The sequence below is a fragment of the Pantoea anthophila genome (assembly GCF_006494375.1).
Lineage (GTDB): Bacteria > Pseudomonadota > Gammaproteobacteria > Enterobacterales > Enterobacteriaceae > Pantoea > Pantoea anthophila.
The window spans coordinates 115,344-162,244 of sequence record NZ_VHIZ01000048.1; the positions used below are offsets into that span (position 1 = coordinate 115,344).

Here is a 46,901-nt window from a genome sequence, read left to right on the forward strand (position 1 = left end):
GAAAATCACGCTGTATCCGCGTCATCACACTATCTTTGTGCTCATCCAGCCGACCGGGTACCGAGAGCAGACCGCTGGGTTTATTCACCACCATGATATGCGCATCCTGATAAAGGATGTGCAGCCAGGGTTCACGCGGTGGATTGTAAGGTTCCATAGGGCTTTCCAAAAATAAGGGGCCGGAAGGCCCCTGAGCTTACTGGTGAGTCACCACAATCAGGCGCAGCGCGTCGAGACGCCAGTTGGCCTGATCCAGGCTTTCCAGCACCTGTTCACGGTTGCTTTCCAGCGCCTCGATCTCATCTTCACGGATGTTCGGGTTCACCGCTTTCAGCGCGTTGAGACGGGAAAGCTCTGCACCCAGCTTTTCATTCGCCTCGGCCCGCGCCGCTTCAATCACCGCACGTGCTTCGCTGACCACGCTCTCTTCACCCTGGGTGAGGATCGCATGCACATCCTGCTGCACCGCATTGACCAGTTTGCTGGCGGTGTGGCGGTTAACCGCATTCAGCTGGCGGTTAAAGCTTTCGAACTCCACTTTCCCGGCCAGGTTGGTGCCGTTGCGATCGAGCAGCAGACGGATAGGCGTCGGTGGCAGGAAGCGGGTCAGCTGCAGATGCTTCGGAGCCTGCGCTTCCACCACGTAGATCAGCTCAACCAGCAGCGTGCCGACCGGCAGCGCCTTGTTCTTCAGCAGTGACAGCGCGGAGCTGCCGGTGTCACCCGACAGGATCAGATCCAGGCCATTACGAATCAGCGGATGTTCCCAGGTGATGAACTGAGTATCCTCGCGGGAGAGCGCCTGATCGCGGTTGAAGGTGATGGTGCAGCCATCTTCCGGCAGGCCAGGGAAATCGGGCACCAGCATGTGGTCGGAAGGGGTCAGCACAATCAGGTTATCGCTGCGATCTTCCTGATTGATACCGACAATATCAAACAGGTTCAGCGCGAAGTTCACCAGACCGGTGTCGTTATCCTGCTCGCTGATGGCGTTCGCCAGCAGCTGAGCCGATTCGCCGCCGTTAGAGTTCAGCTCCAGCAGACGATCGCGGCCCTGTTCCAGCTGCGATTTCAGCGCCTCGTGCTGTTTACGGCACTCCGCGATAAAGCTGTCAAAGCCTTCACTGTTTTCCGGCGCGGCTAAATAGCCGATCAGCTGCTGATGCACGCTGTCGTAGATGGTACGACCGGTCGGGCAGGTGTGCTCGAACGCGTCCAGACCTTCATGATACCAGCGCAGCAGCACCGCCTGAGCAGTCTGCTCCAGCCACGGCACCAGAATCTGAATATCGTGCGCCTGACCAATACGGTCAAGACGGCCGATACGCTGCTCCAGCAGATCCGGGTTAAAGGGCAGGTCGAACATCACCAGGCGGCTGGCAAACTGGAAGTTACGGCCTTCAGAACCGATTTCGGAGCAGAGCAGAACCTGTGCGCCATTCTCTTCCGAGGCAAACCATGCGGCAGCACGGTCACGCTCAATGATCGACAGGCCTTCGTGGAACACCGCCGCCCGGATGCCTTCGCGCTCGCGCAGCACCTGCTCCAGCTGCAGCGCCGTGGCCGCTTTGGCGCAGATGACCAGCACTTTCTCTTTACGGTTACTGGTGAGATAGCCCATCAGCCATTCCACACGCGGATCGAAGTTCCACCAGGTGCCGCTGTCGCCTTCAAACTCCTGATAAATCTGCTCCGGGTAGAGCAGGTCACGCGCCCGCTCCTCGGCGCTTTTGCGCGTGCCCATAATGCCGGAAACTTTGATGGCCGTCTGATACTGCGCAGGCAGTGGCAGGCGGATCTGATGCAGTTCGCGTTTCGGGAAACCTTTCACACCGTTACGGGTGTTGCGGAACAGGACGCGGCTGGTGCCATGGCGATCCATCAGCATGGCGATCAGCTCCTGACGCGCCTCCAGCTTGCCCTCACGATCGCTGTTGGCGACCTGCAGCAGCGGCTCGATATCCTCTTCGCCCACCAGATCGTTGATCCGGTTCATCTCCTCCTGGGAGATCGCCTGGTCAGCCAGCAGCGCTGTTACCGCATCAGCAATCGGACGGAAATGCTGCTGCTCTTCAACAAAGGCAGCAAAATCATGGAAACGGTCCGGATCGAGCAGGCGCAGACGGGCAAAGTGGCTCTCCATGCCGAGCTGTTCCGGCGTCGCCGTCAGCAGCAGCACCCCGGCCGTTTTCTCAGCCAGTTTTTCGATGACCAGATATTCACGGCTGGGTTCGCCTTCGGACCAGGCCAGGTGGTGCGCTTCATCCACCACCAGCAGATCCCATTCGGCATCGGCCAGCAGTTCAAGGCGCTGTTTGTTACGGCGAACAAAGTCGAGCGAACAGATGATGAGCTGTTCCGTTTCAAACGGATTATCGCTGTCGTGCTGCGCTTCGGTGTAGCGGTCATCATCAAACAGGGCGAAACGCAGGTTAAAGCGGCGCAGCATCTCGACCAGCCACTGATGCTGTAAGGTTTCAGGCACCACGATGAGTACCCGCTCGGCACGACCCGCCAGCAGCTGCTGCTGAATGATCATCCCGGCTTCAATGGTTTTACCCAGGCCCACTTCATCGGCCAGCAGTACGCGTGGCGCGTGGCGGCGACCCACATCGTGTGCGATATGCAGCTGATGAGGGATCAGGTTGGTGCGCATGCCGCGTAACCCGCTGATCGGCAGACGGTATTGCTCACTCTGGTATTTGCGTGCGCGGAAGCGCAGGGCAAAGCGGTCCATGCGGTCGAGCTGACCAGCAAACAGACGATCCTGCGGCTTACTGAACACCAGCTTGCTGTCGAGCATCACTTCACGCAGGATCACATCGCTTTCTTCAGTATCCAGTCGGGTACCGATATAGGTCATCAGGTCATTTTCGTTGCGGACTTCATCGACGCGCATCTGCCAGCCTTCGTGACTGGTGATGGTATCACCCGGGTTAAAGATGACGCGGGTAACCGGCGAATCGTTGCGGGCGTAGAGGCGGTTTTCCCCCGTGGCCGGAAACAGCAGGGTGATCATGCGGGTATCGATCGCCACCACGGTGCCCAGTCCCAGTTCACTTTCCGTATCACTAATCCAGCGCTGACCTAATGTAAAAACCATATATTTTTAGCTCGAATTTTAACGTTTTTAGAGGTGTTCCCGAATCTCAGGCAATAGCGTTACCGCCAGACAACAAGGTCTGGAGCGTGCATAAGAGCGGTGAGTTTCAGGAAGGGCGCTATGGTACTGGATGGCAGGGCATTCGTCACCTGTCAAAAAAGCCCCAGTTGCCCCGTAATCAGTGTAGCAAAATCTCCTCCGACAAAGGGCAGGATCCCCTCTGCCACCGGCTGCAGCTGCTTCGTCACATAGTGGTCATAGTCGAGCGGCGTACTGCGCGCCTCCAGCGGTTCGGGGCCAGCCGTAGCCATGACGTAACGAATCCGGCCGCCGTTCTGATACTGCAGTGGACGGTTCAGTTTGCGATTCTGCTCATCAGCCAGCCGGGCGGCGCGCACGTGCGGGGGCACATTTCGTTCATACTCCTTCAGCGGACGCCGCAGGCGCTTTTTGTAGATCAGCTGATCGTCCAGCTCGCCCGCCAGCAGCTGCGCCACGGTCTCCCGGATGTAATCCTGCCACGGCTCGCGGTGGAAAATACGGTGGTAGAGCTGCTGCTGAAATGTTTTGGCCAGCGGCGTCCAGTCGGTTCGCACCGACTCCAGCCCCTTAAAGACCATGCGCGCACCGTCGGCGTCACGAATCAGTCCGGCGTAGCGTTTCTTGCTGCCCTGTTCCGCGCCGCGAATGGTCGGCATCAGAAAACGGCAGAAGTGGTTTTCATACTCCAGTTCCAGTGCGCTGGTCAGTCCCAGCGTCTGCTGCAGGTGATCGCGCCACCAGGCATTCACTTTCTGCACCAGCTGATGACCAATGGCAGCGGCCCGCTCCTCATCATGGGCCGACTTCAGCCAGACAAAGGTGGAGTCGGTGTCACCATAGATGACGTCGTAGCCTTCCGCTTCGATCAGCGCGCGGGTCTGCTGCATGATGGCGTGACCGCGCAGGGTAATTGAGGAGGCGAGTCGCGGATCGAAGAAGCGGCAGGCGCTGGTGCCCAGCACTCCGTAAAAGGCGTTCATGATGATCTTCAGTGCCTGTGACAGCGGCTGATTGTTCTGTTTTTTCGCCGCTTCGCGCCCCAGCCAGATCTGTTCAACCATCGCCGGCAGGCAGTGGGTGTGGCGAGAGAAGCGCGCTTCCCGGAAACCGGCAACCGAATCCGCATCATCAGGATGGGCCAGACCCTCCACCAGACCCACCGGGTCGATCAGGAAGGTGCGGATAATCGACGGATAGAGGCTTTTGTAATCCAGTACCAGCACCGAGTCGTAGAGACCGGGACGCGAATCCATGACATAACCGCCCGGACTCGCTTCCGGGGCCACCTCACCCATATTGGGCGCGACAAACCCGACACGGTGCATGCGCGGAATATAGAGGTGACTGAACGCCGCCACCGAACCGCCATGGCGGTCCACGGCCAGACCATTGACCGCCGCGCGCTCCAGCAGAAACGGCATGATCGCCGTTTTGTGGAAGATGCGCGTCACCAGTTCACAATCTTTCAGGTTGTAGCGCGCCAGCGCCGGTTTATCGTTGGCAAACCGCCAGTTGATCTCCTCCATGCGGTGCCAGGGATTGTCGATCGCTTTGCCTTCACCCAGCAGCTGCTGCGACACCGACTCCAGGCTGAACGACGGAAAATCCCAGAACGCCGATTTCAGTGCGTCGATGCCATCAATGATCAGGCGGCCGCTGGCCTGCGCGAAAAAAACGCCTGGCTTGAAGCCATGTTCCCGCCACTCCAGCGCCGTCTGCTGGCGGCCAAGACGCAGCGGAATGCCGTAGCGGTCGGCATGTTTCTGCAGCACCCGCAGGTCAAACTGCACCACGTTCCAGCCAATCAGGACATCCGGGTCATGCTCTGCAAACCACTGGTTCAGGGCTTCCAGCAGCTGTGGCCGGCTGTCGAGATAGATCAGGTCGAAATCCAGCGTGCTGGCATCGCCGTTAGCGGGGCCGAGCATGTAGACCTGGCGCTGACCGCAGCCCTCCAGTCCGATGCAGTAGAGCTCGCCATGCTGGGTGGTTTCAATATCCAGCGAGACCCATTTCAGCGGCGGGCGATAGTCGGGATGTGGCTTAAGCCGCGCGTTGACCAGCGTGTCGCCCTGCTGCTCGCCATCAAACCAGACGGGGGCGGTAATAAAGCGCTCCATCAGATAGCGTTCCGGCGGGCGGATATCTGCCTCGTAGATCGGAATCCCCTGTTCGCGCAGCCGTTTTTCGATGCGCTGCAGCTGACGATGCTGCTGGCAGTAGAGGCCCAGCACCGGACGGTGACGAAAATCTTTCAGCGCCAGCGGCTGGATACGCAGCTGGCGTTCCTCTCTCTGCAGCTCGCTGATCTGCGCCTGATATTCCGCAGGCACAAAAGCGACAGACTCCTGCACAGGCAGCACCACGCGCTGCGCGCCCGCATCGGTGGCGAGCCAGAGGATAATTTCGGTGCCATTCGGGCTGTCGCGCCAGTGGCGGGTGAGCAGAAAACCTGCGCGGGGCATAGTCAGATGTTCTCCGGACGCCGTGTTTCAGGGATAAGTAAACAACCTGAGTATATCATGGATATTTATACAGTTCCTGTCGCCACGATTTGTCAACATTGTCCTACAATTCTTGCCTTGACGCTGTGTGGCTGGCTCTGGACAATCCAGCCTTCTGCTTTGACTAAGGACCACTATGGAAGCCTGGATTCAACAACTGATTACGCAGTCCCTGGAGTGGGCGCTGTTTGCCGTTGCGCTGGTGACGTTTCTGGAGTCGCTGGCGCTGGTCGGGCTGTTGCTGCCAGGTACGGTGATGATGGCCAGCCTGGGCGCGCTGGTCGGCAGTGGCGAGCTTGGCCTTTATCCTGCCTGGGCGGCGGGCTTTGCGGGCTGCCTGATCGGTGACTGGGTTTCCTACGGTATCGGCTGGAAATTCCAGGGGCCGCTGCACCGCTGGAAGTATCTGCAAAAGTACAAAGGCCTGCTGGATAAAACCGAGCATGCCCTGCATCAGCACAGTATGTTTACCATCCTGGTCGGACGTTTTGTCGGCCCCACGCGGCCGCTAATCCCGCTGGCGGCCGGTATGCTGGAGCTGCCGGTACGTAAATTTCTGCCGCCTAATCTCATCGGCTGTCTTCTCTGGCCACCGATCTATCTGCTGCCCGGCATTCTGGCCGGGGTGGCGATTGACGTGCCAAAAGCGGCGCAGGGCGGCAGCTTTAAATGGCTGTTACTCGGCGCAGCGCTGCTGATCTGGCTTGGCGGCTGGTTAGGCTGGCGCTGGTGGCGCAGTGGCAAAAGCCGTGACTGGGCCACCGCCTGGCTGCCCCCGGCGCGCCTGCGCTGGGCTGGCCCGCTGGGGCTGGCGATCGCCGTGGCGGCGTTTGTCGCGATCCAGTTCCATCCGATGATGCCGGTTTTCCGCCATCTGCTGTGGCAGGTTTTCATCGCCTGAGCCGCTAACGACGCGGGATGCCGAGTACGTCGGCCTCCCGCGTGTCGCCCGACAGCAGCTGTCGGGTTTCGCCATCCCAGTAAACCCGGCCATCCACAATGACCACGCTGCGCGGCGCGATCTGCTGCGCATCTTCCAGACTGTGTGACACCATCAGCAGCGTGATGCTGCGCGCCTCACACACCGAACGCACCAGCTGAAGCATCTCGCCGCGCAGGGCGGGGTCCAGCGCGGAAAAGGGCTCATCCAGCAGCAGTACCGGACGGTCACGCAACAGGCAACGGGCCAGCGCCACGCGCTGGCGCTGGCCGCCCGACAGTTCGCCTGGCAGGCGTGACAGCAGATCGCTTAATCCCACCTGTTCAGCCAGCGCAGTCAGCTGCTGCTGCTGTTCCGAGCTGAGTCGTAGCCCCGGGTGCAGCCCCAGCGCCATGTTCTGCTGCACGCTGAGGTGCGGAAACAGGTTGTTCTCCTGAAACAGCATGGAGACCGGTCGTCGGGCCGGGACAGTGTGGGTGTGCTCCTGACCGTCAATCAGCAGGGTGCCCTGATTCACCGGCAGAAAACCGGCAATCAGGCTCAGCAGGGTGCTTTTACCCGCGCCGCTGGGGCCGAGAATCGCGATGCGTTCACCGCGTGTGGCCCTGAAGCTGAAGCGCATCGGCAGATGCTGGTAGAGATAGGTAAGGTTATCAAGAGTCAGCATGGCGGCCCGGTAATTTTTCCATTAGCGTGAACAGCAATAAGCAGAGCAGCAGCAGCAGCAGGGCGGTAACCGCACCATCAGCGCCACGATAGGCACCTATCTGCTGATAGAGATAGAACGGCAGCGTGCGGAAGTCGGCGCTGCCAAACAGCGCCACCACGCCAAAATCACCAATCGACAGCACGCAGGCAAAGGCCAGCGCCTGGGCCAGCGGACGTTTCAGCGCCCGCAACTCGATCAGCCGCAGCCGGTTCCAGCCCTGAATATCCAGTGAATCGCAGAGTCTGCCGTAACGCTCTGCGGTGTCGCGCATCGGGTTTTCCAGCACTTTCAGCGCATAGGGAATGGCGATCAGCGCATTGGTAAACATCACCAGCCCTTCGGCGGAGTCGGGCAGGCCGATGGTGGCGTTGAACAGCAGGAAAAAGCCGGTGGCGAGCACAATGCCCGGCATCGCCAGAATCAGCATTCCGCTGGTGTCGATAAGCGTGGCCGCCGCCGGATGCTGGCGCAGACGCAGCTCGCGGCTGCTCCAGAGCAGCATCATGGTCAGCACCACGCAGATCAATCCGGCCCCGGTGGCGATGCGTAATGAGGTCAGGGTTGCCCGCCAGAGAGCAGGCTGAGCCAGCGCACCGCGCACTCCGCCATGCAGGCCCTCCACGATCACCGCCGCCAGCGGAGGCAGCAGCAGGAGCAGCGCCAGCAGGATAAGCAGCGCATCGCTGAGCTGTGCGCCCCACGAATCCTGCGGATCGCGCCAGCCCTTCAGCTGACGGGTGCCGGCGGGGATCGCCTTACTGAAACGCTGGCTGAGCAGCACCAGCGTCAGGCAGAAGCCGAGCTGAATCAGCGCCAGCAGCGCGGCACGGCCCGGATCGTAGTCATAACTCAGCGCCTGGAAAATCGCCAGTTCGAGCGTGGTAGCCTGCGGCCCGCCCCCCAGTGACAGCACGGTGGCAAAGCTGGCAAAGCAGAGCATAAAGATCAGCGCACCGGTCGGCAGCAACTGACGCCGCAGCCACGGCCACTCCAGCAGGCGAAAATGGTGCCAGCCGCGCAGGTCGAGCTGCGCCGCGAGCTGACGCTGCTCGGCCGGAATGCTCTCCAGCGCCTGCAGCATCAGACGCGTCGCCAGCGGCAGATTAAAGAAGACGTGCGCCAGCAAAATGCCCGGCAGACCATAGGGTGAGAAGTGATAACCGATGCCCAGCAGCTGACAGAGCTGGGCCAGCCAGCCAACGCGGCCATAGACGGTCAGCAGACCAAACACCGCCACCAGTACCGGCAGGACCAGGGTCATGGCACAGAGACGCAGCAGCAGCTGGCGGCCGGGAAAACGGCGCCGATAGAGCGCACGCGCCAGCGGCACGGCAGGCAGCAGGGAGAGCAGGGCGGAGAGCAGCGCCTGACCGAAAGAGAAGCCGATCACGTGCCGCAGATATGCATCCTGCAGCACGCTGCGCCACTCCAGGCCTGGCGCGGCCATCCAGAGTGCGCCAAAGGCCAGCAGCGCCACGCCGGTTAGCAGCAGCGTGGCGAGCGAGCCGGGGATCAGCCAGCGCGCCATCAGCGGCTGACGGCGCGTTGCCACTGGCTGATCCAGCCTGAACGCTGTGTGGCCACCTCTTCAGGCGAGAACTGCAGGGCGGTGGACGGCACCGTCAGGCTGGCAAAACCGGCAGGCAGCGGCGTATCGATCACCGGGTACATCCAGTTGCCGGTGGGAATGGTGCGCTGGAACGCAGGCGAGACCATAAACTGCATGAACTGCTGTGCCAGCGCAGGCTGTTTGCTGCTGGCTAACTGTGCGGCCACTTCCACCTGCAGATAGTGTCCTTCGGCAAACGGCGCGGCGGCGTAGTTCTCTTTTTTCTCTTCGATGATGTGGTAAGCCGGAGAGGTGGTGTAACTCAGCACCAGATCGCCTTCGCCCTTCAGGAACAGGCCATAGGCTTCGCTCCAGCCTTTGGTCACCGTTACGGTTTTCTGCGCCAGCTTCTGCCACGCCTGCGGAGCCTGGTCGCCGTAGACCTTCTGCATCCACAGCAGCAGGCCTAAGCCGGGGGTACTGGTACGCGGATCTTCGTAGATCACCCGCCACTTTTCCGGGCTGTCGACCAGCTCTTTCAGGCTCCTGGGCGGGTTTTTCAGCCGGGTTTTGTCATAGACAAAGGCGAAGTAGCCATAGTCAAACGGCACAAAGGTGGTGTTGTGCCAGCCGCCAGGCAGGGTAAGTTTTGCGGTGTCGACCTGACTTTCAGCAAACAGACCGGTTTTCTGCGCCGCCTGCACCAGATTGTTATCCAGCCCCAGCACCAGATCCGCTTTGCTGTTTTTGCCTTCCATCCGCACGCGGTTCAGCAGCGAGACGCCATCTTCCAGCGTGACGAATTTCAGCTCACAGTTGCACTGCGCCTCAAAGGCTTTTTTTACCGCCGGGCCAGGGCCCCAGTCGGCAGAGAAGGAGTCGTAGGTGTAGACCGTGAGGACCGGCTTAGCCGCCAGAACGGGGGCGGAGAGTAACAGCAATACCGGCAGAACTTTGTTTAACACTTTGCGCTCCTTCAGGAGAATAGGGGATGAGTCGCAAAGGATCTGAGCACAGCGGCCTCTCAAATCCCTACGTCGGTATTAACCGAATCAGGTTCGACGGGTCTCTCTCAGCTGCTTGCTGGTGGCAGGCGGCACCCCGTTGAGAACGTCACATTCTAGTCATTTCAGCGCCGTGGCGAAAGCGTCACAGTGCCGGCGGCGCAAACCAGGCCGATTTAAAATCAAACCAGCCCAGGGTATTCATCCGGACGCCACGCATGCTGCGCTGGCCCTCCAGCAGCAGCCAGTGATGAAACAGCGGATGCAGACCCGCCTCTTCAACCAGCTGTTTGCTCCACTCGGCCAGCGGCAGCGTTTTCTCGCGCCAGCGGGCCGCGTCACTGTGCCAGTCAATCGGCAGGCAGTGATGCAGCAGCGGGATCTCATACAGCTGGGCGAACAGCGACCAGTTCAGCGGCAGGGTAAAGTTGACGCTGCCGAGCCAGATATCACTCTCCGCGTCGCCCTGATACCAGCTTTCATAACTGATCTCACGGGTTTCCAGGGTGACGCCCTGTTGGGCCAGCAGGGGACGCAGCGCATTGGCGATGCCCTCATGCTCCACGTGCTGACTGTACCAGGTCAGCGTCAGATGGGTCAGGCCGGGCGGCTTTTCGACCGGGGTCAGGTCCCGGCGGTGGTGCCAGCGCGGCAGCAGGCCATAAGCCGGAAACCAGTATCGCTGATAGCCGACGCCCGCGTGGTTGAGCAGGGCGATAGGGTTGAAGAGATAACTGACCCAGCGCCTGACTGCCTCGCTGCGACCCTGCTCTGAACGCTGGTCAAACAGCAGATAGTAGCAGCCCTCCTCAAGGCGGCTCTCCTCCTGAATCTCATCCGCAGCGTCCCCCTGCAGGCGCACACCGGCATAGACCAGCTCATCGCTGATGTCGGGCAGCACCCAGATAGAGACATCGTCGATCAGGGCGCGAAAACCGAAGTAATCATCAAAAGCTTCAATCTTCAGCTGGCTCTCATGATTGCGGATCACCCGGTAGGGGCCGGTGCCGACTGGCTGGCGGGCAAAATCCTGAATCGTCGGCCACTCGCGCGGCAGGATCATCGCGCTGACGCTGCCCAGCAGCCAGGGCAGGCCGTCGTCGGGCTGGTTCAGATGCACATCCAGCGTCCAGGGGGCGGGTGAGGAGATCTTTGCAATGTGGGAAAAGAGCGGATGAGGGCACTGACGCTCCAGGGTGGCGATGACATCCGCCATCTCCAGCTCCCGACCGTGATGGAAACGAATAGCCGGACGCAGAAAGAAGCGCCAGTGAAGCGGGGAGGTCTGCTGCCAGTGATGCGCGATATCGGGCTCGATTTCCCCGTTTTCCTCATTTATCCGCGTCAGCCCATTAAAAATCTGCCGGGCAATGTGCGTTTCAGAGCGCCGCAGCGGCGAGCCAGGCAGCAGATTGAGCAGGGGACGATAGTAGAGCACCCGCAGGATATGCTTGCCCTGCCGGAAACTGCGGCCGAGATGCGCACTGATCATCTGCCGCACCTGATCCTTATCGCCCACCAGCTGGACCAGCTGATCGATGCGATCCTGCTCCAGCAGATCTTCGGCACGCTGCTGCTGTAAAGCCAGCCCGGTATAGCAGAACGTCAGATGTGACCGCCTGCCGCGTCCCGCTTCTGCCTGCCAGACCAGCCAGCCTGCCGCCTGCATCCGGTTGAGCAGATTGCGCATGTGGCGGCGCGAGCAGTGCAGCAGGTCAGCCAGTTCGCTGAGGGTAATGGCCTGCGACTGGCCCTGGCAGCTCTGCCACAGGCGAATGAATTGCTGCTTCAGACGTGACGAGGACATAAAAGAGGAACTCCTGCTGAAAAGCGCTCTGTTTTTTCTGCCTCATTTTAAGAGCAAACTTTGCGCTATGGGAAGAGCGGGAGGCATTCAGTCTGGAATGGCGTTCAACCCTGACTTCGCTGTTCAGCGGAGTGCTTTTCTGAGTAGGGTGCATTTACACCGCCAGCAGAGGATCTCTGCTGGCTTTTTTCATCGTGCGCGGTATGGTCTACCCTTCTTTTTTTCCTCTCTGTTTAGCCTCTAAGGGATTTCGCTATGAAATCGCTGTTAACGCGGCAGCGCCGCATCAATCCGGTTTACCTCGCTTTTATGGTTGCCTCGTTCATGCTGGGCGTGGCGGGCGCATTGCAGGCACCGACGCTGAGCCTGTTTCTGACGCGCGAAGTGCAGGCCCGCCCTTTCTGGGTCGGACTGTTTTTTACCATCAATGCGGTGGCCGGTATTCTGGTGAGCATGCTGGTGGCGAAGCGTTCGGACAGCGTGGGGGACCGCCGTAATATCATTCTGTTCTGTTGCCTGATGGCGCTGGTCAATGCGCTGCTGTTTGCCTTCAGTCGCCACTACCTGACGCTGATTACGCTGGGTGTGCTGCTGTCGGCGCTCGCCAGCGTCTCAATGCCTCAGCTCTTTGCGCTGGCCCGGGAATATGCCGATCAGTCGGCGCGTGAAGCGGTCATGTTCAGTTCGGTGATGCGCGCGCAGCTGTCGCTGGCGTGGGTCATCGGGCCACCGCTCTCATTTGCGCTGGCGCTGAACTATGGTTTTGTCACGCTGTTTATGGTGGCCGCCGCGCTGTTTCTGATCTGTATCCTGCTGGTCTGGTTTACCCTGCCGTCAGTGCCCCGTGCGCAGCCGCTGCTGCAAAGCGGCGGTCTGCCGCTAAGCGGCTGGCGCGATCGCGATGTGCGCCTGCTGTTTATCGCCTCGGTGGTGATGTGGACCTGCAATACCATGTATATCATTGATATGCCGCTCTATATCAGTACGACGCTTGGCCTGCCGGAAAAGCTGGCGGGTCTGCTGATGGGCACGGCCGCCGGGCTGGAGATCCCGGTGATGCTGCTGGCCGGGCATTACGCCCGCCGCATGGGCAAGCGCCGGTTAATGCTGGTGGCGGTGGCCGCCGGGGTGCTGTTTTACCTGGGGCTGGTGCTGTTTAACTCCCGCACGTCACTGATGGTATTGCAGCTGTTTAATGCGGTGTTTGTCGGGATTATTGCCGGGATTGGGATGTTGTGGTTCCAGGATCTGATGCCGGGACGGCCTGGCGCCGCAACCACCCTGTTCACCAACTCCATCTCAACCGGCATGATTCTGGCCGGGGTGATTCAGGGTACGCTGAGCGAGCGGCTGGGACATGAGGCGGTCTACTGGCTGGCATTCGGGCTGGCGATTGTGGCGCTGGTGATGTCGGCACGGGTGCGCGACGTATAAAGAAGAAGGGCGACAGGATATCGCCCTTTTTTTAACTATTGAGGAATCTGGACCGGTCGCTGTGATAGCGAGCCTGCTCAGAGAACACGGTCAGATCGGAAAGGCGCTTAAGCCAATCCCTGGCCGCTCGGCCCGCGCGATTACGCACCTCATCCATGAGGTGCGCCCGTAAACGGGCCAACGCATTGCGTTGTTCAAAAACGCTCCCGACGTTTTTGTCCCTGGCGCGGGACGCTTTCCTCCTCTGACCGTATTCCCTGCGCGTTAAGCTTAATTGTTGCTGTCAGATTAGCCCTGTCTTAACGCAATCAGCGCAGGAAGGCGGGCTGATTCTGCTCATACTGCGAAATTGACGCTTCATGCTGCAGGGTCAGACCGATGCTGTCGAGGCCGTTGATCATGCAGTGGCGACGGAAGCTGTCGAGTTCAAACGGGTAGACTTTATCGCCTGCGGTCACCGTCTGCGCTTCCAGATCGACCGTAAAGCTGATACCTGGCTGAGCCGCAACCAGCCTGAACAGCTCATCCACTTCCTCTTCGCTTAACTTCACCGGCAGCAGCTGATTGTTGAAGCTGTTGCCGTAGAAGATATCGGCGAAGCTTGGCGCAATCACCACGTGAAAACCGAAATCGGTCAGCGCCCAGGGCGCATGTTCACGAGAGGAGCCACAGCCAAAGTTCTCGCGCGCCAGCAGAATGCTGGTGCCTTTAAACTCTGGCTTGTTCAGCACAAAGCTGGGAGTCGGGACCGTGCCGGCGTCATCTTCAAAACGCCAGTCATGGAACAGGTGCTGACCAAAACCGGTGCGGGTCACCTTCTGCAAAAACTGCTTAGGGATGATCGCGTCGGTATCGACGTTTGCGGCGTCCAGCGGCGCGACGATGCCGGTGTGCTGAGTAAATTTATTCGCCATGACTTATGCTCCTGTCGTCAGTTCACGGATGTCGGCAAAGTGGCCGGTGACGGCTGCCGCTGCGGCCATTGCCGGGCTGACCAGATGGGTTCGTCCACCGCGGCCCTGACGACCTTCAAAGTTACGGTTGCTGGTTGACGCGCAACGCTCGCCGGGGTTGAGGCGGTCATTGTTCATCGCCAGACACATGGAGCAGCCTGGCAGACGCCACTCAAAGCCCGCTTCCAGGAAGATTTTATCCAGACCTTCCGCTTCCGCCTGTGCTTTTACCGGACCGGAACCGGGCACTACCATCGCAACCACACCCGGCGCAACTTTGCGGCCTTTGGCGATAGCGGCGGCGGCACGCAGATCCTCAATGCGTGAGTTGGTACAGGAGCCGATAAAGACTTTATCAATCGCGACATCGGTCAGTCGGATGCCCGGCTGCAGATTCATATACGCCAGCGCTTTTTCCGCTGAGGCGCGCTCTACCGGATCGGCGAATGAGGCCGGGTTCGGGATCACCTGATCAACGGCGATCACCTGACCCGGGTTGGTGCCCCAGGTGACCTGTGGCGCAATCTCTTCTGCATGCAGCGTGACCACCGCATCATAGGTCGCGCCTTCATCTGATTTCAGTGTGCGCCAGTACTCTACAGCCTGCTCCCACTTCTCACCCTGTGGGGAGAACTGGCGGCCTTTCAGGTAGCTGAAGGTGGTCTCGTCCGGTGCCACCAGGCCCGCTTTCGCGCCCATTTCAATCGCCATGTTGCACAGCGTCATACGACCTTCCATGCTCAGCGCCTGAATGGCCGGACCGCAGAACTCAACCACATAGCCGGTTCCGCCTGCGCTGCCGGTTTTGCCGATGATCGCCAGGACAATATCTTTTGCCGTAATGCCGGTTGAAGCCTGGCCCAGTACCTCAATTTTCATGGTTTTCGCCCGGCCCTGCTTCAGGGTCTGGGTGGCAAACACATGCTCTACTTCGGAGGTGCCGATACCAAACGCCAGTGAGCCGAAGGCACCGTGCGTCGCCGTGTGCGAGTCACCGCACACGATGGTCATGCCTGGCAGCGTCATGCCCTGCTCAGGGCCGATAACGTGCACAATTCCCTGATACGGGTGGTTCAGGTCATAGAGCTGTACGCCAAATTCAGCGCAGTTCTTCATCAGCTCCTGCATCTGAATCCGCGCCATCTCGCCCGACGCATTGATGTCTTTGGTCTGAGTAGAGACGTTGTGGTCCATGGTGGCAAAGGTTTTGCCCGGCTGACGCACCTTGCGTCCATGCGCACGCAGACCATCAAAAGCCTGTGGCGAGGTGACTTCATGGATCAGGTGGCGATCGATATAGAGTAACGGCGTTTCGTTCGGCGCTTCGTGGACGACATGTGCATCAAATAACTTCTGGTATAAGGTTTTCATTTTTTTATTTTTCCTCGGCGATAAAGCGGGCAATGATGCTGCCCATCTCATCTGTGCTGACCGCTGGGCCATCACCGGCTAAATCTTTAGTGCGGTAGCCCTGTTCCAGCGCACGACTGATGGCGCGTTCGATACTGTCGGCAGCCTCATCGGCATTCAGGCTGTAGCGTAACAGCAGGGACAGCGACAGGATCTGCGCGACCGGGTTAGCTATATTCTGTCCGGCGATATCCGGTGCGGAGCCGCCTGCCGGTTCAAACAGGCCAAAGCCCGCTTCATTCAGGCTGGCGGAAGGCAGCATCCCCATCGAACCGGTGATCATGGCGCACTCATCAGAGAGAATGTCGCCGAACAGGTTGGAGCAGAGCAGCACGTCAAACTGTGACGGATCTTTGATCAACTGCATGGTGGCATTGTCGATATAGATGTGGCTCAGCTGTACGTCCGGATACTCTTTAGCGACCTCATTAACGATTTCACGCCACATGACTGAGGTCTGCAGGACGTTGGCTTTATCTACTGAGGTCACTTTATTGCGGCGTTTACGCGCAGACTCAAACGCGATACGGGCGATGCGCTCGATCTCGAAGCGGTGGTAAACCTCCGTATCGAATGCCCGCTCTTCCGGGCCACTGCCTTCGCGTCCTTTAGGCTGACCAAAATAGATGCCGCCGGTCAGTTCACGCACGCACAGGATATCGAAGCCTTTCGCCGCGATGTCGGCGCGCAGCGGGCAGAAAGCTTCCAGACCGCTGTAGAGTGCCGCCGGGCGCAGGTTACTGAACAGTCTGAAGTGTTTGCGCAGGGGCAGCAGGGCACCGCGTTCCGGCTGCGAGGCCGGTGGCAAATGTTCCCACTTCGGTCCGCCAACCGAACCAAACAGGATCGCATCCGCCTGCTCGCAGCCCGCCACGGTCGCAGGAGGCAGGGGTTCGCCGTGCTGATCGATAGCGATGCCGCCGACCGCATATTCCTGAGTGGTAATCTGCATATCAAAGCGCTGACGAATGGCGTCCAGCACTTTCATTGCCTGTGCCATCACTTCCGGGCCAATGCCGTCACCGGGTAAAACTGCGATATGAGAAGAGCTGGACATAGTTATACGGTTTCCTTCTGATCTTTAAATTTGCGTTGCAATTCCTGTTCAACCTGGCGGGCACGCCAGATATTGTTCAGCGCATTCACCATCGCTTTGGCAGACGATTCCACGATATCGGTCGCCAGACCGACGCCGTGGAACTTACGGCCGTTGTAGCTCACCACAATGTCGACCTGACCCAGCGCGTTTTCGCCGTGGCCTTTGGCGGTCAGTTTGTAGTTAACCAGCTCCGCGTCGAACTGGGTAATACGGTTAATGGCCTGATAGACCGCGTCAACCGGGCCGTTGCCGGTGGCCGCATCCGCTTTGGCATCATCGCCGCAGCCCAGCTTGACAGAGGCGGTAGCGGTGATGCCGGAACCGGTCTGAACGTTAAATTCATGCAGCTGAAAATGCTCCGGCTCTTCATTCTGTTTATTGATGAAGGCCAGCGCTTCCAGGTCGTAGTCGAACACCTGACCTTTTTTGTCAGCCAGTTTCAGGAAGGCGTCATACAGGGCATCCAGATTGTAATCCTGCTCTGCATAGCCCATCTCTTCCATGCGATGTTTTACCGCCGCGCGGCCAGAACGTGAGGTCAGGTTCAGCTGAATCTTGTGTAAGCCGATCGACTCTGGCGTCAGGATTTCATAGTTTTCGCGATTCTTCAGCACGCCATCCTGATGAATACCGGAGGAGTGGGCGAAGGCGTTGGAGCCGACCACCGCCTTGTTCGCCGGGATAGGCATATTGCAGATCTGGCTCACCATCTGGCTGGTGCGGTAGATCTCCTGATGATTGATGTTGGTGTGCACATTCATGATCTGCTGGCGGGTTTTGATCGCCATGATCACCTCTTCCAGCGCACAGTTACCGGCACGTTCACCCAGACCATTCAGCGTGCCTTCAACCTGACGTGCACCCGCCTGGACAGCCGCCAGGGCGTTACCGGTCGCCATACCCAGGTCATCGTGGGTATGGACAGAGAGAATCGCTTTGTCGATGTTAGGTACGCGGTTGATCAGTTGGCTGATGATGTGAGCATATTCGCCTGGCAGGGTGTAACCCACGGTGTCCGGGATATTGATGGTGTTGGCACCGGCATTAATTGCGGCTTCAACCATCCGGCACAGGTCATCAATCGGAGTACGGCCGCCATCTTCGCAGGAGAATTCAACGTCATTGGTGTAGTTGCGGGCACGTTTCACCATGTGTACCGCGCGCTCAATCACCTCGGGCAGCGTGCTGCGCAGTTTGGTGGCGATGTGCATCGGTGAGGTGGCGATAAAGGTATGAATACGGAAGGCTTCGGCAACGCGCAGTGATTCGTATGCCGCATCAATATCCTTCTCCACACAGCGGGCCAGACCGCAGACCCGGCTGTTTTTAATGGTGCGCGCGATGGTCTGTACGGATTCAAAATCGCCAGGTGAGGAGACCGGGAAACCCACTTCCATGACATCCACGCCCATACGCTCCAGCGCTAATGCAATCTGCAATTTTTCTTTCACACTCAGGCTGGCCTGTAATGCCTGCTCACCGTCGCGCAGAGTGGTATCGAAAATAATGACTTGCTGACTCATCGTATTCATCCTTATGCATTTTCTGGCCTGGCAACGAGCATAAAAAAACCCGCGACAGGCGCGGGTTTTTAACTTTCAGCAGGTTTGAATCAGTGTTTGATTCCGCCCACAAGTCTACCGCGCAAGCTGTATGCGTTTAGTAGTAGACCGAGAAGGCGAGCAAAACGAAACATGGATTCAAACCTTATAAATTGTTGTGCTGCCTATATTGGTACTGCAATCACTCAGGGATGTCAACCTTCTGTGCAGGGTTATTCTCCAGCGAGTAAAAGGAAGATCGTCTGTTATTTTACAGCCTGACAGCGTAATGAATAGCGCAGAAGTGAGTGCCGCGCCGGTCAGGCAGGATAAGTACGCTTCTGCAGGGTGGTGACTGACTTATCTATTTGAAAAATAATAATTTTATTTTTATGCTTCTCAGGTGTGACGCAGAATTTATGTCCGCTTGCTTAGCATAATCGTATGCGCTTTAGCGATTTTCTGGTTAATTAACCCGGAAAATAAAACGGCGGGGCGATTGTGGGCTGGGGCAGGACACAATAAGTTTTCGCTATTTCTTAGATCACGCTAAAAATAATTTCTTAGTCAGCATTTTCCTCTGCGGTTCTGCGGCGTAATTAGTTTAATCCGCGCAGCCAATTCTTATCGGACAGAGCCTTTACGTCCCTGCCATTTAATTTACACGGCTTTGCGGTTTGCCTGCCCGCTGAAGTGCGGTTATGGTAATCGACCTACTCTCAGAACAATGAACTCGACAGATTTCTCTGTAACCGGACAGCGGCACAGGTTTCCGCTGTCGTGCATAAACATAAGATTTTGATTGGCAGAGCAGGCACCGGCGCGACGCGATATGTGCAAAAGGCCCTATTCATGGCGCCCGGTCCTGAAGCCTGGAGGCAGAAGATGGAGATGTTGTCAGGAGCCGAAATGGTCGTCCGTTCGTTAATCGATCAGGGCGTTAAGCAGGTATTCGGTTATCCGGGTGGCGCGGTATTAGATATCTATGATGCGCTGCAAACCGTCGGGGGTATCGATCACATTCTGGTACGCCATGAGCAGGCTGCGGTGCATATGGCTGACGGCCTCGCACGCGCCACGGGTGAAGTCGGGGTCGTGCTGGTCACTTCCGGCCCCGGCGCGACCAATGCGATCACCGGGATCGCCACCGCCTATATGGACTCTATTCCGCTGGTGATTCTGTCGGGCCAGGTGCCTACCTCGCTGATTGGCTATGATGCCTTTCAGGAGTGCGACATGGTCGGCATTTCACGACCGGTGGTGAAGCACAGTTTTCTGGTGAAAAGCACCGAAGAGATCCCCACCGTGCTGAAAAAGGCGTTCTGGCTCGCCGCCAGCGGACGTCCGGGCCCCGTGGTTATCGATCTGCCGAAAGATATTCTCAACCCGGCCAATAAGCTCCCTTATCACTGGCCGGACGCTGTCAGCATGCGCTCCTACAATCCGACCATCCAGGGCCATAAAGGTCAGATCAAGCGTGCGCTGACGACACTGCTGGCCGCAAAACAGCCGGTGATTTATGCCGGAGGCGGTGCCATCACCGCGGGCTGTGAAGCGGAACTGTTACAGCTGGCCGAAAGCCTGAACATTCCGGTCACCACATCGCTGATGGGGCTGGGCGCGTTTCCTGGCACGCATCGTCAGTGCGTCGGGATGCTCGGCATGCACGGCACCTATGAAGCCAACATGACGATGCACAACACCGATCTGATTTTTGGTATCGGCGTTCGCTTTGACGACCGCACCACCAATAATCTGGCGAAGTATTGCCCCAACGCCACCATCATGCACATTGATATCGACCCGACCTCAATCTCCAAAACGGTGGCGGCGGATATCCCGATCGTGGGTGATGCGAAGCAGGTACTGCAGCAGATGCTGGAGCTGCTGGCGCAAAACGACAGTGAGCCGCGCTCTGAGAGTCTGCAGGCGTGGTGGAGCGCGATTGAGGGCTGGCGCAGTCGTCAGTGCCTGGAGTTCGATCGGACCAGCGACAAAATCAAGCCGCAGGCCGTTATTGAAACCATCAGCCGTCTGACCCATGGCGACGCCTACGTCACATCCGATGTGGGCCAGCATCAGATGTTTGCTGCGCTCTATTATCCGTTCGATAAACCGCGTCGCTGGATTAACTCCGGGGGGCTGGGCACGATGGGCTTTGGCCTGCCCGCTGCGCTGGGTGTCAAGATGGCGCTGCCGGACGAAACCGTTATCTGCGTGACGGGCGATGGCAGTATCCAGATGAACATTCAGGAGCTCTCAACCGCACTGCAGTACAATCTGCCGGTGCTGGTACTGAGCCTGAATAACCGGGTTCTGGGCATGGTGAAACAGTGGCAGGATATGATCTACTCCGGTCGCCACTCGCAGTCCTATATGGAGTCACTGCCTGACTTTGTGCGTCTGGCTGAAGCCTACGGCCACGTCGGGATCGCCATTGAGCATCCGGCTGAACTGGAAGAGAAGCTGACGCTGGCGCTGGAGAAACTGGCACAGGGGCGTCTGGTGTTTGTAGATGTTGCCGTGGACGGTAGCGAACATGTTTACCCGATGCAGATTCGCGGCGGCAGCATGGATGAGATGTGGTTAAGCAAAACGGAGAGGACATAACTATGCGTCGCATTTTATCAGTTCTGCTGGAGAACGAATCTGGCGCATTATCCCGTGTCGTCGGTCTCTTTTCGCAGCGCGGCTACAACATCGAAAGCCTGACCGTTGCGCCTACCGACGATCCCACCCTGTCGCGGATGACCATTCAGACGGTAGGCGACCAGAAGGTGCTGGAGCAGATCGAAAAGCAGCTGCACAAGCTGGTGGATGTGCTGCGCGTGACCGAACTGGGGCAGGGTGCCTACGTAGAGCGCGAAATCATGCTGGTGAAGATCCAGGCGAGTGGCTATGGCCGTGAAGAGGTGAAGCGCAACGCTGAGATCTTCCGCGGTCAGATTATTGATGTAACGCCTACGCTGTACACGGTTCAGCTGGCAGGCACCAGTGACAAACTGGACGCGTTTCTCCATTCCGTGCGTGAGGTTGCCGAAATCGTTGAAGTGGCCCGCTCCGGTATTGTGGGCGTGTCACGCGGCGATCGCATCATGCGTTAATCACGCTGCGTCACCATCGAACCTCACCTAACCCGGCGAAATGCCGGGTTTTTTTATTTTTTATGCGCCAGGCTGGTTACATTCAGAAAAGCGGTTGCTCCGCGCACTTTTCTGCTGTTAGATGATAGCCATGAGTTATCCATAGCTTAACTGCGGCTATTTCTGCCGTAAAAGCGGATTTGATGGTGGGGTTATCGTGAAGCTGGATGAAATTGCGCGTTTGGCAGGCGTGTCGCGCACCACGGCCAGTTATGTGATCAATGGTAAAGCGCGGCAGTATCGTGTCAGCGACAAAACCGTTGAGAAAGTGATGGCGGTCGTGCGTGAGCATAATTATCACCCCAATGCGGTGGCCGCCGGGCTGCGCGCCGGGCGAACGCGCTCTATTGGGCTGGTGATTCCCGATCTGGAGAATACCAGTTACACCCGTATTGCAAACTATCTTGAACGTCAGGCGCGTCAGCGAGGCTATCAGCTGCTGATCGCCTGCTCAGAAGATCAGCCTGATAACGAGATGCGCTGCATTGAGCATCTGCTACAGCGTCAGGTCGACGCGATCATCGTCTCCACCTCGTTACCGCCTGAGCATCCCTTTTATCAGCGCTGGGTCAACGATCCGCTGCCAATCATTGCGTTAGACCGTGCGCTGGATCGTGAACATTTCACCAGCGTCGTGGGCGCCGACCAGGACGATGCCCATACGCTGGCGGCTGAACTGCGTCAGCTCGAGGTCAAAAACGTGCTGTTCCTCGGCGCCCTGCCTGAGCTGTCAGTGAGCTTCCTGCGTGAGATGGGATTCCGTGATGCGTGGAAAGATGACCCGCGGCCGATAGATTACATTTATTGCAACAGCTTCGAACGCACCGCTGCCGCCGCGCTTTTTGAGCGTTATCTTGAAGAGCATCCGATGCCGGAGGCGCTTTTTACCACCTCTTTCGGGCTGCTGCAGGGCGTCATGGATGTCACGCTGAAACGAGACGGCCGGCTGCCTACCGAGCTGGCGATTGCCACCTTTGGCGACCACGAATTACTGGACTTTCTTGAGTGCCCCGTGCTGGCCGTAGGACAACGCCATCGTGACGTCGCCGAACGGGTACTGGAATTAGTTTTAGCCTCGCTGGATGAGCCAAGAAAACCTAAACCCGGTTTAACCCGTATCCGCCGTAATTTATATCGTCGCGGACAATTAAGCCGAAGAGTTAAATGAGGGAAGGGCAGTATTACGCTGCCCGCCACGTTTATTTTTTTCGAATTACTGATTAAATAAACAGGTCGACGTAAAAAAGCGTAAATTCTGCTCATCAATTCTAACAAAGCAGAAAGGGTTATTTTTATTATCTGCTTACAACTTCAACAAATGCCGCTTTCCTGTCCGGCCTGAGCCGCTGGGCTTTCTTTCGGAAATCCCCTAAAATGCCGCCGCTGTCTCAGAAACCACGAGAAATATTCAGCGTGTGACGCTGTTTCATTTTTAATCGTTTTTTCCGCGCCCGCTTTTTTTATTCAGGTATTCATTGGTTTAATTTTTTCTTTCTCTTTTTATTCGATCAGGGCGTCGGCAGCCATTAATTCGGCGCTCTGTAAATAGTGATATTCAACTGCCGCTCCGGCTTGACAAGGATTTCATCGAATCCTTAAACTCGTTTCGTGGTAAAAAGTGGGATAAAGTGGTGCAAACGGGTGACCAGGGGGAGAGACTGGCATGTTCCGCGGAGCAACGTTAGTCAATCTCGACAGTAAAGGGCGGCTTGCCGTACCCACGCGATATCGCGATTTGCTGATCGGGGAATCTCAGGGGCAGATGGTCTGTACCATCGACCTCCACCAGCCATGCCTGTTGCTTTATACCCTGCCCGAATGGGAAATCATTGAAAAAAAGCTCGCCCGCTTATCCAGTATGAATCCACTTGAGCGCCGTGTGCAGCGTCTGTTGCTGGGACATGCCAGTGAATGTCAGATGGATAATGCAGGACGCCTGCTGCTGGCGAATACGCTTCGGCAGCACGCAAAATTAACCAAAGAAGTGATGCTGGTCGGACAGTTCAACAAGTTTGAGCTGTGGGATGAACAGACCTGGTATCAACAGGTCAGGGACGATATTGACGCAGAACAGTCAGCTCAGGAGCCTTTATCTGAGCGGTTGCAGGACTTGTCGCTATAGCTATGCAGGAAAATTTCAAACATACCACCGTGCTGTTGGATGAGGCGGTTAACGGCCTCAATATCAGGGAAGACGGTATCTACATCGACGGCACGTTTGGTCGTGGTGGTCATTCACGTCTGATTCTTTCGCAACTGGGAGAGAAGGGACAACTGATCGCCATTGATCGCGACCCTCAAGCTATCGCCGCTGCCGCTGAGATTACAGATCCCCGCTTCTCTATTATTCATGGCCCTTTTTCCGCCCTGGCAGAGTATGTCTCTGAGCGGGATTTGGTCGGAAAAATTGACGGCATCCTGCTGGATCTGGGGGTTTCCTCACCGCAGCTGGATGACGCAGAGCGCGGCTTCTCGTTTATGCGTGACGGACCGCTGGATATGCGTATGGATCCTTCGCGCGGTCACTCCGCCGCCGAGTGGTTGCTGCAGGCGGAAGAGGCAGACATCGCTTTCGTTCTGAAAACCTACGGTGAAGAGCGGTTCGCCAAACGTATCGCCCGCGCCATTGTTGAGCGCAATCGCGAAGCGCCGATGACCCGGACACGGGAGCTGGCTGAGGTGATCGCCGTTGCCACGCCGGTTAAAGATAAGTTCAAGCATCCGGCGACGCGCAGTTTCCAGGCGATCCGTATCTGGATTAACAGTGAACTGGAAGAGATCGATATTGCGCTGAAAGGGGCAGTTGAGGTGCTGGCACCACAAGGGCGCCTTTCGGTGATCAGCTTCCACTCGCTGGAAGATCGGCTGGTGAAACGCTTTATGCGCGATCAGAGTCGCGGGCCGCAGGTCCCAGCCGGGCTGCCAATGACGGAACATCAGCTGCGTGCCCTGGGCGGTCGTGAACTGAAATTACTCGGCAAAATGTCGCCGGGCGATGCCGAAGTTTCTGAGAACCCGCGCGCGCGCAGTTCGGTATTACGTATTGCGGAGAAAACCGACGCATGATCGGTAATGAGCGTCACAGTCTGCCCGCCGTCATCGGCGGGGATCTGCTGCGAAAGGGCAAGATCCCGGTGCTGTTGCTGATCGCTGTGGTGGTTTCTGCCGTGCTGGTGGTCACCACCACCCATAAAACCCGACTGTTAACCGCACAGCGTGAACAGCTGGTACTGGAGCGCGACGCGCTGGATATCGAATGGCGCAACCTGATTCTGGAAGAGAATGCGCTGGGCGATCACAGCCGTGTCGAACGCATCGCCACCGAGAAGCTGCAGCTGCAGCACGTTGATCCTTCACAAGAAAATATCGTGGTGCAGAAATAAGGACCTCAGATAGCGAATGAGCGGTACAGGCAGAACGCTGAAGTTAAAGAAACCGGAAGATAAGGCCAGCTTTGTAAGCTGGCGTTTTGCGTTGCTGTGCGGCTGTATTTTGCTGGCGCTGGGTGGACTGCTGTCACGCGTTGCCTGGCTGCAGGTGATCAATCCAGGCAAGCTGGTCAAAGAGGGTGATCTTCGCTCGCTGCGCGTGCAGGCGGTGCCGACGTCGCGCGGGATGATCAGCGATCGAGCCGGACGCCCGCTCGCCGTCAGTGTCCCGGTAAATGCCATCTGGGCCGATCCCAAAGAGCTCCACGCCGGCGGCGGCGTCACACTGGACAGCCGCTGGAAGGCGCTCTCCGATGCGCTTTCGATTCCGCTGGATCAGCTGGCGGCGCGTGTTAACGCCAACCCGAAAGGCCGCTTCGTCTATCTGGCGCGCCAGGTCAATCCGGCTATCGGCGAGTACGTTAAAAAACTCAAACTTCCCGGTATTCATCTGCGCGAAGAGTCGCGCCGCTACTATCCTGCCGGGCAGGTCACCTCCCATCTGATTGGTTTTACCAATATCGACGGACAGGGTATTGAAGGCATCGAGAAGAGCTTTGATAAGTGGCTGACCGGTGCGCCGGGCGAACGAACGGTGCGTAAAGACCGTTACGGTCGGGTCATCGAAGATATCTCTTCCGTCGACAGCCGGGCGGCCCACAACCTGACACTGAGCATTGATGAACGTCTGCAGGCGCTGGTTTACCGCGAACTGAATAACGCCGTGGCGTTCAACAAAGCGGAGTCGGGCACGGCGGTGCTGGTGGATGTGAACACCGGTGAAGTGCTGGCGATGGCTAACAGCCCGGCTTACAACCCGAACAATCTCAGTAATACCTCCAAAGATCTGATGCGCAACCGCGCCATCACCGACATTTTCGAGCCTGGCTCAACCGTGAAGCCGATGGTGGTGATGACGGCGCTGCAACGCGGCGTGGTCAGAGAGAACAGCGTTCTGAATACCGTGCCGTACCGCGTCAATGGTCATGAGATCAAAGATGTGGCGCGCTACAACGAATTGACCCTGACAGGGGTTCTGCAGAAGTCGAGTAACGTCGGGGTTTCACGTCTGGCGTTAGCGATGCCCTCCTCAGCGCTGGTAGAAACTTACTCGCGTTTTGGACTGGGCAAACCGACCAATTTGGGGCTGGTCGGGGAAAGCAGTGGCTTATACCCTAAAAAACAACGGTGGTCTGACATAGAGAGGGCCACCTTCTCTTTCGGCTACGGGCTAATGGTGACGCCGTTACAGTTAGCGCGAGTCTACGCAACCATTGGCAGCTATGGCATTAATCGCCCGCTGTCGATTACCAAAGTCGACCCGCCCGTCGCGGGAGAGCGCGTTTTCGATGAGTCGCTGGTGAAAACCGTGATGCATATGATGGAAAGCGTGGCGCTGCCCGGTGGCGGCGGTGTCAAAGCGGCCATCAAGGGCTATCGCATTGCGATAAAAACCGGTACGGCGAAAAAAGTCGGGCCGGATGGTCGCTACGTCAACAAATACATCGCCTATACCGCAGGTGTTGCACCTGCCAGTCATCCTCGGTTCGCGCTGGTGGTGGTGATCAACGATCCCCAGGCCGGCAAATATTATGGTGGTGCGGTTTCTGCTCCGGTGTTTGGTGCCATCATGGGCGGCGTACTGCGCACCATGAACATCGAACCGGATGCGTTACCGACCAATGACAAAAACGAGCTGGTGACTAACAGAAGTGAGGAATCAAGTGACAGATCGTAACCTGCGCGACTTACTCGGCCCCTGGGTGCCAGGCGCGCCGGCGCGCCCACTGCGTGACATGACCCTGGACAGCCGCCTTGCGGCTTCTGGCGATCTGTTTGTCGCTGTTTCAGGCCATCAGGTTGATGGACGCCGCTTTATCCCGCAGGCGATTGCGCAGGGCGTCGCTGCGGTTGTGGCGGAAGCCGAAGGCGAAGCCGCCGACGGTGAAATCCGTGAGATGCACGGCGTGCCGGTTATCTATCTGGCGCAGCTGCATCAGCGTCTTTCGGCATTAGCCGGACGCTTTTACCAGCAGCCAGGTGAAAAACAGAAGCTGATCGGCGTGACCGGCACCAACGGCAAAACCACCACCACGCAGTTACTGGCGCAGTGGGCAATGCTGCTGGGTGAAACCAGCGCGGTCATGGGCACGGTCGGCAACGGCCTGGTAGGCCAGCTGGCCGCCGCCGAAAATACTACCGGCTCTGCGGTAGACGTACAGCATCTGCTGCACGATCTGGCTGAAAAAGGGGCGACCCTGACCGCCATGGAAGTCTCCTCACACGGGCTGGTTCAGCATCGCGTCGCGGCGCTGCCGTTTGCCGCTGCGGTCTTCACCAATCTCAGCCGCGATCACCTCGACTATCACGGTGACATGGAGAGCTACGAGTCCGCCAAATGGCTGCTCTTCTCCGAGCATCAGGTCGGTCAGGCGATCCTCAACGCAGATGATGAAGTGGGGCGTCGCTGGCTCGCGCGCTTACCGGATGCGGTCGCAGTCACCATGGAGAATAACCTCCAGCCGGGTTGCCATGGCCGCTGGCTGAAAGCCGACGCGGTGGAGTACCACGACAACGGCGCCCATATCCGTTTCAGCTCCAGCTGGGGCAATGGCGACATTGCCAGCCCGCTGATGGGCGCATTCAATGTCAGCAATCTGATGCTGGCGCTGGCGACCCTGCTGGCGCTCGACTATCCGCTGGCGACGCTGATCGACGCCGCCCCCCGGTTACAGCCGGTCAACGGGCGTATGGAAGTGTTCAGTGCCGCAGGTAAACCCACGGTCGTGGTCGATTACGCTCACACGCCAGACGCGCTGGAAAAAGCGCTGGAAGCGGCACGCCTGCACTGCACAGGGAAACTGTGGTGCCTGTTTGGCTGCGGTGGCGATCGTGACAAAGGGAAACGCCCGTTAATGGGGGCGATTGCCGAGCAGTTTGCCGATGTGGTGGTGATTACCGATGACAACCCGCGCAGTGAAGATCCGCAGGCCATCGTCAACGATATTCTGACCGGTTTGCTGAACCCGGGCCGCGCCCGTGTGGTCTCCGGTCGTGCGCAGGCGGTGACTAACACCATTATGCAGGCGCAACCTGACGACATCGTGCTGGTCGCGGGCAAGGGCCACGAAGATTATCAGATCATCGGTACACACCGGCTTGATTACTCCGACCGTGCAACGGTCGCGGCTCTGCTGGGAGGCACAGCATGATTCCGGTTTCATTACAGACCCTGGCACAGATCACCGGCGGCACGCTTTACGGCAGTGACCTCACTCTGAACGAGGTCACCACAGATACCCGCAAGGTGACGGCTGGCAGCCTGTTTGTCGCGCTGGTGGGTGAGCGTTTTGATGCGCATGACTTTGTCGGCGATGCGATTGCGAATGGCGCACAGGCGCTGCTGGTCAGTCAGCATTTATCTGTCGCTGTACCGCAGGTGGTCGTTGAGGATACCCGTCTCGCCTTTGGCAGACTGGGGGCCTGGGTTCGCCAGCAGTCGACCGCCCGCGTCGTGGCGCTGACCGGCTCTTCCGGGAAAACCTCGGTGAAAGAGATGACCGCGGCGATTCTGCGTCAGTGCGGTGAAACGCTCTATACCGCCGGTAATCTCAATAACGACTATGGCGTCCCGATGACGCTGCTGCGCCTGACACCTGAACATCAGTATGCGGTGATCGAGCTGGGCGCGAATCATCAGGGCGAGATCGCCTATACCACCGATCTGGTTCGGCCGGAGAGTGCGCTGGTTAACAACCTGGCGGCAGCACATCTGGAAGGCTTTGGTTCACTGGCGGGCGTTGCCAAAGCCAAAGGCGAAATTTTTCAGGGCTTACCGCCGCACGGCATTGCGATTCTGAATGCCGAGAGCAATGACTGGCCAAAGTGGCAGGCGAATCTGCAGGATAAAACCGTGTGGCGCTTTGCACCGCAGGCGGCAGGGTGCGACTTCTCCGCCCGCGATATCCGCATTGCTCAGGACGGTACCCATTTTGTCATGGTGACTCCGCGTGGCGAAGTGGAGATCGTTCTGCCGCTGCCGGGTCGCCATAACATCGCTAATGCCCTGGCCGCTGCGGCCCTGGCCCTGTCAGTGGACGCGCCGCTGAGCGCCGTTCAGCAGGGGCTGAAAAGCCTGCAGTCGGTGCCTGGCCGTCTGTTCCCGGTGCGCCTCTCTGCGCAGCAGCTGCTGCTGGATGACAGCTACAACGCTAACGTCGGTTCAATGACCGCAGCGGTTCAGGTTCTGTCCGAGATGCCGGGCTATCGGGTGCTGGTGGCGGGGGATATGGCCGAGCTGGGCGACGAGACCGAACAGTGTCACCGCGAAGTCGGCGAGGCGGCACGTGACGCAGGCATTGATCGCGTGCTGACGACCGGCAGATTCAGCCATTTCATCAGCGAAAGCAGCAAAGCTGGCGAACATTTCAGCGATAAGACGGCGCTGACTGAACGTTTACGCCAGCTGTTGTCCGAACACTCAGAAATTACTGTCTTGATAAAAGGTTCGCGTAGTGCCGCCATGGAGCAGGTAGTACAGAGCTTACAGGAGAAAGGAACATGTTAGTTTGGCTGGCCGAGCATCTGGTCGCTTTATATTCCGGTTTTAACGTCTTTTCCTATCTGACGTTTCGCGCCATTGTCAGCCTGCTGACCGCGTTATTTATCTCGCTCTGGATGGGACCGCGCCTGATCGCCTGGCTGCAGAAGTTACAGATCGGTCAGGTTGTCCGCAACGATGGCCCGGAGTCTCACTTCAGCAAGCGCGGCACGCCGACCATGGGCGGCATCATGATCCTGACCTCCATCACCATTTCGGTGCTGATGTGGGCCTATCCGTCGAATCCGTATGTCTGGTGTGTGCTGGTGGTGTTAATCGGCTTTGGCATCATCGGCTTTGTCGACGACTACCGCAAAGTCGTACGTAAAGACACGAAGGGACTCATCGCCCGCTGGAAATATTTCTGGATGTCGGTGATTTCGCTGGGCGTGGCGTTCGCGCTGTATGCGGCAGGCAAAGATACGCCGGCGACCCAGCTGGTGGTGCCATTTTTCAAAGACATCATGCCGCAGCTCGGCCTCTTTTATGTGCTGCTGGCCTACTTTGTGATTGTCGGAACGGGTAATGCGGTTAACCTGACCGATGGCCTGGATGGTCTGGCGATTATGCCGACCGTCTTTGTAGCGGCCGGCTTCGCGCTTGTTGCCTGGGCAACGGGTAACGTGAAATTCGCAGAATATCTGCATATCCCTTACCTGCGTCATGCCGGTGAACTGGTGATTGTCTGCACCGCTATCGTCGGGGCAGGGCTGGGCTTTCTGTGGTTCAACACCTACCCGGCACAGGTCTTTATGGGGGACGTGGGCTCGCTGGCACTGGGCGGCGCGCTCGGAACCATCGCGGTGTTACTGCGTCAGGAATTTTTACTGGTGATCATGGGCGGCGTGTTTGTGGTTGAGACGCTGTCGGTGATCCTGCAGGTGGGATCGTTCAAGCTGCGCGGTCAGCGTATTTTCCGCATGGCGCCGATCCATCACCACTATGAACTGAAAGGCTGGCCGGAACCGCGCGTGATTGTGCGCTTCTGGATTATTTCGCTAATGCTGGTGCTGATTGGCCTGGCCACGCTGAAGGTGCGTTAATCATGGCTGACTATCGGGGTAGAAAAGTCGTCATCATCGGGCTGGGCCTGACCGGGCTCTCCTGTGTTGATTTCTTTCTGGCGCAGGGCGTAACGCCTCGCGTGATGGATACCCGTGTCTCGCCGCCGGGGCTGGATAAATTGCCCGGGCAGGTTGAACGCCATCTGGGCGGTCTTAACGGCGACTGGCTGCTGACCTCCGATCTGATCGTTGCCAGTCCGGGTATCGCGCTGGCGCATCCGCTTCTCAGCGAAGCAGCAGATGCCGGTATCGAAATCGTCGGCGACATCGAGCTGTTTTGCCGCGAGGCGCAGGCGCCTGTCGTGGCGATTACCGGTTCCAACGGCAAAAGCACGGTGACGACGCTGGTGGGCGAGATGGCCAAAGCCGCAGGCTGGCAAGTGGGTGTGGGCGGCAACATCGGTCTGCCCGCACTGAGCCTGCTGCAGTCTCCGGCGCAGCTCTACGTGCTGGAGCTCTCCAGCTTTCAGCTTGAGACTACGCACAGCCTGAAAGCCGCGGCGGCAACCGTGCTGAACGTCAGCGAAGATCATATGGATCGCTATCCGCTGGGGATGCAGCAGTATCGTGCCGCCAAACTGCGGGTTTACGAGAACGCGCAGACCTGCATCGTTAACGCCGATGACGCCCTAACGATGCCGGTTCGCGGGGCGGACACCCGTTGTGTCAGCTTTGGCATCGATTTCGGTGACTATCACCTTAACAAGCAGCAGGGCAGTATCTGGCTGCGGGTGAAGGGTGAGAAGGTGCTGAACACCGCTGAAATGAAAATGACCGGCCAGCACAACTACACCAATGCACTGGCGGCGCTGGCCCTGGCTGATGCCGTAGGGTTGCCACGCGCCTCCAGCCTGGCCGCTTTAACGCATTTTAACGGTCTGGCACATCGCTTCCAGCTGGTGCATGAGCATCAGGGCGTGCGCTGGATTAACGACTCTAAAGCCACCAATGTTGGCAGCACCGAAGCGGCACTGAATGGTCTGCAGGTGAACGGCACGTTATGGCTGCTGATGGGCGGCGATGGCAAATCAGCCGACTTTACGCCGCTGGTCCCCTGGCTGCAGGGTGACAATGTGCGTCTCTACTGTTTTGGCCGCGATGGCGATGCGCTGGCGGCGCTGCGTCCTGAGATCGCCGTACGCACGGAGACGATGCGTCAGGCAATGGAGCAGATCGCGCCTCAGGTTAAATCCGGCGATATGGTTCTGCTGTCGCCCGCCTGTGCCAGCCTTGATCAGTTCCGTAACTTTGAGCAGCGCGGCGATCAGTTTGCGCAGCTGGCGAAGGAGCTGAGCTGATGCGTATTCCTGGCGCCGGACTGGCTCACTATTTCTCAGGACGCCTGAAAGATTGGGTCATGGGAGCGCGTGAAAGTGATGACACTTCACTGGTGCTCTATGACCGCACGCTGTTATGGCTGACGCTCGGTCTGGCAGTGATTGGTTTTGTGATGGTGACCTCGGCCTCTATGCCTGTCGGTCAGCGTCTGAATGACGATCTCTTTTACTTTGCCAAGCGTGACGCCTTCTACATTGCGCTGGCGCTGGGCATGGCGCTGGTCACGCTGCGGGTGCCGATGGATTTCTGGCAGCGCTACAGCAACGTGATGCTGATGGTCACGATCGTCATGCTGCTGATTGTTCTGGTGGTCGGCAGCTCGGTTAACGGTGCATCGCGCTGGATTGCGCTGGGTCCGCTGCGTATCCAACCTGCGGAGCTGTCGAAGCTCTCCCTGTTCTGCTATCTCGCCAGTTATCTGGTGCGCAAAGTGGAAGAGGTGCGTAATAACTTCTGGGGCTTCTGTAAACCGATGGGCGTCATGGTCGTGCTGGCGGTGTTACTGCTGGCGCAGCCCGACCTGGGAACGGTGGTGGTACTGTTTGTTACGACGCTGGCGATGCTCTTCCTGGCGGGGGCCAAGCTGTGGCAGTTCATGGCGATTATCGGCTCCGGTATCTTTGCGGTGATCCTGCTTATCATTGCAGAACCCTACCGTATGCGCCGCGTGACGTCGTTCTGGAATCCCTGGGAAGATCCGTTTGGGAGTGGCTACCAGCTGACCCAGTCGCTGATGGCCTTTGGCCGCGGTGAGTTCTGGGGACAGGGACTCGGTAACTCCGTGCAAAAGCTGGAATATCTGCCGGAGGCGCACACCGACTTTATTTTCGCCATCATAGGGGAAGAACTCGGTTACATCGGTGTGGTATTGGCACTTTTAATGGTATTCTTCGTCGCTTTTCGTGCGATGTCGATTGGCCGACGTGCGCTGGAGCTGGATCAGCGTTTTTCCGGCTTTTTAGCCTGTTCAATTGGCGTCTGGTTCAGCTTCCAGGCGCTGGTTAACGTCGGGGCTGCAGCCGGTATGTTACCGACTAAAGGCCTGACCTTACCGCTGATCAGTTACGGTGGTTCGAGTCTGATCATTATGTCGACCGCCATCGTCTTTTTATTACGCATAGATTATGAAACGCGCCTGGCGAAAGCGCAGGCGTTTACCCGAGGTGGTCGATGAGCGGTAAGCGATTGATGGTGATGGCAGGCGGAACCGGCGGACATGTTTTTCCCGGTCTGGCTGTCGCCCATCATCTGATGGAACAGGGCTGGCAGGTTCGCTGGTTAGGCACCGCCGACCGCATGGAGGCCGATCTGGTGCCGAAGCACGGCATTGAGATCGACTTTATCCGCATCAGTGGACTGCGTGGTAAAGGCCTGAAAGCGCTGCTGCTGGCGCCCATGCGCATCTTCAATGCATGGCGTCAGGCGCGCCGCATTATGAAAGCCTGGCAGCCCGATGTTGTGCTGGGCATGGGCGGCTACGTTTCCGGTCCCGGTGGCCTGGCGGCCTGGAGTTGCGGCATTCCGGTGGTACTGCATGAGCAGAACGGGATTGCCGGACTGACTAACAAATGGCTGGCGAAAATTGCCACCAAAGTGCTGCAGGCGTTTCCGGGGGCTTTTCCTGCTGCCGATGTGGTGGGCAATCCGGTGCGTACGGATGTGCTGGCGCTGCCTCTGCCGGCACAACGGCTGGCCGACCGGTCAGGCCCGATCCGGGTGCTGGTGATTGGCGGCAGTCAGGGCGCACGGATACTGAATCAGACGCTGCCGCAGATTGCGGCGCTGGTGGGTGATGAGATCACCCTGTGGCATCAGACCGGTAAAGGGGCGCTGCCCGAAACGGAAAAAGCCTATCAGCAGGCGGGTCAGACGCAGCACAGGGTCACCGAGTTTATCGATGATATGGCGGCGGCCTATGCCTGGGCCGATGTGGTGGTCTGCCGCTCCGGAGCGTTAACCGTGAGTGAAGTCGCTGCCGCTGGTTTACCGGCGATTTTCGTGCCGTTTCAGCACAAGGATCGCCAGCAGTACTGGAACGCGCTGCCGCTGGAAAAAGCGGGCGCCGCCAGAATTTTTGAGCAGCCGCAGTTTACTGCGGAGGCCGTAGCGGATCTGCTACGCCACTGGGATCGCGCAACCCTGTTGACGATGGCTGAGCAGGCCCGTCAGGTGGCGATCCCCGATGCGACCGATCGGGTCGCACAGGAAGTGGCTCGCGCCGCAAAGTAATCATTCCGGTCAGCGTGTCTGACCTGTACCCGGGCCGGGTACAAACTGAAAGAGCAGGTAATTGAGAGCGATGAATACACAACAATTGGCAAAACTGCGTTCTATCGTGCCCGAGATGCGTCGCGTCCGGCACATCCACTTTGTCGGCATCGGTGGTGCTGGCATGGGCGGTATTGCCGAAGTGTTAGCAAATGAAGGCTACCATATCAGCGGTTCAGATCTGGCCCCTAACCCGGTGACGCAGAACCTGATAGCGCTGGGTGCGACCATCTATTTTAACCATCGCCCTGAAAACGTGAACGATGCCAGCGTGGTGGTGGTTTCCAGCGCGGTTTCACAGGATAACCCTGAACTGGTGGCGGCGCGTGAACAGCGCATTCCGGTCATTCGTCGCGCGGAGATGCTGGCGGAGCTGATGCGATTCCGTCACGGCATCGCCGTTGCGGGCACCCATGGCAAAACCACCACCACGGCGATGGTCTCAAGCATTTATGCGGAAGCCGGGCTGGATCCGACCTTTGTGAACGGCGGACTGGTCAAAGCAGCAGGCACCCATGCCCGTCTGGGCAACAGCCGCTATCTGATTGCCGAAGCGGATGAGAGTGACGCGTCGTTCCTGCATCTGCAGCCGATGGTGGCGATTGTAACCAACATCGAAGCGGACCACATGGACACCTATCAGGGCGATTTTGAGAACCTGAAGCAGACCTTTATTAACTTCCTGCACAACCTGCCGTTTTACGGTCGCGCAGTGATGTGCGTGGATGATGCGGTGATCCGCGATCTGATCCCACGTGTAGGACGGCACATTACCACCTACGGTTTCAGTGATGACGCTGACCTGCGCATTGAGAATTATGAGCAGAGTGGTGCGCAGGGACATTTCACCCTGATCCGTCAGGATAAAGCGCCGCTGCAGATTACGCTGAACGCACCGGGCCGCCACAACGCGCTGAATGCGGCCGCCGCGGTTGCCGTCGCCAGTGAAGAGGGCATTGAAGACAACGCCATTCTGGCCGCGCTGGAGAGCTTCCAGGGCACGGGCCGTCGCTTTGATCTGCTGGGTGAGTTCCCGACCGAACCGGTAAACGGGCAGCCGGGCAGCGCAATGCTGGTGGATGACTATGGTCATCACCCGACTGAAGTTGAGGCGACGATCAAAGCGGCACGTGCAGGCTGGCCGGACAAAAAACTGGTCATGGTATTTCAGCCGCACCGTTTCAGCCGAACCCGCGATCTCTTCGATGATTTCGCCAACGTGCTGTCACATGTCGATGTCCTGCTGATGCTGGATGTCTACTCTGCCGGTGAGACGGCCATTCCGGGCGCAGACAGCCGTTCGCTCTGCCGTGCGATTCGCAATCGGGGCAAAGTGGATCCGATTCTGGTGCCGGAACATGACGCGCTGCCGGAGATGCTGGCACCGCTGCTGTCAGGCAACGATCTGATTCTGGTGCAGGGAGCCGGTAACGTCGGCAAGGTTGCCCGCAAGCTGGCTGACGCGAAGCTCCAGCCGGAGCAGAAAGCGGAGGATCGTCATGGCGGATAAAGTTGCCGTATTAATGGGCGGTACCTCGGCAGAGCGTGAGGTGTCGCTTAACTCGGGTCAGGCTGTGTTAGCCGGATTACGGGAAATGGGCATTGATGCACATGGCATCGATACCCGTGATGTTTCGGTTCTCACGCTGAAAGAGCAGGGCTTTACCAAAGCCTTTATCGCTCTGCATGGCCGGGGTGGCGAAGATGGCTCGCTACAGGCGGTACTGGAGTTTCTTCAACTGCCCTACACGGGCAGCGGCGTGATGGCCTCAGCCGTCACCATGGACAAGCTGCGCACCAAACTGCTGTGGCAGGGGCGCGGCTTACCTTCAGGACGCTTTGTCTGGCTGACGCGTCAGCAGTTTGCTGCCGGGCTGGATGCCGAGAGCGACGCGGCGATTGCGGCGCTTGGCCTGCCACTGTTTGTTAAGCCAGCCTGTGAAGGCTCCAGCGTGGGCATCAGCCGGGTCAACGATCTGAGCGCGCTGCCTGCTGCACTGGAACTGGCGTTTAAGCACGACAATGACGTGCTGGTCGAGGCGTTTCTCAGCGGCGCGGAGTATACCGTCGCAATTGTGGGCGATCGTATTCTGCCTGCCATTGAAATTAAGAGCGCCAGCGAGTTCTATGACTATGAAGCTAAATACATTTCTGACGATACTCAGTATCTCTGTCCGGCCGATTTAAGTGCCGAACGGGAAGCAGAATTGCAGCAGCTGGTGCTGGCAGCCTGGCGTGCGCTGGGATGCCGTGGCTGGGGACGGGTTGATGTGATGACCGACGGAGAGGGGAACTTTCAGCTGCTGGAAGCCAACACCTCACCGGGCATGACCAGCCACAGTCTGGTTCCGATGGCGGCGAAACAGGCGGGTATGCGTTTCCCGCAGCTGGTTGCCCATATTCTGGAGCTGGCCGACTGATATGTCACAGGCGGCGATGAGAGTTCGAAACCGTGAACCGCAGGAGCGTACTCGCACCGGGCGCAGTAACGGAGCCCGACTGTTCGGTATTGTTTTCCTGCTGATCGTCATCGGGATTATGATTTCCGGCGGGCTGGTGGTGCTGAAGTGGATGAATGATGCGTCCCGGTTGCCGTTATCCAGACTGGTGGTAACGGGGCAGACGCACTACACCACGCACGATGATATCCGCCAGGCGATCCTGTCGCTTGGCCCACCGGGCACCTTTATGTCGCAGAATGTCGACATCCTGCAGCAGCAGATCGAGCGGCTGCCGTGGATTAAGCAGGTCAGCGTGCGTAAACAGTGGCCGGACGAGCTAAAGATTCATCTGGTGGAGTACACGCCAGTGGCGCGCTGGAACGATGTGCATATGGTGGATGCTGATGGGGTTTCCTTCAGTGTGCCTGCCAGCCACATTGGTAAAGAGACGTTGCCAATGCTGTATGGACCTGAAGGGAGTGAGAAAGAGGTCCTGGCGGGCTATCACAGCATGGATGATGTGCTGAAAGCCCGGAAGTTTACTCTGAAGGTGGCGTCGATGACGGCCCGGCGTTCATGGCAGCTGGTCACCAGCGATGATGTTCGTATCGAGCTGGGCCGCAGCGACACCATGAAACGACTGAATCGCTTTATTGAGCTCTACCCGGTGCTGGAACAGCAAGGTCAGAACGAGAGCAAACGTATCAGCTACGTGGATTTGCGATACGACTCGGGCGCTTCTGTTGGCTGGACACCGGTTGTGATGGAGCCACAGGACAGTAATCAGCAACAGAACCAGGCACAGGCTAAACAACAATGATCAAGGCAACGGACAGAAAACTGGTAGTTGGACTCGAAATCGGCACTGCGAAGGTCGCCGCCCTGGTTGGGGAAATTCTGCCCGATGGTATGGTCAACATTATTGGGGTGGGCAGCTGTCCCTCCCGCGGTATGGATAAAGGTGGCGTAAACGACCTTGAGTCGGTGGTGAAATGCGTTCAGCGTGCCATCGACCAGGCTGAGCTGATGGCAGATTGCCAGATCTCCTCTGTCTACCTTGCTTTATCGGGCAAACATATCAGTTGTCAGAACGAAATCGGGATGGTTCCGATTTCGGAAGAGGAAGTGACTCAGGATGATGTGGAGAACGTCGTGCATACCGCCAAATCGGTGCGTGTGCGTGATGAGCATCGCATCCTGCACGTGATTCCTCAGGAATATGCCATCGACTATCAGGAAGGGATTAAGAACCCGGTCGGACTTTCCGGCGTGCGTATGCAGGCGAAAGTGCACCTGATCACCTGTCACAACGACATGGCGAAGAACATCGTGAAAGCCGTTGAGCGGTGCGGGCTGAAAGTCGATCAGCTGATTTTTGCCGGCCTCGCCTCCAGTTTTGCCGTTTTAACGGAAGACGAACGTGAGCTGGGCGTGTGTGTTGTCGACATTGGTGGCGGTACAATGGACATTGCCGTATATACCGGCGGCGCTTTACGGCACACTAAGGTCATACCGTATGCGGGCAACGTCGTCACCAGCGATATCGCCTATGCGTTTGGCACACCGCCAACCGATGCGGAGGCGATTAAAGTGCGGCATGGCTGTGCGCTGGGATCGATTGTCGGCAAAGATGAGAACGTTGAAGTGCCAAGCGTGGGCGGACGTCCACCGCGCAGCCTGCAGCGTCAGACGCTGGCAGAGGTGATTGAGCCGCGTTATACCGAACTTTTGAATCTGGTCAACGACGAGATTCTGCAGTTACAGGAACAACTGCGTCAGCAGGGCGTGAAGCACCACTTAGCCGCAGGCATTGTCCTGACCGGTGGCGCCGCGCAAATTGAAGGACTGGCGGCCTGTGCGCAACGCGTATTCCATACGCAGGTGCGTATCGGACAGCCGCTGAATATTACTGGCCTGACTGATTATGCGCAGGAATCGTACTACTCCACCGCGGTGGGACTGCTGCACTACGGCAAAGAGTCGCACATGAACGGTGATGCAGAGACCGAAAAGCGTGTCTCAGTAGGTAACTGGTTCAAGCGTTTTAACAGTTGGTTAAAAAAAGAGTTTTAATTTTTGTGAAAGGAGATCATGCTGTTTTCTTTAGTGATCTCCAGGCGACAGGCACATAACGGAGAGAAATCATGTTTGAACCTATGGAATTAACCAACGACGCGGTGATTAAAGTCATCGGCGTCGGTGGCGGCGGCGGTAACGCCGTAGAGCACATGGTACGCGAGCGTATCGAAGGTGTGGAATTCTTTGCTGTGAATACCGACGCTCAGGCGCTGCGTAAAACAGCGGTCGGCCAGACGATCCAGATCGGTAACAACATTACCAAAGGTCTGGGTGCGGGTGCGAACCCGGAAGTGGGCCGTAACTCTGCAGAAGAAGATCGCGAAGCACTGCGTTCTGCGCTGGAAGGGGCAGACATGGTGTTCATCGCAGCCGGCATGGGCGGCGGTACCGGTACCGGTGCAGCGCCTGTCGTGGCTGAAGTGGCAAAGGATTTAGGCATCCTGACGGTGGCCGTGGTCACTAAGCCGTTCAACTTCGAAGGCAAAAAACGCATGGCGTTTGCCGAGCAGGGGATCGCTGAACTCTCTAAGCATGTCGATTCACTGATCACCATTCCTAACGACAAGCTGCTGAAAGTGCTGGGTCGCGGCATCTCCCTGCTGGATGCGTTTGGCGCAGCCAACGACGTGCTGAAAGGTGCAGTCCAGGGTATTGCCGAGCTGATCACCCGTCCGGGCCTGATGAACGTCGACTTTGCTGACGTGCGTACCGTCATGTCTGAAATGGGCTATGCGATGATGGGTTCAGGCGTTGCGTGCGGTGAAGATCGCGCGGAAGAAGCGGCTGAAATGGCGATCTCCAGCCCACTGCTGGAAGATATCGACCTGTCTGGTGCACGTGGCGTGCTGGTCAACATTACGGCAGGCTTCGATCTGCGTCTGGATGAGTTCGAAACCGTGGGTAACACCATCCGCGCCTTCGCCTCTGACAACGCAACCGTGGTTATCGGCACCTCGCTGGATCCGGAAATGAACGACGAACTGCGCGTCACCGTGGTGGCAACCGGTATCGGCATGGACAAGCGTCCGGAAATTACGCTGGTCACTAACAAGCCAGCCAGCCAGCCTGTGATGGATCATCGCTATCAGCAGCACGGTATGTCACCGCTGCCGCAGGAGCAGAAACCCGCTGCTAAAGTGGTTAACGACCAGGCTGCGCAGTCGAACAAAGAGCCCGACTATCTTGATATTCCGGCCTTTTTACGCAAGCAGGCCGATTAGGATTAACCCTATAATTGGGGTTCTCCGCTCTTTGTGCTAAAGTGTCTGCCCGCTGGTAAAGTATACTGGCGGTCGGAAAGGTAATATTGCGAGATAATGCGATGATCAAACAAAGGACATTAAAACGTATTGTTCAGGCGACGGGTGTCGGTTTGCATACCGGCAAAAAAGTCACCCTGACATTACGCCCTGCGTCGGCTAACACCGGGGTCATCTATCGTCGCACCGACTTGAATCCACCGGTAGATTTTCCGGCTGATGCAAAATACGTGCGCGACACCATGCTGAGTACCTGCCTGGTGAATGATGACGGCGTGCGTATTTCAACGGTCGAACACCTCAATGCCGCCCTGGCCGGTCTGGGTATCGATAACATTATTGTTGAAGTCGATGCTCCGGAAATCCCGATCATGGATGGCAGCGCAGCACCGTTTATCTATCTGCTGATGGATGCGGGTATCGAGCAGCTCAACAGCGCGAAGAAATTCGTGCGCGTTAAGCAGACCGTGCGTGTGGAAGAGGGTGATAAATGGGCCGAGATCAAACCGTACAACGGTTTCTCGCTTGATTTCACCATCGACTTCAAACACCCGGCTATCGATTCCAGCTCACAGCGTTATGCGATGAACTTCTCTGCTGATGCCTTTGTTCGTCAGATCAGCCGGGCGCGTACATTTGGCTTTATGCGTGAAATCGAATATCTGCAGTCTAAAGGCCTGTGCCTGGGCGGTAGCTTAGATTGTGCGATAGGTCTGGATGATTTCCGCGTACTGAATGAAGAAGGCCTGCGTTTTGAAGACGAGTTTGTCCGTCACAAAATGCTGGACGCTATCGGCGACCTGTTTATGTGTGGTCACAACATCATTGGTGCATTTACTGCATTCAAATCAGGCCACGCACTGAACAACAAGCTGCTGCAAGCGGTTCTGGCTAAGCAGGAAGCCTGGGAATGGGCAACCTTCGAAGACGAAGCTGAACTGCCGCTGGCATTCAAAGCACCGAATCTGGTTCTGGCTTAATTACCCCGGAACGCGAAACGGCTGGTTATGCTGACACCCTCTCCGGTCAGCGGCGCCAGCCGTTTTTTATTGCCCCCATCTTATCCGTCGCAATAGTGTGACCGCTCTCGTAACGCCTTGTCTGTTCTGCTGAATTGCTGAACAATCGCTCGCCTTTTCTCACACCGCCACTTTAATCTCAGGTGTGGATGCCCCACATTAATGATACTATCTGTGGCGCTTTTACAGGCCGAAATCCGTTGCAGCATGCGGCGGTTGAACGAAAACAAAGGCGCAGGAGCATGCGCAATGGAAAGGGTGTGATCGGGATTCTTCAGCGCTGGCGACAATTGGGTAGACGCTATTTCTGGCCCCATCTCCTGTTAGGGATGGTCGCGGCCAGCTTTGGCCTGCCAGCCTGTGCGCAAAACTCCGAACTCAGCACCTCTTCAGAATCTCCGGCCAGCAGCCTTTTTCTGGGCAGTGCCACACGTTTTGACCACCTGATACGGCTTCAGGAAGCGTCCCGCCGTCCCAGCTTCAGCGTGGATTACTGGCATCAGCACGCCATCCGTACGGTTATCCGTCATCTTTCGTTTACGCTGGCGCCACAGGCCCAGGCGGAGCCACAGATTTTACCGCTGGCGGCACAAAAGCTGGCGCTGATTGATTCACTGCATAACTTACTGACGTCTCATTCTGCGCGGCCTACCGCCCCGCAGCTGATGACGGCACCCCCGCTTTTCACCGCCGTAACCCGCTCATGGGTTGAGTGGCATGCCAGCGTGCATGGCATTCGCGCCGGACCTGCCCGATTGTTCTGCTAATATTTTTGGTTTTATTCACTCTGTTAAGATTTCGCAGTCCGGCAAGCGCCGGCTGAATTGAGAAACTATTGATTATGTTAAGCAAAATATTGACCAAGGTTTTTGGCAGCAGCAACGATCGTACGCTGCGCCGCATGCGCAAAGTGGTAGATGTCATCAACAAGATGGAGCCTGATTTCGAGAAGCTCTCTGATGATGAACTGAAAGCCAAAACGGACGAGTTCCGCGAGCGCCTGAAAAAAGGCGAATCGCTGGAGAGCCTGATTCCTGAAGCCTTTGCGACGGTGCGTGAAGCCAGTAAACGTGTATTTGGCATGCGTCACTTCGACGTTCAGCTGATTGGCGGCATGGTGCTGAACGACCGCTGCATCGCTGAGATGCGCACCGGTGAAGGTAAAACCCTGACCGCGACCCTGCCAGCCTACCTGAACGCACTCTCCGGCAAAGGCGTTCACGTGGTGACCGTCAACGACTATCTGGCTCAGCGCGATGCGGAAAACAACCGTCCCCTGTTCGAGTTTCTTGGCCTGAGCATTGGTATCAACATGTCGGGCCTGCCTGCGGTAGCGAAGCGCGAAGCCTACGCTGCAGACATTACCTACGGCACCAACAACGAGTATGGCTTCGACTACCTGCGCGACAATATGGCTTTCAGCCCGGAAGAGCGCGTACAGCGTAAACTGCACTACGCGCTGGTGGATGAGGTCGACTCCATCCTGATCGATGAAGCGCGTACGCCGCTGATTATCTCCGGTCCGGCAGAAGACAGTTCTGACCTCTACACCAAAGTGAACAAAATCATCCCTCATCTGGTTCGTCAGGATAAGGAAGATAACGAAACTCATCAGGGTGAAGGTGACTTCTGGGTCGATGAGAAAGCGCGTCAGGCTCACATGTCCGAGCGCGGTCTGGTTAAGGTGGAAGAGCTGCTGGTCAGCCAGGGCATCATGGAAGCGGGTGAGTCACTCTATTCACCGACCAACATCATGCTGATGCATCACGTTACGGCGGCGCTGCGTGCTCATGCGCTCTTTACCCGCGACGTGGACTATATCGTCAAAGATGGCGAGGTCGTGATTGTTGATGAACACACCGGCCGTACCATGCAGGGTCGTCGCTGGTCCGATGGTCTGCATCAGGCGATTGAAGCGAAAGAAGGGGTAGAGATTCAGAACGAGAACCAGACGCTGGCCTCTATCACTTTCCAGAACTACTTCCGTATTTACGAGAAGCTGGCCGGTATGACCGGTACCGCAGACACTGAAGCGTTCGAATTCAGCTCCATCTATAAACTCGACACTATCGTGGTGCCGACCAACCGTCCGATGGTACGTAAAGATCTGGCTGACCTGGTCTACATGACCGAGAAAGAGAAGATCGACGCTATTATCGAAGATATCCGTGAGCGTACTGCTAACGGTCAGCCGGTGCTGGTGGGGACAATCTCGATTGAAAAATCGGAAGTGGTCTCTAACGAACTGACCCGTGCGGGTATTAAACACAACGTTCTGAACGCCAAGTTCCACGCCCGCGAAGCGGATATCGTGGCGCAGGCGGGTCAGCCGGGTGCGGTAACGATCGCCACCAACATGGCGGGTCGTGGTACAGACATTATGCTGGGCGGCAGCTGGCATGCCGATGTGGCGGCGCTGGAGAATCCAACCGAAGCGCAGATCGAAGAGATCAAAGCGGCCTGGAAGGTTCGTCACGATGCGGTTCTGGCATCAGGTGGTTTGCACATCGTCGGTACCGAGCGTCACGAGTCCCGCCGTATCGACAACCAGCTGCGTGGTCGCGCAGGTCGTCAGGGTGATGCCGGTTCCTCACGCTTCTACCTCTCAATGGAAGATGCGCTGATGCGTATTTTTGCCTCCGATCGCGTGTCAAATATGATGCGTAAACTGGGCATGAAGCCCGGCGAGGCGATTGAGCATCCATGGGTCACCAAAGCGATCGCCAATGCTCAGCGCAAAGTTGAAAGCCGTAACTTCGATATTCGTAAGCAGCTGCTGGAATATGATGATGTGGCAAACGATCAGCGTCGCGCTATCTACAGCCAGCGTAATGAGCTGCTGGATGTCTCTGATGTGAGCGAAACCATTAACAGCATTCGCCACGATGTCTACAAAGCGACCATCGATACCTACATTCCGCCGCAGTCACTGGAAGAGATGTGGGACGTGCCAGGGCTGGAAGAGCGTCTGCGCGCCGACTTCGATCTTAACCTGCCGATAGCGGAATGGCTGGATAAAGAGCCGGATCTGCACGAGGAAGTGCTGCGTGAGCGCATCATGACCCACGCGACCGAGAGCTATGCTGCCAAAGAAGAGATCGTCGGTGCCGAGATGATGCGTAACTTCGAAAAAGGCGTGATGCTCCAGACGCTGGATTCGCTGTGGAAAGAGCATCTGGCTGCGATGGACTATCTGCGTCAGGGTATCCATCTGCGTGGCTATGCGCAGAAAGATCCGAAGCAGGAGTACAAGCGCGAATCCTTCGCCATGTTCGCTGCGATGCTGGAATCACTGAAGTATGAAGTGATCAGTACCCTGAGCAAGGTTCAGGTGCGTATGCCTGAAGAGGTTGAAGCGATGGAGCAGCAGCGTCGTGAAGAAGCCGAACGTCTGGCGCAGCAGCAGCAGCTGAGCCACGTAGAAGAGGATGCGCTGGCAGAACCGGCGGCAGAGCAGAGCGGTGAACGTAAAGTCGGCCGCAACGATCCCTGCCCATGTGGTTCCGGTAAGAAATACAAGCAGTGTCATGGCCGTATCGCCTGATACGCAATGCTAATGAAAAAGGAGCCGCTGGCTCCTTTTTTTATGCCCGCGGCCCATCTCGCCAGAGCAGACGTAAAGCGGTTAACTTCCGCTATAGCATGTTCTAAAATCAGCCCTCACTCATTACGACCGGACAGTTTCCATGAAGCACCTGCAGGTTGCGGTTGGCATCATTCGCAATGCCAGTAAACAAATTTTCCTTGCCCAGCGCGCGTCAACGTCTTACATGGCGAACAAATGGGAGTTTCCCGGCGGTAAGATTGAAGCGGGCGAAAGCGCGGAAGAGGGGCTCGTCAGAGAACTCCACGAAGAAACCGGTATTGAAGTGACCGATGCGCGCCCGATTGGTCATGCCGACCACACCTATGACGATCTGCGCGTGACGCTGCATTTCTTTCTGGTCGAAGGCTGGAAGGGAGAGCCGTGGGGTAAAGAGGGGCAGCCGCAGCGCTGGGTTGATCAGCAGGCGCTGGTCGCCGACGAATTTCCGGCCGCGAATCATCAGCTGATTGCGCGTCTGGTCGCCGGCGAGCTCTGAGCGGATGGGGCAGTGCGCCCCATCCTTTTGTCAGCGATCTTCTTCGCTCCAGTTTTCACTGTCGTTCATATCATCGCTGCTGGGAATGCGTTTCTCTTCGGCAGCCCATTCCCCTAAATCGATAAGCTGACAGCGTTTACTGCAAAACGGCCGAAACGGGCTGAGTTCATCCCAGATCACCTCTTTGCCGCACTGCGGACAGGAGACGGTCATGACTTCTTGCTGCATAGTTACCTCTAACAACAGGCCAGCTGGAAGTTAAGGCGGGCGGGCACTTCGCCGCGCTCGCTGTCCAGCGGCATAAAACGAATGGCGTAGCGGCTTTTGTGGCCGGACACCTGTGGATAGAGCGCATCGTCCAGCGACAGCTGCAGTCGCAGCAGATCGGCATCCTCGGCATTATCCTGATAAAAGCCATTGAGGCTGGTCTGCGTATGGAACGAACCCGACTGGCGGATCAAATCCAGCACCATCGCCAGGGCATGATGGAGTGGCTCCAGGGTCTGCATCCAGGCTTCAACCTGCGCATCGCGGACTTCCTGTGGCAGATGCAGCCAGATGTGCAGACCCGGCAAATCAAAACTGCAGCAGCCGCCAGGAATGCTCAGACGCTGGCGAACCAGGGCAATGAGACGATCCTCGCGGAGTTGCTGCCCCATCCGTGGCGCATTCATCAACCGGGTTGACTGACTTTTGAGTTTATCGCTCAGGGCATCAACCCGCGTCATATCGACACCCGGCACATCCGCCCAGGCGCGTAATTTCTGCTGCTGACGCTCCAGCTCTTTCAGCAGCTCTGTGCGAATATCGCCCCGCTCGAAAATGTCGAGCAACTCGCCGGTGAGGCGGAAAAAGGTCAGCGCGTTGACGGTTTTATCCAGCGGGGTCGTTTCGTCTAACTGATTAATTAAAAACTCAACCCGTAGCCAGGTCCGCATTTTTTCATTCAGTGGGTGTTCAAACAGAACGGGTGTGCTCATGTTATTAATCCTGTTTCGTTGCCGCCAGCCGGAGGTAGCGCTGGTGAAGTCCGGCAACCTGTGGCAAGGCGTCATCGGGCTCGCCACTGTTATCAATAATATCGTCCGCGCAGGCGAGGCGCTGCTGGCGCGTCGCCTGCGCGGAAAGAATACGTTGCGCCTGCTCCAGGGAGAGCCCATCGCGCTGTCGGGTACGGGCTAACTGCGTCTCCTCATCAACATCCACGACCAGCACCCGATCAGCCTGGTGCTGTAACTGATTTTCTACCAGTAGCGGCACCACCCAGAGCACATAAGGTGAGGCCGCCTGGGCGATCAGCTGTCGCGTCCGGGCGTTAATCAGCGGGTGCAGCAGCGCGTTTAACCAGCTTTTCTCTTCGGGCTGCTGGAAAATAATTTCGCGCAGGCGGGCACGGTCAAGCGTTCCCTGTCCGGTCACGATCGATGCGCCGAAGCGCGCCTCAATGGCCTGCAGAGCGGGAGTGCCCGGCTCGACCACTTCGCGTGCGATCAGGTCAGCATCAATAATTTCCACACCAAGCGCAGCAAAGGCTCCGGCTATCGTGCTTTTACCACTGCCGATTCCTCCTGTGAGCGCGACGGTATAGGGCATGTTTCTCACCTGGCTTCTCATATGGACATAGGTTCAGGGTAATGATCTGAATAAAAAACGCAAAAATGAGCGACAGATCACACCAGTAAAGCAGCAATAAATTTTACGGATTGTAGCGTAAATAAAGTGAAATTCGCAGTCTTGTCGCGTCGCCAGAGGCGCGTAATATAACGTCACTGGAACCGTGCTTATTTCGCGAACGGCGAGTTGTTGCCACCTACCAGGACACTGTTTATGCGTATTGAAGAAGATCTGAAACTGGGCTTTAAAGATGTCTTAATCCGGCCCAAACGCTCCACGCTGCAAAGCCGCTCGCAGGTCGAGCTGGAACGCAGCTTCACCTTCCGGCACTCCCGCCTGAGCTGGAGCGGCATCCCGATTATCGCGGCCAACATGGATACCGTCGGCACCTTTTTAATGGCTGAGGCGCTGGCCAGTTTTGATATTCTCACCGCCGTTCACAAGCACTACAGCGTGGAGGAGTGGCGGGCG

At 57.6% G+C, this 46,901-nt stretch carries 40 protein-coding genes and 1 riboswitch (1 of these 41 only partly in view); of the genes, 25 read left to right on the plus strand and 15 right to left on the minus strand.

The features are described from left to right. From rluA to polB, 3 genes are all read right to left on the minus strand, one after another. Positions 1–157, minus strand: partial view of a bifunctional tRNA pseudouridine(32) synthase/23S rRNA pseudouridine(746) synthase RluA gene (gene rluA / locus FJW00_RS11870; RefSeq protein WP_009092184.1) — the 5' portion only. 497 nt of this gene lie to the left of the window's left edge; only the first 157 of its 654 coding nucleotides appear in the window; the start codon lies at positions 155–157; its stop codon lies beyond the left edge, outside the window. A gap of 39 nt (positions 158–196) precedes the next feature. After that, the gene (gene rapA, locus FJW00_RS11875; RefSeq protein WP_140924221.1) at positions 197–3,103 is read right to left on the minus strand and encodes an RNA polymerase-associated protein RapA; all 2,907 of its coding nucleotides are present in this window, start codon (positions 3,101–3,103) and stop codon (positions 197–199) included. Between the two features lie 152 nt (positions 3,104–3,255). Beyond that, a complete protein-coding gene (gene polB, locus FJW00_RS11880; RefSeq protein ID WP_140924223.1) occupies positions 3,256–5,616 on the minus strand; it encodes a DNA polymerase II in 2,361 nt (786 codons plus the stop codon). 169 nt (positions 5,617–5,785) lie between these two features. Here polB and FJW00_RS11885 point away from each other — a divergent pair, with 169 nt between their 5' ends. Continuing rightward, on the plus strand, positions 5,786–6,550 hold the full coding sequence (locus FJW00_RS11885) for a DedA family protein (RefSeq protein ID WP_009092177.1): 765 nt from the start codon (positions 5,786–5,788) through the stop codon (positions 6,548–6,550). A 4-nt stretch (positions 6,551–6,554) separates the two neighbouring features. Here FJW00_RS11885 and thiQ read toward each other — a convergent pair whose 3' ends face one another. From thiQ to sgrR, 4 genes are all read right to left on the minus strand, one after another. Then, the gene (thiQ, locus tag FJW00_RS11890; RefSeq protein ID WP_140924225.1) at positions 6,555–7,256 is read right to left on the minus strand and encodes a thiamine ABC transporter ATP-binding protein ThiQ; all 702 of its coding nucleotides are present in this window, start codon (positions 7,254–7,256) and stop codon (positions 6,555–6,557) included. Continuing rightward, positions 7,243–8,850 carry a thiamine/thiamine pyrophosphate ABC transporter permease ThiP gene (gene thiP, locus FJW00_RS11895; RefSeq protein ID WP_140924227.1) on the minus strand — a complete coding sequence of 536 codons (1,608 nt, stop codon included), beginning with the start codon at positions 8,848–8,850 and terminating at the stop codon, positions 7,243–7,245. Before thiP ends, thiQ begins: the two co-directional genes overlap by 14 nt. After that, the gene (gene thiB, locus FJW00_RS11900; protein ID WP_140924229.1) at positions 8,826–9,812 is read right to left on the minus strand and encodes a thiamine ABC transporter substrate binding subunit; all 987 of its coding nucleotides are present in this window, start codon (positions 9,810–9,812) and stop codon (positions 8,826–8,828) included. The genes thiP and thiB overlap by 25 nt, the downstream gene beginning before the upstream one ends. 46 nt (positions 9,813–9,858) lie before the next feature. After that, positions 9,859–9,961, minus strand: a riboswitch (TPP riboswitch). A 35-nt stretch (positions 9,962–9,996) separates the two neighbouring features. Then, positions 9,997–11,658, minus strand: coding sequence for an HTH-type transcriptional regulator SgrR (gene sgrR, locus FJW00_RS11905; protein WP_140924231.1), 1,662 nt, complete (start codon positions 11,656–11,658; stop codon positions 9,997–9,999). A gap of 255 nt (positions 11,659–11,913) precedes the next feature. Here sgrR and FJW00_RS11910 point away from each other — a divergent pair, with 255 nt between their 5' ends. After that, positions 11,914–13,092 (plus strand): MFS transporter, encoded by a 1,179-nt coding sequence (locus FJW00_RS11910; protein WP_058958457.1) that lies wholly within the window; start codon positions 11,914–11,916, stop codon positions 13,090–13,092. A 308-nt stretch (positions 13,093–13,400) separates the two neighbouring features. On the opposite strand, the gene leuD is transcribed toward FJW00_RS11910, so the two are convergent. The 5 genes from leuD to leuL all read right to left on the minus strand — a co-directional run bounded on the left by leuD (position 13,401) and on the right by leuL (position 18,250). Further along, positions 13,401–14,006 carry a 3-isopropylmalate dehydratase small subunit gene (leuD, locus tag FJW00_RS11915; protein WP_009092163.1) on the minus strand — a complete coding sequence of 202 codons (606 nt, stop codon included), beginning with the start codon at positions 14,004–14,006 and terminating at the stop codon, positions 13,401–13,403. Positions 14,007–14,009: 3 nt separating this feature from the next. Continuing rightward, a complete protein-coding gene (leuC, locus tag FJW00_RS11920) occupies positions 14,010–15,416 on the minus strand; it encodes a 3-isopropylmalate dehydratase large subunit (protein ID WP_009092161.1) in 1,407 nt (468 codons plus the stop codon). 4 nt (positions 15,417–15,420) lie between these two features. Next, entirely contained in the window at positions 15,421–16,512 is a 1,092-nt protein-coding gene (gene leuB, locus FJW00_RS11925) for a 3-isopropylmalate dehydrogenase (protein ID WP_009092158.1), read from the minus strand. Between the two features lie 2 nt (positions 16,513–16,514). Beyond that, positions 16,515–18,077, minus strand: a complete 1,563-nt coding sequence (gene leuA, locus FJW00_RS11930) for a 2-isopropylmalate synthase (RefSeq protein WP_046101207.1) — start codon at positions 18,075–18,077, stop codon at positions 16,515–16,517. 89 nt (positions 18,078–18,166) lie between these two features. Further along, positions 18,167–18,250 (minus strand): leu operon leader peptide, encoded by an 84-nt coding sequence (gene leuL, locus FJW00_RS22750; protein WP_111208305.1) that lies wholly within the window; start codon positions 18,248–18,250, stop codon positions 18,167–18,169. Between the two features lie 730 nt (positions 18,251–18,980). Here leuL and ilvI point away from each other — a divergent pair. The 22 genes from ilvI to mutT all read left to right on the plus strand — a co-directional run bounded on the left by ilvI (position 18,981) and on the right by mutT (position 44,816). Continuing rightward, positions 18,981–20,705 carry an acetolactate synthase 3 large subunit gene (ilvI, locus tag FJW00_RS11940; protein ID WP_009092154.1) on the plus strand — a complete coding sequence of 575 codons (1,725 nt, stop codon included), beginning with the start codon at positions 18,981–18,983 and terminating at the stop codon, positions 20,703–20,705. A gap of 2 nt (positions 20,706–20,707) precedes the next feature. Next, complete coding sequence (gene ilvN, locus FJW00_RS11945) at positions 20,708–21,199, plus strand: acetolactate synthase small subunit (RefSeq protein WP_111208304.1); 492 nt, start codon at positions 20,708–20,710, stop codon at positions 21,197–21,199. A gap of 196 nt (positions 21,200–21,395) precedes the next feature. Then, positions 21,396–22,406, plus strand: a complete 1,011-nt coding sequence (gene cra, locus FJW00_RS11950; RefSeq protein ID WP_009092150.1) for a catabolite repressor/activator — start codon at positions 21,396–21,398, stop codon at positions 22,404–22,406. A 495-nt stretch (positions 22,407–22,901) separates the two neighbouring features. After that, positions 22,902–23,360 carry a division/cell wall cluster transcriptional repressor MraZ gene (mraZ, locus tag FJW00_RS11955; protein ID WP_009092149.1) on the plus strand — a complete coding sequence of 153 codons (459 nt, stop codon included), beginning with the start codon at positions 22,902–22,904 and terminating at the stop codon, positions 23,358–23,360. A 2-nt stretch (positions 23,361–23,362) separates the two neighbouring features. Beyond that, on the plus strand, positions 23,363–24,304 hold the full coding sequence (gene rsmH / locus FJW00_RS11960; protein ID WP_009092147.1) for a 16S rRNA (cytosine(1402)-N(4))-methyltransferase RsmH: 942 nt from the start codon (positions 23,363–23,365) through the stop codon (positions 24,302–24,304). Continuing rightward, on the plus strand, positions 24,301–24,621 hold the full coding sequence (ftsL, locus tag FJW00_RS11965) for a cell division protein FtsL (RefSeq protein ID WP_003854764.1): 321 nt from the start codon (positions 24,301–24,303) through the stop codon (positions 24,619–24,621). Before rsmH ends, ftsL begins: the two co-directional genes overlap by 4 nt. 16 nt (positions 24,622–24,637) lie before the next feature. Beyond that, positions 24,638–26,404: a peptidoglycan DD-transpeptidase PBP3 gene (gene ftsI / locus FJW00_RS11970; RefSeq protein WP_140924232.1), complete on the plus strand. Its 1,767-nt coding sequence runs from the start codon at positions 24,638–24,640 to the stop codon at positions 26,402–26,404. Next, positions 26,391–27,878, plus strand: coding sequence for a UDP-N-acetylmuramoyl-L-alanyl-D-glutamate--2,6-diaminopimelate ligase (gene murE, locus FJW00_RS11975; protein ID WP_140924234.1), 1,488 nt, complete (start codon positions 26,391–26,393; stop codon positions 27,876–27,878). Before ftsI ends, murE begins: the two co-directional genes overlap by 14 nt. Then, the gene (gene murF / locus FJW00_RS11980) at positions 27,875–29,233 is read left to right on the plus strand and encodes a UDP-N-acetylmuramoyl-tripeptide--D-alanyl-D-alanine ligase (RefSeq protein WP_140924236.1); all 1,359 of its coding nucleotides are present in this window, start codon (positions 27,875–27,877) and stop codon (positions 29,231–29,233) included. The genes murE and murF overlap by 4 nt, the downstream gene beginning before the upstream one ends. Then, positions 29,227–30,309: a phospho-N-acetylmuramoyl-pentapeptide-transferase gene (gene mraY, locus FJW00_RS11985; RefSeq protein ID WP_009092141.1), complete on the plus strand. Its 1,083-nt coding sequence runs from the start codon at positions 29,227–29,229 to the stop codon at positions 30,307–30,309. Before murF ends, mraY begins: the two co-directional genes overlap by 7 nt. A 2-nt stretch (positions 30,310–30,311) precedes the next feature. After that, on the plus strand, positions 30,312–31,628 hold the full coding sequence (gene murD, locus FJW00_RS11990; protein WP_140924237.1) for a UDP-N-acetylmuramoyl-L-alanine--D-glutamate ligase: 1,317 nt from the start codon (positions 30,312–30,314) through the stop codon (positions 31,626–31,628). Then, positions 31,628–32,842, plus strand: a complete 1,215-nt coding sequence (gene ftsW, locus FJW00_RS11995) for a cell division protein FtsW (RefSeq protein WP_009092138.1) — start codon at positions 31,628–31,630, stop codon at positions 32,840–32,842. The genes murD and ftsW overlap by 1 nt, the downstream gene beginning before the upstream one ends. Continuing rightward, entirely contained in the window at positions 32,839–33,897 is a 1,059-nt protein-coding gene (murG, locus tag FJW00_RS12000) for an undecaprenyldiphospho-muramoylpentapeptide beta-N-acetylglucosaminyltransferase (protein WP_009092136.1), read from the plus strand. The genes ftsW and murG overlap by 4 nt, the downstream gene beginning before the upstream one ends. 70 nt (positions 33,898–33,967) lie before the next feature. After that, a complete protein-coding gene (gene murC / locus FJW00_RS12005; protein ID WP_009092134.1) occupies positions 33,968–35,446 on the plus strand; it encodes a UDP-N-acetylmuramate--L-alanine ligase in 1,479 nt (492 codons plus the stop codon). Then, positions 35,436–36,356, plus strand: coding sequence for a D-alanine--D-alanine ligase (locus FJW00_RS12010; RefSeq protein ID WP_140028858.1), 921 nt, complete (start codon positions 35,436–35,438; stop codon positions 36,354–36,356). The genes murC and FJW00_RS12010 overlap by 11 nt, the downstream gene beginning before the upstream one ends. A 1-nt stretch (position 36,357) precedes the next feature. Then, positions 36,358–37,197 (plus strand): cell division protein FtsQ, encoded by an 840-nt coding sequence (gene ftsQ, locus FJW00_RS12015; protein ID WP_009092131.1) that lies wholly within the window; start codon positions 36,358–36,360, stop codon positions 37,195–37,197. After that, entirely contained in the window at positions 37,194–38,450 is a 1,257-nt protein-coding gene (gene ftsA, locus FJW00_RS12020; protein WP_009092129.1) for a cell division protein FtsA, read from the plus strand. The genes ftsQ and ftsA overlap by 4 nt, the downstream gene beginning before the upstream one ends. 71 nt (positions 38,451–38,521) lie before the next feature. Then, positions 38,522–39,676: a cell division protein FtsZ gene (gene ftsZ / locus FJW00_RS12025; protein WP_009092127.1), complete on the plus strand. Its 1,155-nt coding sequence runs from the start codon at positions 38,522–38,524 to the stop codon at positions 39,674–39,676. A 101-nt stretch (positions 39,677–39,777) separates the two neighbouring features. Beyond that, positions 39,778–40,695, plus strand: a complete 918-nt coding sequence (gene lpxC, locus FJW00_RS12030; RefSeq protein WP_009092125.1) for a UDP-3-O-acyl-N-acetylglucosamine deacetylase — start codon at positions 39,778–39,780, stop codon at positions 40,693–40,695. Positions 40,696–40,994: 299 nt separating this feature from the next. Continuing rightward, positions 40,995–41,501, plus strand: coding sequence for a secA translation cis-regulator SecM (secM, locus tag FJW00_RS12035; RefSeq protein ID WP_258317037.1), 507 nt, complete (start codon positions 40,995–40,997; stop codon positions 41,499–41,501). A gap of 74 nt (positions 41,502–41,575) precedes the next feature. Next, positions 41,576–44,278 (plus strand): preprotein translocase subunit SecA, encoded by a 2,703-nt coding sequence (gene secA / locus FJW00_RS12040; protein WP_009092121.1) that lies wholly within the window; start codon positions 41,576–41,578, stop codon positions 44,276–44,278. A 142-nt stretch (positions 44,279–44,420) separates the two neighbouring features. After that, positions 44,421–44,816 (plus strand): 8-oxo-dGTP diphosphatase MutT, encoded by a 396-nt coding sequence (gene mutT / locus FJW00_RS12045; RefSeq protein WP_009092119.1) that lies wholly within the window; start codon positions 44,421–44,423, stop codon positions 44,814–44,816. Positions 44,817–44,846: 30 nt separating this feature from the next. Here the strand turns inward: mutT and yacG are convergent, their stop codons facing one another. The 3 genes from yacG to coaE are packed head-to-tail and all read right to left on the minus strand — an operon-like array spanning position 44,847 to position 46,409. Then, entirely contained in the window at positions 44,847–45,044 is a 198-nt protein-coding gene (gene yacG / locus FJW00_RS12050; protein WP_009092117.1) for a DNA gyrase inhibitor YacG, read from the minus strand. A gap of 8 nt (positions 45,045–45,052) precedes the next feature. Beyond that, positions 45,053–45,796: a cell division protein ZapD gene (zapD, locus tag FJW00_RS12055; RefSeq protein ID WP_009092116.1), complete on the minus strand. Its 744-nt coding sequence runs from the start codon at positions 45,794–45,796 to the stop codon at positions 45,053–45,055. Between the two features lie 4 nt (positions 45,797–45,800). Then, entirely contained in the window at positions 45,801–46,409 is a 609-nt protein-coding gene (coaE, locus tag FJW00_RS12060; protein ID WP_009092113.1) for a dephospho-CoA kinase, read from the minus strand. A gap of 234 nt (positions 46,410–46,643) precedes the next feature. Between coaE and FJW00_RS12065 the strand changes: the two genes are divergently transcribed. Beyond that, positions 46,644–46,901: IMP dehydrogenase (locus FJW00_RS12065; protein ID WP_181405377.1), on the plus strand; the 258-nt coding region annotated here is incomplete at its 3' end.

Bases quoted from the DNA above. Each gene is read 5' to 3' on its own strand.
- rapA (WP_140924221.1), bottom strand. From the start codon at position 3,103: ATGGTTTTTACATTAGGTCAGCGCTGGATTAGTGATACGGAAAGTGAA.
- FJW00_RS11885 (WP_009092177.1), top strand. From the start codon at position 5,786: ATGGAAGCCTGGATTCAACAACTGATTACGCAGTCCCTGGAGTGGGCG.
- thiQ (WP_140924225.1), bottom strand. From the start codon at position 7,256: ATGCTGACTCTTGATAACCTTACCTATCTCTACCAGCATCTGCCGATG.
- sgrR (WP_140924231.1), bottom strand. From the start codon at position 11,658: ATGTCCTCGTCACGTCTGAAGCAGCAATTCATTCGCCTGTGGCAGAGC.
- FJW00_RS11910 (WP_058958457.1), top strand. From the start codon at position 11,914: ATGAAATCGCTGTTAACGCGGCAGCGCCGCATCAATCCGGTTTACCTC.
- leuD (WP_009092163.1), bottom strand. From the start codon at position 14,006: ATGGCGAATAAATTTACTCAGCACACCGGCATCGTCGCGCCGCTGGAC.
- leuC (WP_009092161.1), bottom strand. From the start codon at position 15,416: ATGAAAACCTTATACCAGAAGTTATTTGATGCACATGTCGTCCACGAA.
- leuB (WP_009092158.1), bottom strand. From the start codon at position 16,512: ATGTCCAGCTCTTCTCATATCGCAGTTTTACCCGGTGACGGCATTGGC.
- leuA (WP_046101207.1), bottom strand. From the start codon at position 18,077: ATGAGTCAGCAAGTCATTATTTTCGATACCACTCTGCGCGACGGTGAG.
- leuL (WP_111208305.1), bottom strand. From the start codon at position 18,250: ATGTTTCGTTTTGCTCGCCTTCTCGGTCTACTACTAAACGCATACAGC.
- ilvI (WP_009092154.1), top strand. From the start codon at position 18,981: ATGGAGATGTTGTCAGGAGCCGAAATGGTCGTCCGTTCGTTAATCGAT.
- ilvN (WP_111208304.1), top strand. From the start codon at position 20,708: ATGCGTCGCATTTTATCAGTTCTGCTGGAGAACGAATCTGGCGCATTA.
- mraZ (WP_009092149.1), top strand. From the start codon at position 22,902: ATGTTCCGCGGAGCAACGTTAGTCAATCTCGACAGTAAAGGGCGGCTT.
- rsmH (WP_009092147.1), top strand. From the start codon at position 23,363: ATGCAGGAAAATTTCAAACATACCACCGTGCTGTTGGATGAGGCGGTT.
- ftsL (WP_003854764.1), top strand. From the start codon at position 24,301: ATGATCGGTAATGAGCGTCACAGTCTGCCCGCCGTCATCGGCGGGGAT.
- ftsI (WP_140924232.1), top strand. From the start codon at position 24,638: ATGAGCGGTACAGGCAGAACGCTGAAGTTAAAGAAACCGGAAGATAAG.
- murF (WP_140924236.1), top strand. From the start codon at position 27,875: ATGATTCCGGTTTCATTACAGACCCTGGCACAGATCACCGGCGGCACG.
- mraY (WP_009092141.1), top strand. From the start codon at position 29,227: ATGTTAGTTTGGCTGGCCGAGCATCTGGTCGCTTTATATTCCGGTTTT.
- murD (WP_140924237.1), top strand. From the start codon at position 30,312: ATGGCTGACTATCGGGGTAGAAAAGTCGTCATCATCGGGCTGGGCCTG.
- ftsW (WP_009092138.1), top strand. From the start codon at position 31,628: ATGCGTATTCCTGGCGCCGGACTGGCTCACTATTTCTCAGGACGCCTG.
- murG (WP_009092136.1), top strand. From the start codon at position 32,839: ATGAGCGGTAAGCGATTGATGGTGATGGCAGGCGGAACCGGCGGACAT.
- murC (WP_009092134.1), top strand. From the start codon at position 33,968: ATGAATACACAACAATTGGCAAAACTGCGTTCTATCGTGCCCGAGATG.
- FJW00_RS12010 (WP_140028858.1), top strand. From the start codon at position 35,436: ATGGCGGATAAAGTTGCCGTATTAATGGGCGGTACCTCGGCAGAGCGT.
- ftsQ (WP_009092131.1), top strand. From the start codon at position 36,358: ATGTCACAGGCGGCGATGAGAGTTCGAAACCGTGAACCGCAGGAGCGT.
- ftsA (WP_009092129.1), top strand. From the start codon at position 37,194: ATGATCAAGGCAACGGACAGAAAACTGGTAGTTGGACTCGAAATCGGC.
- ftsZ (WP_009092127.1), top strand. From the start codon at position 38,522: ATGTTTGAACCTATGGAATTAACCAACGACGCGGTGATTAAAGTCATC.
- lpxC (WP_009092125.1), top strand. From the start codon at position 39,778: ATGATCAAACAAAGGACATTAAAACGTATTGTTCAGGCGACGGGTGTC.
- secA (WP_009092121.1), top strand. From the start codon at position 41,576: ATGTTAAGCAAAATATTGACCAAGGTTTTTGGCAGCAGCAACGATCGT.
- mutT (WP_009092119.1), top strand. From the start codon at position 44,421: ATGAAGCACCTGCAGGTTGCGGTTGGCATCATTCGCAATGCCAGTAAA.
- yacG (WP_009092117.1), bottom strand. From the start codon at position 45,044: ATGCAGCAAGAAGTCATGACCGTCTCCTGTCCGCAGTGCGGCAAAGAG.
- zapD (WP_009092116.1), bottom strand. From the start codon at position 45,796: ATGAGCACACCCGTTCTGTTTGAACACCCACTGAATGAAAAAATGCGG.
- coaE (WP_009092113.1), bottom strand. From the start codon at position 46,409: ATGCCCTATACCGTCGCGCTCACAGGAGGAATCGGCAGTGGTAAAAGC.